This window comes from Amycolatopsis sp. NPDC114505 (genome assembly GCF_055633615.1).
Genome location: NZ_JBVKDV010000001.1, coordinates 1337410 through 1392633 on the forward strand (window position 1 = coordinate 1337410; position 55224 = coordinate 1392633).

General features: G+C 70.1%; 58 protein-coding genes (2 of these 58 cut by a window edge). 27 read left to right on the forward strand and 31 right to left on the reverse strand.

Annotated features, from left to right (window positions below; all coding sequences use genetic code 11):
- Positions 1-1298 carry the 3' portion of an FtsX-like permease family protein gene (locus ACZ7OU_RS06755; RefSeq protein WP_470254461.1) on the forward strand. The gene continues 955 nt to the left of window position 1, outside the view, so only the last 1298 of its 2253 coding nucleotides appear in the window; the start codon falls outside the window, past its left edge; its stop codon occupies positions 1296-1298.
- Positions 1299-1388: 90 nt separating this feature from the next.
- Here ACZ7OU_RS06755 and trmB read toward each other — a convergent pair whose 3' ends face one another.
- The 6 genes from trmB to ACZ7OU_RS06785 form a co-directional block, all read right to left on the reverse strand.
- On the reverse strand, positions 1389-2087 hold the full coding sequence (trmB, locus tag ACZ7OU_RS06760) for a tRNA (guanosine(46)-N7)-methyltransferase TrmB (RefSeq protein WP_470254462.1): 699 nt from the start codon (positions 2085-2087) through the stop codon (positions 1389-1391).
- A 9-nt stretch (positions 2088-2096) separates the two neighbouring features.
- Positions 2097-2648, reverse strand: coding sequence for a hypothetical protein (locus ACZ7OU_RS06765; RefSeq protein WP_470255890.1), 552 nt, complete (start codon positions 2646-2648; stop codon positions 2097-2099).
- Positions 2649-2826: 178 nt separating this feature from the next.
- Positions 2827-3588, reverse strand: coding sequence for a hypothetical protein (locus tag ACZ7OU_RS06770; protein WP_470254463.1), 762 nt, complete (start codon positions 3586-3588; stop codon positions 2827-2829).
- A complete protein-coding gene (locus ACZ7OU_RS06775) occupies positions 3585-4517 on the reverse strand; it encodes an ABC transporter ATP-binding protein (RefSeq protein ID WP_470254464.1) in 933 nt (310 codons plus the stop codon). Before ACZ7OU_RS06775 ends, ACZ7OU_RS06770 begins: the two co-directional genes overlap by 4 nt.
- A gap of 91 nt (positions 4518-4608) precedes the next feature.
- A complete protein-coding gene (locus tag ACZ7OU_RS06780; RefSeq protein WP_470240215.1) occupies positions 4609-5358 on the reverse strand; it encodes an ABC transporter permease in 750 nt (249 codons plus the stop codon).
- 17 nt (positions 5359-5375) lie between these two features.
- Positions 5376-6314 carry an ABC transporter ATP-binding protein gene (locus ACZ7OU_RS06785; protein ID WP_470254465.1) on the reverse strand — a complete coding sequence of 313 codons (939 nt, stop codon included), beginning with the start codon at positions 6312-6314 and terminating at the stop codon, positions 5376-5378.
- Positions 6315-6511: 197 nt separating this feature from the next.
- On the opposite strand from ACZ7OU_RS06785, the gene ACZ7OU_RS06790 reads away from it, so the two are divergent.
- A complete protein-coding gene (locus tag ACZ7OU_RS06790) occupies positions 6512-7099 on the forward strand; it encodes a TetR/AcrR family transcriptional regulator (protein ID WP_470254466.1) in 588 nt (195 codons plus the stop codon).
- Positions 7096-8007: an SDR family NAD(P)-dependent oxidoreductase gene (locus ACZ7OU_RS06795; protein ID WP_470240218.1), complete on the forward strand. Its 912-nt coding sequence runs from the start codon at positions 7096-7098 to the stop codon at positions 8005-8007. The genes ACZ7OU_RS06790 and ACZ7OU_RS06795 overlap by 4 nt, the downstream gene beginning before the upstream one ends.
- Before the next feature lie 3 nt (positions 8008-8010).
- Here the strand turns inward: ACZ7OU_RS06795 and ACZ7OU_RS06800 are convergent, their stop codons facing one another.
- The 3 genes from ACZ7OU_RS06800 to ACZ7OU_RS06810 all read right to left on the reverse strand — a co-directional run bounded on the left by ACZ7OU_RS06800 (position 8011) and on the right by ACZ7OU_RS06810 (position 10205).
- Positions 8011-8667 (reverse strand): response regulator, encoded by a 657-nt coding sequence (locus tag ACZ7OU_RS06800; protein ID WP_470240219.1) that lies wholly within the window; start codon positions 8665-8667, stop codon positions 8011-8013.
- Entirely contained in the window at positions 8664-9827 is a 1164-nt protein-coding gene (locus ACZ7OU_RS06805) for a sensor histidine kinase (protein WP_470255891.1), read from the reverse strand. Before ACZ7OU_RS06805 ends, ACZ7OU_RS06800 begins: the two co-directional genes overlap by 4 nt.
- A gap of 102 nt (positions 9828-9929) precedes the next feature.
- Entirely contained in the window at positions 9930-10205 is a 276-nt protein-coding gene (locus ACZ7OU_RS06810; protein WP_470254467.1) for a transcriptional regulator, read from the reverse strand.
- 32 nt (positions 10206-10237) lie between these two features.
- Between ACZ7OU_RS06810 and ACZ7OU_RS06815 the strand changes: the two genes are divergently transcribed.
- From ACZ7OU_RS06815 to ACZ7OU_RS06875, 13 genes are all read left to right on the forward strand, one after another.
- Complete coding sequence (locus tag ACZ7OU_RS06815; protein ID WP_470240794.1) at positions 10238-11752, forward strand: dynamin family protein; 1515 nt, start codon at positions 10238-10240, stop codon at positions 11750-11752.
- 60 nt (positions 11753-11812) lie between these two features.
- Complete coding sequence (locus ACZ7OU_RS06820) at positions 11813-12460, forward strand: hypothetical protein (protein WP_470240221.1); 648 nt, start codon at positions 11813-11815, stop codon at positions 12458-12460.
- A 45-nt stretch (positions 12461-12505) separates the two neighbouring features.
- Positions 12506-12985 (forward strand): YqeB family protein, encoded by a 480-nt coding sequence (locus tag ACZ7OU_RS06825; protein WP_470254468.1) that lies wholly within the window; start codon positions 12506-12508, stop codon positions 12983-12985.
- Positions 12982-13596, forward strand: a complete 615-nt coding sequence (locus ACZ7OU_RS06830; protein ID WP_470254469.1) for a TetR/AcrR family transcriptional regulator — start codon at positions 12982-12984, stop codon at positions 13594-13596. The genes ACZ7OU_RS06825 and ACZ7OU_RS06830 overlap by 4 nt, the downstream gene beginning before the upstream one ends.
- Positions 13597-13644: 48 nt before the next feature.
- A complete protein-coding gene (locus ACZ7OU_RS06835; RefSeq protein WP_470240224.1) occupies positions 13645-14118 on the forward strand; it encodes a nucleotide exchange factor GrpE in 474 nt (157 codons plus the stop codon).
- Complete coding sequence (locus tag ACZ7OU_RS06840) at positions 14115-15953, forward strand: dynamin family protein (RefSeq protein ID WP_470254470.1); 1839 nt, start codon at positions 14115-14117, stop codon at positions 15951-15953. The genes ACZ7OU_RS06835 and ACZ7OU_RS06840 overlap by 4 nt, the downstream gene beginning before the upstream one ends.
- Positions 15954-16057: 104 nt before the next feature.
- On the forward strand, positions 16058-16768 hold the full coding sequence (locus tag ACZ7OU_RS06845; protein WP_470240226.1) for a hypothetical protein: 711 nt from the start codon (positions 16058-16060) through the stop codon (positions 16766-16768).
- A 295-nt stretch (positions 16769-17063) separates the two neighbouring features.
- A complete protein-coding gene (locus tag ACZ7OU_RS06850; RefSeq protein ID WP_470240227.1) occupies positions 17064-18884 on the forward strand; it encodes a phosphoenolpyruvate carboxykinase (GTP) in 1821 nt (606 codons plus the stop codon).
- 58 nt (positions 18885-18942) lie between these two features.
- Complete coding sequence (locus ACZ7OU_RS06855) at positions 18943-19785, forward strand: TIGR03621 family F420-dependent LLM class oxidoreductase (RefSeq protein ID WP_470254471.1); 843 nt, start codon at positions 18943-18945, stop codon at positions 19783-19785.
- A 13-nt stretch (positions 19786-19798) separates the two neighbouring features.
- Positions 19799-20674, forward strand: a complete 876-nt coding sequence (locus ACZ7OU_RS06860; protein ID WP_470254472.1) for an LLM class F420-dependent oxidoreductase — start codon at positions 19799-19801, stop codon at positions 20672-20674.
- Positions 20671-21276: an ABC transporter ATP-binding protein gene (locus tag ACZ7OU_RS06865; RefSeq protein WP_155548199.1), complete on the forward strand. Its 606-nt coding sequence runs from the start codon at positions 20671-20673 to the stop codon at positions 21274-21276. Before ACZ7OU_RS06860 ends, ACZ7OU_RS06865 begins: the two co-directional genes overlap by 4 nt.
- Positions 21270-22550 carry a DUF6297 family protein gene (locus ACZ7OU_RS06870; protein WP_470254473.1) on the forward strand — a complete coding sequence of 427 codons (1281 nt, stop codon included), beginning with the start codon at positions 21270-21272 and terminating at the stop codon, positions 22548-22550. Before ACZ7OU_RS06865 ends, ACZ7OU_RS06870 begins: the two co-directional genes overlap by 7 nt.
- A 30-nt stretch (positions 22551-22580) precedes the next feature.
- A complete protein-coding gene (locus ACZ7OU_RS06875; RefSeq protein WP_470240231.1) occupies positions 22581-23159 on the forward strand; it encodes an EndoU domain-containing protein in 579 nt (192 codons plus the stop codon).
- Here the strand turns inward: ACZ7OU_RS06875 and ACZ7OU_RS06880 are convergent.
- The 3 genes from ACZ7OU_RS06880 to ACZ7OU_RS06890 form a co-directional block, all read right to left on the reverse strand.
- The gene (locus ACZ7OU_RS06880) at positions 23156-23971 is read right to left on the reverse strand and encodes a GNAT family N-acetyltransferase (protein WP_470240232.1); all 816 of its coding nucleotides are present in this window, start codon (positions 23969-23971) and stop codon (positions 23156-23158) included. The two genes, ACZ7OU_RS06875 and ACZ7OU_RS06880, sit on opposite strands and share 4 nt — an antisense overlap.
- 10 nt (positions 23972-23981) lie before the next feature.
- Positions 23982-24254 carry a helix-turn-helix domain-containing protein gene (locus ACZ7OU_RS06885; protein WP_470240233.1) on the reverse strand — a complete coding sequence of 91 codons (273 nt, stop codon included), beginning with the start codon at positions 24252-24254 and terminating at the stop codon, positions 23982-23984.
- Positions 24255-24370: 116 nt separating this feature from the next.
- On the reverse strand, positions 24371-25990 hold the full coding sequence (locus tag ACZ7OU_RS06890; protein WP_470240234.1) for an alpha/beta hydrolase: 1620 nt from the start codon (positions 25988-25990) through the stop codon (positions 24371-24373).
- Positions 25991-26177: 187 nt separating this feature from the next.
- Here ACZ7OU_RS06890 and ACZ7OU_RS06895 point away from each other — a divergent pair, with 187 nt between their 5' ends.
- Positions 26178-26456, forward strand: coding sequence for a DUF3311 domain-containing protein (locus tag ACZ7OU_RS06895; RefSeq protein ID WP_470240235.1), 279 nt, complete (start codon positions 26178-26180; stop codon positions 26454-26456).
- Positions 26453-28108 (forward strand): monocarboxylate uptake permease MctP, encoded by a 1656-nt coding sequence (gene mctP / locus ACZ7OU_RS06900; RefSeq protein WP_470240236.1) that lies wholly within the window; start codon positions 26453-26455, stop codon positions 28106-28108. The genes ACZ7OU_RS06895 and mctP overlap by 4 nt, the downstream gene beginning before the upstream one ends.
- On the opposite strand, the gene ACZ7OU_RS06905 is transcribed toward mctP, so the two are convergent.
- From ACZ7OU_RS06905 to ACZ7OU_RS06915, 3 genes are read right to left on the reverse strand one after another with little or no spacing between them, the layout of a single operon-like run.
- Positions 28105-28707, reverse strand: a complete 603-nt coding sequence (locus tag ACZ7OU_RS06905; RefSeq protein WP_470254474.1) for a hypothetical protein — start codon at positions 28705-28707, stop codon at positions 28105-28107. The genes mctP and ACZ7OU_RS06905 overlap by 4 nt on opposite strands.
- A 19-nt stretch (positions 28708-28726) precedes the next feature.
- Positions 28727-29899 (reverse strand): RNA polymerase sigma factor, encoded by a 1173-nt coding sequence (locus tag ACZ7OU_RS06910; protein ID WP_470254475.1) that lies wholly within the window; start codon positions 29897-29899, stop codon positions 28727-28729.
- Entirely contained in the window at positions 29896-30261 is a 366-nt protein-coding gene (locus ACZ7OU_RS06915; RefSeq protein WP_470254476.1) for a YciI family protein, read from the reverse strand. Before ACZ7OU_RS06915 ends, ACZ7OU_RS06910 begins: the two co-directional genes overlap by 4 nt.
- Before the next feature lie 78 nt (positions 30262-30339).
- Between ACZ7OU_RS06915 and ACZ7OU_RS06920 the strand changes: the two genes are divergently transcribed.
- Positions 30340-30912: a peroxidase-related enzyme gene (locus ACZ7OU_RS06920; protein ID WP_470254477.1), complete on the forward strand. Its 573-nt coding sequence runs from the start codon at positions 30340-30342 to the stop codon at positions 30910-30912.
- Here the strand turns inward: ACZ7OU_RS06920 and ACZ7OU_RS06925 are convergent.
- The 4 genes from ACZ7OU_RS06925 to ACZ7OU_RS06940 all read right to left on the reverse strand — a co-directional run bounded on the left by ACZ7OU_RS06925 (position 30909) and on the right by ACZ7OU_RS06940 (position 34532).
- Entirely contained in the window at positions 30909-31838 is a 930-nt protein-coding gene (locus ACZ7OU_RS06925; protein ID WP_470254478.1) for a bifunctional helix-turn-helix transcriptional regulator/GNAT family N-acetyltransferase, read from the reverse strand. The two genes, ACZ7OU_RS06920 and ACZ7OU_RS06925, sit on opposite strands and share 4 nt — an antisense overlap.
- A 231-nt stretch (positions 31839-32069) precedes the next feature.
- Positions 32070-32219, reverse strand: a complete 150-nt coding sequence (locus ACZ7OU_RS06930; protein ID WP_196425803.1) for a hypothetical protein — start codon at positions 32217-32219, stop codon at positions 32070-32072.
- Between the two features lie 234 nt (positions 32220-32453).
- The gene (locus ACZ7OU_RS06935; RefSeq protein WP_470240242.1) at positions 32454-33644 is read right to left on the reverse strand and encodes an AAA family ATPase; all 1191 of its coding nucleotides are present in this window, start codon (positions 33642-33644) and stop codon (positions 32454-32456) included.
- Between the two features lie 153 nt (positions 33645-33797).
- Positions 33798-34532 (reverse strand): MerR family transcriptional regulator, encoded by a 735-nt coding sequence (locus ACZ7OU_RS06940; RefSeq protein ID WP_470254479.1) that lies wholly within the window; start codon positions 34530-34532, stop codon positions 33798-33800.
- 171 nt (positions 34533-34703) lie between these two features.
- Between ACZ7OU_RS06940 and ACZ7OU_RS06945 the strand changes: the two genes are divergently transcribed.
- A complete protein-coding gene (locus tag ACZ7OU_RS06945) occupies positions 34704-35249 on the forward strand; it encodes a DoxX family membrane protein (protein ID WP_470254480.1) in 546 nt (181 codons plus the stop codon).
- A 49-nt stretch (positions 35250-35298) separates the two neighbouring features.
- Here ACZ7OU_RS06945 and ACZ7OU_RS06950 read toward each other — a convergent pair whose 3' ends face one another.
- On the reverse strand, positions 35299-36603 hold the full coding sequence (locus ACZ7OU_RS06950; protein WP_470254481.1) for an acetyl-CoA C-acetyltransferase: 1305 nt from the start codon (positions 36601-36603) through the stop codon (positions 35299-35301).
- Between the two features lie 93 nt (positions 36604-36696).
- Between ACZ7OU_RS06950 and ACZ7OU_RS06955 the strand changes: the two genes are divergently transcribed.
- Both ACZ7OU_RS06955 and ACZ7OU_RS06960 read left to right on the forward strand, forming a co-directional pair.
- A complete protein-coding gene (locus tag ACZ7OU_RS06955) occupies positions 36697-38031 on the forward strand; it encodes a 3-oxoacyl-ACP reductase (RefSeq protein ID WP_470254482.1) in 1335 nt (444 codons plus the stop codon).
- Position 38032: 1 nt separating this feature from the next.
- Positions 38033-38863 carry a MaoC family dehydratase gene (locus tag ACZ7OU_RS06960; RefSeq protein WP_470240247.1) on the forward strand — a complete coding sequence of 277 codons (831 nt, stop codon included), beginning with the start codon at positions 38033-38035 and terminating at the stop codon, positions 38861-38863.
- Here the strand turns inward: ACZ7OU_RS06960 and ACZ7OU_RS06965 are convergent.
- Positions 38855-39511, reverse strand: a complete 657-nt coding sequence (locus tag ACZ7OU_RS06965) for a TetR/AcrR family transcriptional regulator (protein ID WP_285477575.1) — start codon at positions 39509-39511, stop codon at positions 38855-38857. The genes ACZ7OU_RS06960 and ACZ7OU_RS06965 overlap by 9 nt on opposite strands.
- Before the next feature lie 126 nt (positions 39512-39637).
- Here ACZ7OU_RS06965 and ACZ7OU_RS06970 point away from each other — a divergent pair, with 126 nt between their 5' ends.
- Together ACZ7OU_RS06970 and ACZ7OU_RS06975 are read left to right on the forward strand one after the other, a co-directional pair.
- Positions 39638-40300: an SCP2 sterol-binding domain-containing protein gene (locus ACZ7OU_RS06970; protein ID WP_470254483.1), complete on the forward strand. Its 663-nt coding sequence runs from the start codon at positions 39638-39640 to the stop codon at positions 40298-40300.
- A gap of 9 nt (positions 40301-40309) precedes the next feature.
- Positions 40310-40921, forward strand: a complete 612-nt coding sequence (locus ACZ7OU_RS06975; RefSeq protein ID WP_470254484.1) for an SCP2 sterol-binding domain-containing protein — start codon at positions 40310-40312, stop codon at positions 40919-40921.
- Between the two features lie 12 nt (positions 40922-40933).
- Here the strand turns inward: ACZ7OU_RS06975 and ACZ7OU_RS06980 are convergent, their stop codons facing one another.
- Together ACZ7OU_RS06980 and ACZ7OU_RS06985 are read right to left on the reverse strand one after the other, a co-directional pair.
- Positions 40934-41347 carry a very short patch repair endonuclease gene (locus ACZ7OU_RS06980; protein ID WP_470254485.1) on the reverse strand — a complete coding sequence of 138 codons (414 nt, stop codon included), beginning with the start codon at positions 41345-41347 and terminating at the stop codon, positions 40934-40936.
- Between the two features lie 24 nt (positions 41348-41371).
- Positions 41372-41845 carry an FxsA family protein gene (locus ACZ7OU_RS06985; RefSeq protein ID WP_470254486.1) on the reverse strand — a complete coding sequence of 158 codons (474 nt, stop codon included), beginning with the start codon at positions 41843-41845 and terminating at the stop codon, positions 41372-41374.
- Between the two features lie 68 nt (positions 41846-41913).
- Between ACZ7OU_RS06985 and ACZ7OU_RS06990 the strand changes: the two genes are divergently transcribed.
- Positions 41914-43287, forward strand: a complete 1374-nt coding sequence (locus ACZ7OU_RS06990) for a pentapeptide repeat-containing protein (protein ID WP_470254487.1) — start codon at positions 41914-41916, stop codon at positions 43285-43287.
- Here ACZ7OU_RS06990 and ACZ7OU_RS06995 read toward each other — a convergent pair.
- From ACZ7OU_RS06995 to pdhA, 5 genes are all read right to left on the reverse strand, one after another.
- A complete protein-coding gene (locus tag ACZ7OU_RS06995; protein ID WP_470240796.1) occupies positions 43284-45230 on the reverse strand; it encodes an ABC transporter ATP-binding protein in 1947 nt (648 codons plus the stop codon). The two genes, ACZ7OU_RS06990 and ACZ7OU_RS06995, sit on opposite strands and share 4 nt — an antisense overlap.
- A gap of 20 nt (positions 45231-45250) precedes the next feature.
- Complete coding sequence (locus tag ACZ7OU_RS07000) at positions 45251-45841, reverse strand: TetR/AcrR family transcriptional regulator (protein WP_470240262.1); 591 nt, start codon at positions 45839-45841, stop codon at positions 45251-45253.
- A gap of 146 nt (positions 45842-45987) precedes the next feature.
- A complete protein-coding gene (locus ACZ7OU_RS07005; protein ID WP_470254488.1) occupies positions 45988-47319 on the reverse strand; it encodes a dihydrolipoamide acetyltransferase family protein in 1332 nt (443 codons plus the stop codon).
- 16 nt (positions 47320-47335) lie between these two features.
- Positions 47336-48328 (reverse strand): alpha-ketoacid dehydrogenase subunit beta, encoded by a 993-nt coding sequence (locus ACZ7OU_RS07010; RefSeq protein WP_470254489.1) that lies wholly within the window; start codon positions 48326-48328, stop codon positions 47336-47338.
- Entirely contained in the window at positions 48328-49533 is a 1206-nt protein-coding gene (gene pdhA / locus ACZ7OU_RS07015) for a pyruvate dehydrogenase (acetyl-transferring) E1 component subunit alpha (RefSeq protein WP_470240266.1), read from the reverse strand. The genes ACZ7OU_RS07010 and pdhA overlap by 1 nt, the downstream gene beginning before the upstream one ends.
- A gap of 371 nt (positions 49534-49904) precedes the next feature.
- Between pdhA and ACZ7OU_RS07020 the strand changes: the two genes are divergently transcribed.
- On the forward strand, positions 49905-51326 hold the full coding sequence (locus ACZ7OU_RS07020; RefSeq protein WP_470254490.1) for a M20/M25/M40 family metallo-hydrolase: 1422 nt from the start codon (positions 49905-49907) through the stop codon (positions 51324-51326).
- Positions 51327-51363: 37 nt separating this feature from the next.
- Here the strand turns inward: ACZ7OU_RS07020 and ACZ7OU_RS07025 are convergent, their stop codons facing one another.
- The 3 genes from ACZ7OU_RS07025 to ACZ7OU_RS07035 are packed head-to-tail and all read right to left on the reverse strand — an operon-like array spanning position 51364 to position 54816.
- The gene (locus ACZ7OU_RS07025) at positions 51364-52206 is read right to left on the reverse strand and encodes a transglutaminase family protein (protein ID WP_470254491.1); all 843 of its coding nucleotides are present in this window, start codon (positions 52204-52206) and stop codon (positions 51364-51366) included.
- Positions 52203-53150: an alpha-E domain-containing protein gene (locus tag ACZ7OU_RS07030; protein WP_470240269.1), complete on the reverse strand. Its 948-nt coding sequence runs from the start codon at positions 53148-53150 to the stop codon at positions 52203-52205. The genes ACZ7OU_RS07025 and ACZ7OU_RS07030 overlap by 4 nt, the downstream gene beginning before the upstream one ends.
- 10 nt (positions 53151-53160) lie before the next feature.
- On the reverse strand, positions 53161-54816 hold the full coding sequence (locus tag ACZ7OU_RS07035) for a circularly permuted type 2 ATP-grasp protein (protein WP_470254492.1): 1656 nt from the start codon (positions 54814-54816) through the stop codon (positions 53161-53163).
- A 148-nt stretch (positions 54817-54964) separates the two neighbouring features.
- On the opposite strand from ACZ7OU_RS07035, the gene ACZ7OU_RS07040 reads away from it, so the two are divergent.
- Positions 54965-55224, forward strand: partial view of an ABC transporter substrate-binding protein gene (locus ACZ7OU_RS07040; RefSeq protein WP_470254493.1) — the 5' portion only. It continues 676 nt past the right edge of the window; only the first 260 of its 936 coding nucleotides appear in the window; its start codon is at positions 54965-54967; its stop codon lies beyond the right edge, outside the window.

Sequence of the window (55224 nt, forward strand, 5' to 3'; positions counted from 1 at the left end):
GCCACACGAAGAAGCCGTTGCACTGGTGGCGGCTGCTGGCGCTGCCCGCGGCCGGGCTGTTCTTCCTCGTCGCGGTGACGACGGCGAAGGACTCCGGCGGCATCACGATGGTCATGGCGGGACTGTTCCTGCTGGTCGGCTCGGCCGCGATCGTCGGGCCGTGGGTGACGTCGGCGGTGGGCGGCACGTTCGTCCGCATCTGGCGCCGGCCGTCCTCACTGCTCGCCGGGCGCCGCCTGCGTGACGACCCGAAGAGCGCCTACCGGGCGTCCGCCGGGATCGTGCTCGCGGTGTTCGCCGGGTCGATGGCGCTGACGCTGCTGCCGACGTTCGAGTCGATGGCCGGCGGCGGGCGGTCGTTCCAGGACTCCGTGGTCTACGTCGACACCAACGCCGAGCACGCGGGCAAGATCGTCGACCAGGCCAACGCCTCCCTGGCGAAGTACGGCCAGTCCGAACGGGCGGTCGCCGTCGGCGAGATCTACCTGGCCAAGGGCGACGGCGGGAACCGCACGGTCCAGCGCGGCCTGGTCATGAGCTGCGCGGACGCGGTCAAGCTGACGCGGTTCGGGATCAAGCCGGAGATGTGCGCCGGCGGGCCGGCGATCTACAGCGACACGGCGCTCGACCTGGCGCAGTACAAGCTCACCACCGAGTACGACGCGCCGGGCGCGGCACCGATGTCGGGCACGCGGGTGGAGGCCGTCCACTACGGCGACTCCGACCTCTCGGGTTCGCTCATCGTCGACCCGGCCGCGCTGCCCGCGAGCGTCACGCCGAAGTACGTCACCGTGGTCGCGCCGACCACCGACGCGAACCGCGAGACCGTCCGGACGGCGCTGGCCGGCCCGGCCGCCGGTGAGGAGATCGGCAGCCGCGACCAGTACCTGTTCAACCAGCAGACCGAGCTCGGCGACCTGCGCCGCGTCACGGTGATCGGGCTGGTCGCGGCGGGAATCCTGGCCGGCTGCAGCGCCGCGGTCGCGACCGCGGGATCGGTGATGGACCGCCGCCGGACGTTCGGGGCGCTGATGGCCGCCGGCACGCCGGTGCGGGTGCTGGCGAGGGCGTTGCGGATGGAGGCCGCGCTGCCCGCGCTGGTCGCCACCATCGGTGCGGGAATCGTCGGGGTACTCGTCGGTGTTGGGTTGTTCAGCATGGTCGACGAGCGGGGCATCGTGCTCAGCCCGTGGATCTTGGCGCCGGTGGTGCTCGGGGTCGGGGTGGCCCTGCTCGGCGCGTCGGTCTGCACGCCAGCCCTCAAGCGGGTGCAGGCGGAACCGCTGGCCGACGAATAGGACGTTCGCCCCTCTGTCGGGGGAGGGGCGAGCACCGGGGGTAAGAGGGAGGTCGTGAGTGAGAAACAGTGTTCTAACACTGTTTCTCACTCACGACCGCTTTTCGAAGATGAGGTCGTGCGAGACGCGGCCTTCGACGTCGGCGCGCTGCTCGAACTTGGTCACCGGCCGCCACTCCGGCCGCGGCGCCCAGCCGTCGTACCGGTTCTTCAACGCCGGCTCCGCGGAGCAGACCTCGAGCATCTGCTCGGCGTAGTTCTCCCAGTCGGTCGCCATGTGGAAGGTGCCGCCGGGCGCGAGCCGCGACGCCACGAGCGCGGCGAACGACGGCGACACGATCCGCCGCTTGTGATGCTTCTTCTTCGGCCACGGGTCCGGGAAGAACAGCCGGACGCCGTGCAGCGACCCGGGCTCGACGTGCTCGGTCAGCAGCACGACGGCGTCGCCGTGCAGCAGCCGCAGGTTCTCGACGCCCAGTTTTTCGGCGCGCAGCATCAGCTGTCCGAGGCCGGGGTCGTAGACCTCGACCGCGACGTAGTTCAGCTCCGGCGCCGCGGCGGCCAGCTGCGACGTCGTCTCGCCCATGCCGGAGCCGATCTCGACCAGCACCGGCGCCTCACGGCCGAACCACGCGGCGAAGTCCAGCTTCCCGTCGGGCAGCTCGCCGACGGTGCGGCCGACTTCCGGCCACAGCTCGTCCCACGCGCGTTGCTGCCCGACGGTCATCCGGCCGCCGCGCTTCACGAAGCTGACGACGCTGCGCAGCCGGGGCTGGTCCTGGTTCTCCACTCACCGAGGTTAACGAACGGCTTCGAGCTCCCCGAGACGAGACCGCAGGCCGGCCAGCCCGGCGATCGGGATCGGGTCCGGCGTCGGCCCGCTGTGGGCGGGCAGGACGTCGATCCAGCCGGGGTGGCGGTCGGTGTTCATCACCGTCGTGGGAATCGCGTGTCCCGATTTCCCGCGTTCGGACGGCATGAACTCCCAGTAGCCGGATTCGCCGTCCGCTGCCCACGGGACGAATTCCCAGCCCGGCCGCCTGCCGAGCAGTTGCGCGATGCGGTCCTCGACGCGGAAACCCTGTTCCCGCGAATCGAGGGTGCCGTCGGCCACCGCCCGCAGCCACCACGGCGCGGGGATCTGCCCCGCCATCCCGGCCGAAGCGCGGAACAGGGCCAGGACACGGTCTTCGGGCGCGCGGTGCACCCACGCCCGGCGGAGTTCGGCGGGCGTCGTCGCCGCCATGGCGGCCTGCGGGAGGTCGATCGCCCGCGACCATTCGAGGTCCAGCATGGGTTCGAGCCGGGGCGCGTCGTCTTCGACGCGAGCTCGGGGAATGGTGCCACCCAATTCTTGCCCGGTGTCCACCGTCAAGATTCACCTCCAGAGGGGAGTTCAGACGGTTCCGGTGCGCTCTCTTACGAATATTGCCTGGTCATAGCATTATGTCCGGTGCCTGTGAGAGAAGCCACAGGCTCTTCATCTTCTCTTAACGCAGTTTTTTGCAGTAATGAGATGACGGTCACGCTCAGGCGTCGCGCCTCGCCGTGACGAGCACCCCGGCCACGAAGAGTGCAACGCAGATCGCCGCGAAGTAACCGAGGTAGCCCCACGGGCCGAGCGGAGCCGCCGGCAGCTGCAGCGCACCCGCGCCGAACCCGCCGGCGCCGACGAACTGGTCGGCCGCGTGGAACGGCATCCACTGGTAGATGTGCTTGCCGATGCCGGGGATGAAGAGCACCACGGCTTCGAGCACCTGCGTCCAGACGAGCACCGCGGTCAGGGCGAAGGCGATGCTGCGCAGCAGGAGGGCGACGCCGACGCCGGCCACCGCCGCGAGCAGGAAGACCAGGCTCTGCCCGAGCACCGAGCGCCACTCCGCCCCCGAGTGCAGCGCGAGGTCCGCGTCCGGGTTCACCAGCGTCGCCAGGCCCCACGAGCCGAAGCCGACGAGCAGCCCGAGCCCGGCGCCGACCGCGCTGATGACCACGACCTTCGCCAGCAGCGCGGGCACCCGGCTCGGCACGGCCTGGAACGTCAGCCGCATCGTGCCCCAGTTGAACTCCGCCGCCGTCGCGAGGATCGCGAGGACGACCAGCACGGTCCGGCCGTTGCCGCTCGCGAGCTGGGTGTTGCCGACGGTCGGCGGGATCTCCGGCCCGGCCAGCGCGAAGAACAGCGCGGTGAAGCCGAGCGGCGCGGCGAGCGCCAGTGCCAGGCACCACCACGGCGCCCGGGTGCTGAAGAGCTTGATGCGCTCGGCACGCAGCAGGTTGGCGGCCGTGGTCATCGGGTGACCTCCGAAGCAGACGCAGCAGGCGAGGCGGGCATGGCGAACTCGACGGCTTCGCGGGTGAGGTCGAGGTAGGCCTGCTCGAGCGAGCCGGTGATCGGGCTCAGCTCGTGCAGCGTCGCGCCGGCGTCGAAGGCGAGCTGCCCGATCCGGTCACTGTCCATTCCGGACACCACGAAGGCGCTGTCGGCCTCGGTGAACTCCGCCTGCCCGGTCAGCGCGGCCCGCAGCTCGTCGGCGTGCGGGGTGCGCACCCGGACGCCGTGTTCACTCGTCCGCGCGACGAAGTCGTCCATCGTGCCCTGGTAGATCAGCCGGCCCCGGCCGATCACGACCAGGTCCTGCGCGGTCTGCGCCATCTCGGGCAGCAGGTGGCTGGAGACGAACACGGTGCGGCCGTCGGCGGCGAGCGCGTGCAGCAGCTGCCGGATCCAGGCCATGCCCTCGGGGTCGAGGCCGTTCACCGGCTCGTCGAACAGGAGCACGCGCGGGTCGCCGAGCAGCGTGGTGGCGATCCCGAGCCGCTGCAGCATGCCGAGCGAGTACTGCCCGGCGCGGCGCCCGGCGGCGCTGGTCAGCCCGACCAGCGCGAGCACCTCGTCGACGCGCTTCTCGGGGATGCCGTTGGTCGCGGCCAGCCAGCGGAGGTGGTCACGCCCGCTGCGGCCGGGGTGGCGCCAGGTGGCGTCCAGCATCGCGCCGACCGTCCTGAGTGGATCTTCCAGCCGCCGGTACGGGACGCCGTCGATGAGCGCCGTGCCCGCGTCGGGCGTGTCGAGACCGAGGACCAGCCGCATGGTCGTGGACTTGCCGGCGCCGTTCGGGCCGAGGAAGCCGGTGACGCGCCCCGACCGCGCGGTGAACGTCAGCTCGTTGACCGCGGTGGTGTCCCCGTACCGCTTGGTCAGTGCGTTCGCTTCGATCACCGGTCGAGCCTATCGGGAAACGGGAGTCCGGGTCGCCCCCCGACAGCGCGACCCGGACTCCCGTTCTTTCCCCTATTTCCCCTGTTTCCCCTCAGGCGTCCCGCTTCTTCGCAACCCCGAGTGCGACGAGCAGGAACACGATCGCGATGCCGGCGAAGTACGCCAGCGCCCAGCCCGGGCTCAGCGGCGAGTCCGACGGCGGGGGGCCGTCGACGACCGCCGAGCCGCGGAGGAACTTGTTCGCCACGTTGAACGGCAGCCACTCGTGGATGGTGTGCCCGATCTTCGGGATCAGCTGCACCAGCTCCTCTACGGCCAAGTAGTAGATGAGCAGCAGTGCGATGGCTCCGGCGCTGTGCCGGATGAGGATCCCGAGCGCCACGGCGAGCACGGCGCTGATGGCGAACACCGGGCCGAGGCCGGCGACGTTCATCCAGTCCTGCGACGTGTGCAGGCCGAGGCCGTCGTTCGGCCGCATGAGCATGCCGAGACCGAGGGCACCGAAGGCGGCGATCTCGCCGATCACCAGCCCGACCAGCGCGACGACGACCGCCTTGGCGATCAGCGCCGGCGAGCGGTGCGGCACCGCCTGGAACGTGGTGCGGATGGTGTTGAAGCGGTATTCGGTGGTCACCGCGAGCGCGGCGAGCACCATCACGACCGCGATGCCGAACTGGGTGCCGCCGAACAGCGTGGCGGACGTCGTGAGCTGGGAGTCGGCCGACGTCGCGCCGGCGATGATGGCCGAGAAGCCGATGGCCAGGACCAGGGTGATGAGCGCGCACCACCACGGCGAGCGGGTGCTGAACAGCTTGATGCGTTCGACCGCGAGTAGGTTCATGATCTTGGTTTCCCCGTTTACTTGGCTGACTCGAGCACGTGCTGCGCCTCGGCGTCGAGACCGGTGTGGTACTCGACGGAGTCGCCCGTGATCTGCATGAAGGCCTGCTCGAGCGAGCCGGTCTGCGGGCTCAGCTCGTGCAGCACGATCCGGTTGGACGCGGCGATCTCCCCGATCTTGTCGCTGTCCATCCCGGACACCACGAGCGCGTTCCCCTCTTCGACGACCCCGGCGCTCGCCCGGTGCAGGACCTCGCGGAGCTCGGCGAGCTGCGGCGAGCGCACCTTGACGGTGTTCTCCGCGGCGCGGGAGACGAAGTCCTCGGTCGAGGACTGCGAGATCAGCTGCCCGCGGCCGATCACCACGAGGTTGCTCGCGGTCAGCGCCATCTCGGAAAGCAGGTGGCTCGACACGAAGACGGTCCGGCCCTCTTCGGCCAGCCGGTGCATGAACTTCCGGATCCAGAGGATGCCCTCGGGGTCCAGGCCGTTCACCGGCTCGTCGAACAGCAGCACCTCGGGGTCGCCGAGCAGGGCGGCCGCGATGCCGAGCCGCTGCGACATGCCGAGCGAGAACCCGCCGGCGCGCTTGCCCGCGACGCTGGTGAGGCCGACGGTGTCGAGCACCTCGTCGACGCGGGCGTCCGGGATGCGGTTGGACTTCGCCATCCACTGCAGGTGGGCGCGCGCCGAGCGGTTGGGGTGCACCCACTTCGCGTCGAGCAGCGCGCCGACGGTGCGCAGCGGTTCCTTGAGCTCGTGGTACTTCTTGCCCCCGATGGTGACCTGACCGCCCGTGGGGTTGTCCAGGCCCAGGATCATCCGCATGGTGGTGGACTTGCCCGCCCCGTTCGGGCCGAGGAAGCCGGTGACCTGACCCGCGGCCACGGAGAACGACAGGTTGTTCACCGCCAGTGTCTTTCCGTACCGCTTGGTGAGGCCGGTTGCCTCGATCATGACTGCTCCTCTTCCGCCCCTCGCTTACGACGCGTTCATCGTCGCGGGTCGGAGCCGGTTCGCGCGTCACCCTGGAGACCGAACCGGGCCCCCTACCTGAGTAGTACCTTGCTGGCTCTTCGGCCGATGCGCGATCCGTGATGACCCTGAGACGACCCTGATTCGACGGCATTAATGAACTGTGGTTCAATAACTGGGTGGCCCGGCCGAGAAGCATCACCGACGAGCGCTTGCTGGGTGCGGCGGAGACCGTGATCGGCCGCTGCGGCCCCGGTTTCACGCTCGCACAGGTCGCTTCGGAGGCCGGGGTTTCGGTCGGCACGGTCGCGCAGCGGTTCGGCTCGAAGAGCGGCCTGCTGCAGGCGGTCAGCCGGCGCAACACCCAGCGGGCGGTCGAGCTGATGCGCGAGCGCGCCGAGCGGGCGGACGACCCGGTCGACGGCCTGCGTGCCGCCGCGGTGTCGGTCTACGAGGTGCTGGGTGACGCCGGAGAAGCGGCGAACCACCTGGGCCAGCTCGGCGTGGACATCGGCGACCCGGTGCTGCGGTCGCTGCTGGGCGAGCACTTCACGGCGGTCGAAGAAGAGCTGCGGCGGCTGGTGCGGGCGGCGGCCTCGTCGTTGCCGCACGCGCCGAGCGTGCCGCGCGCGGCCCGGGTCGTGCTGGACGTGATCAACGGGGTGTCGATCGACTGGTCGATCCGGCCGCACGGGCGGCTGGCCGACCGGCTGGCGGAGGACGTCGACGCGGTGCTGTCCGCGTGGCGGGGACGGGAGGACGCATGAGTTTGCAGGGCAAGGTAGCCGTGGTCACCGGAGCGACCCGGGGCTGTGGGCGGGCGATCGCGGTGGAGCTGGGCCGCGCGGGCGCGACGGTGTACGTCACCGGCCGCACGACGCGCGAAACGGCGTCACCGCTGAAGCGTCCGGAAACGATCGAAGAGACGGGTGAACTCGTCGAGGCGGCCGGCGGCAAGGCCGTCGTCGTCCGCTGCGACTTCACGTCGGTGTCCGATGTGGACGCCTTGAAGGCGCGCATCGAGTCCGAAGTGGACGGAATCGACATCCTGGTCGACGACGTCTGGGGCGGCGACATGTTCTTCCACTTCGACGCGCCGTTCTGGGAGACGCCGCTCGAAGACGCGCTGAACCTGACGCACAACGCGCTCGACACCCACCTCATCGCGCTGCACAAGCTGCTGCCGCTGGTGGTCGCCCGCCGCGGGCTGGTGCTCGAGGTGACCGACGGCGACAACGACGACTACGTCGGCGCGGGTCTCCCCTACTACCTGGCGAAATGCGGCATCCGCGCGCTCGGCCGGGCGCTGGGCGTCGAGCTGAAGAAGAACGACTGCGTCGGGCTCGCCGTCACGCCGGGCTTCCTGCGGTCGGAGTCGATGCTCGACGTCTTCGAGGTCACCGAGGACAACTGGCGTGACGCCGTCGGCAAGATCGCGCCGGTCGACTTCAAGATCTCCGAGACGCCGTACCTGCTCGCGCGCGGCGTCGCGGCCCTGGCGCAGGACCCGGACGTCGCGCGCTTCGCCGGTCAGACGCTGGCGTCGTGGACGCTGATGAAGGAGTACGGCTACACGGACGTCGACGGCGACCGGCCGGACTTCGGCCGCTGGCTCACCGAGGTCCGCCACGCGGGCAAGGACCCGGTGACCACCCCGCCGGACGACTTCCGCTGAAGCTCAAGCCAAGCCGGGGCGCGCGAGGCCGGTTTCGTAGGCCAGCACCACGGCCTGCACCCGGTCTCGTAGCTCCAGCTTCGCCAGGATCCGCCCGACGTGCGTCTTCACCGTCGCCTCGGAGAGGAACAGCGTCTCGGCGATCTCCAGGTTCGACATGCCCTTGGCGATCAGCACGAGCACCTCGCGCTCGCGGTCGGTGAGCACGTCCAGCTCCGCGGTGTCGCGCATCGGGGCGCCGCCGGTGCCGACGAAGCGGTCGAGCAGCCTCCGGGTCACCGACGGCGAGACGACCGCGTCGCCCGAGGCGACCGCCCGCAGCGCCGACACCAGGTGGCCGGGCTGGGTGTCCTTGAGCAGGAACCCGCTCGCCCCGCCCTGCAGCGCCGAGTAGACGTACTCGTCGAGGTCGAACGTCGTCATCACGAGCACGCGCGCGGTGCCGGCGGCGACGATCCGCTTGGTCGCTTCGACGCCGTCGAGCACCGGCATCCGGACGTCCATCAGCACGACGTCGGGGCGCAGCTCCTCGGCCATCTTGATGGCCTGCGCGCCGTCGCCCGCCTCGCCGACGACGTCGATGTCGGCCTGCGCGCCCAGCACCATCCGGAACCCGACGCGCATCAGTTCCTGGTCGTCGACGACCACGACACGGATCACTTGTCCAACCTAACCGGCAGGGCCGCGCGGACCTGCCACCCACCACCCGGAGCCGGGCCCACGTCCAGGGTCCCGCCGTACACGTGCGCGCGTTCGCGCATGCCGATCAAGCCGTTGCCGCCCGGCAGCCGCCCGCCGGCCGCGGTCAGCTGCGGGAGCCGGCCGGCGCCGTCGTCGGACACCAGCACCTCCACCAGGTCGCCGGTGCGGTGCACCCGCACGGCCGCGGTCGCGCCGCGGCCGGCGTGCTTGAGCGTGTTGGTCAGCGACTCCTGGACGATCCGGTAGATCCCCAGCGAGACGCCCGCGGGCAGGTCGCCGAGCTCGTTGGTCTCCAGCTCCACCGGCACGCCGGCGGTGCGCATCCGGTCGGCCAGCTCGACGAGGGCGTGCGCGTCGGGCTGCGGCACGCGCGGCTCGCCGTCGGCGTCGTCGCTGCGGAGCACGTCGAGCAGGCGCCGCAGCTCGCCGAGCGCGCCGCGGCCGGTCTCGGAAATCGTTTGCAGGGCCCGCCGGGCGAGCTCGGGGTTGCTCTCGATGGCGTACGACGCGCCGTCGGCCTGCACCACCATGACGCTCACCGCGTGCGCGACGACGTCGTGCAGTTCACGCGCGATCCGCCCGCGCTCCTCGGCCACCGCGATCCGGGTGGCCTGGTCCCGTTCGGTTTCGAGCAGGTGCAACCTGGCCTCCACTTCCACGTCGTAGGCGCGCCGGGCGCCGACGAACTCGCCGAGCGTCCAGCACAGGGCGATGCCGAACGCGAGGAACAGCACCGAGATGACGAGCTCGTCGCTCGGGCCCAGCGCCAGCTGCACGGCGGACGAGACGATGACCGCGCCGACGAACACGAGCCCCTGCCGCCGCCCGGCGTAGACGACGACCGAGTAGATGCTCATCGCCAGCCCGGCGACGCTGCCGATGCCGAGCATCAGCGTCGCGTGCACGATGCTGACGACCAGCACGACGTAGGCCGACCACAGCGGCGACTTCCGCCGGAACACCAGCGGCGCGACCATGGCGATGTTGATCGGCACGGCGACGTACCAGGGCGGCAGCTCCGGCAGTTCGGCGAAGCCGTCGGCGACGAAGAACAGCATGTCGACCAAGCCGAGCAGGACGGCGAGCACCGTGTCGCCCGCCATGGGGTGGGCACGCATCCAGAGACTCAGCCGTCGCACCAGACAACCCTAGGTCGCGGCGCGGAGAACGCGCGTCGGTCGTCGGTACCACCTTCGGTGCGACCTGCGGATGAGGGCCCGTCAGGGTCCCGGCGCCGGCGCCACTTCGCCGGGGCGCACCCGCGCGGCCCGCTGGAGCCACCCGACGTGCGCCTGGAACGCTTCGCGCCCGGCGCGGGTCAGCCGGAACCAGGTCCGCGGCCGGCGGCCGACCACCCCTTTCCGGACCTCGACGTAGCCGGCCGCCCCCGAGGTCGGCGACGGTGACCGGGGGCGTCCGCACCGGACCGACCGGCGACCATGGGACGATTCACGGGGTTGTCCGTACGACGGGAGGGCTGGGGGCCGTGACGTCACCGGAGCAGGGCCGGCTCGCGGGTCCGCTGTCGATGTCGGTGGCCAACCTGTGTCACCGCCTGCAGTCGCAGGTCTCCGCGCGCACCGCGGCCGGGTTCGCCGAGGTGCTGCGCCGGCTCGGCGCGCCGCTGCAGGTGGCCGTCGCCGGGCGGATCAAGTCGGGCAAGTCCACGCTGGTCAACGCGCTGATCGGGCGCCGGGTCGCGCCCACCGACATCGGGGAGTGCACGCGGCTGGTGACCCGGTTCCAGTACGGCACGGTCGACCGCGTCGAGATCGTCTTCACCGACGGCCGCAAGCAGGTGCTCCCCTTCGCCTCCGACGGGATGATCCCGGCGGAGCTGGGCGTCGACATCACCACGGTGTCGCACATCGAGGCGTACCTGACCAACGCCGTCCTCCAGGGCATGACGGTGATCGACACCCCCGGCCTCGGCTCGCTCGACGCCGCTTCGGTGTCTCGCACCGAGCTGCTCCTGGGCGCCGCGAAGCACCGCAAGGAAGAGGACGACGAAGGCTCCGACGAGCTGGACGACACCTCGCGCAACGCCGTCGCGGGCGCCGAGGCCGTGCTCTACGTCGTCACCCAGGGCGTCCGCGCCGACGACCAGCAGGCCCTCGCCGCCTTCACCGCGGCCACCGCGAGCCGCGAGGCCGGCCCGGTCAACGCCATCGCCGTGCTGAACAAGGCCGACACCATCGCGCCGGAGTCGGTCGAAGGCTCCGGCGGCGACGTCTGGAAGGCCGCGACGATCCTGTCGGAGAAGCAGGCGTCGACGTTGAAACCGCGCGTCGCCGACGTGCTGCCGGTGATCGGGCTGATCGCCGAGTCGGCCGAGTCCGGCGGGTTCACCTCCGCCGACGCCGAGGCGCTGCGGCAGCTCGCCGACCTCGACGACGACGTCCTGCAGACCATGCTGATCTCGGCCGATATCTTCACCAGCTGGGAGTGCGACGTCCCGTCGGGCACCCGGTTGCGGCTGCTGGAGAAGCTCGACCTGTTCGGCATCTCCCACGCCGTCGAGGCCATCCGCAAGGAACCGGACCTCACAGCGGGCGCGCTGCGGCGCTCGCTGCTCGACGCGTCCGGGCTGGAATCGGTGCGGCAGCGGCTGTCGATCGTGTTCGCCGCCCGCGCCGACGGCATCAAGGCGGCCGCCGCACTGGCGTCGGTCACCGCGCTCGCCCACGCCTCGGGCGACCCGGGCGAACGCCAGCGCGTCCACGACGCCATCGAGGTGCTGCTCGCCAAGCCCGAGGCCCACCAGCTGCGGCTGCTCGAAGCGTTGACGCTGGTCGCGTCCGGTGCGGTCGACATGCCGGAGGACCTGTCGGAGGAGGTGCTGCGGGTCGGCAGCAACGCCGACATCGGTGCCCAGCTGGGCAAACCCGGCGCGCCCCGGCCGGAGCTGGCCGCGCACGCGCTCGAACGCGCGGGCTGGTGGCGGTCCTTCGCGTCCTTCGGTGCGACGCCCGCGCAGAGCCGCGTCGCGCACGTCGTGCACCGGGCGTACTTCTTGATCTGGCAACAGGTGCGCGAAGCCTGACGCTTGTTTCTGCTTGCCGACTCTCGCTGGTAGGCGCGCTTTTCCGCGTACTGTTGACTCGTGCGCCTAGAAAACACGACATCCTGGCGAGCCGGCTGGAGCAGCGAGAACGAGATCGACGTCGCGCTGTACATCCGTGACGCCCTGGCCCTGTCCGTTTCCGAAGGACAGGTGCTCCCGCCCGTGGAGCCGCAGGTCCCGGTGCACGTCCCGGCCGGGGTCGACCGCGCGGCCGTCCAGGCGCAGTGGGCCGACTGGTGGACCGACCTCCTGGCCTTCCTCCGCAACCGCGAAGACCCCGACCCGCGCAGCCCGCGCTCCCGCTACGGCAGGCCGGCGCTCGCGCAGGGTTCGGCGATGCGGCAGGCACTCGACGTCTTCGGCCCGGCCGCGGCCCGTCACTTCGCCAACGCGCGCGGGCCCGCCCTGCGCGGCGCGGGCGAATCCCCGGGCGGCACGCCGTGGGCGCCCGGCTTCTACCGGCGCCAGATCGTGGCGGGCGAGCGGCTCGGCCAGCTGGTGCGCGAGGCGGAGGTAAGGCTGGGGCGGCGCGCGTACCCGTTCCGGTTGAACGTCATCGAGATCTCCGTGGCCGGGTCGATCTGGCTGCGCACGGCCGACGACCAGCTGCTCGTCTCGTCCCGGCTCGCCGAGGACGGCCCCGGCCTCGAAGCCGTGCTTCGCGGGGTGATCGACGAGCTGGTCTGAGCCTCGGCTTTCGTAAACCGAGCACGCGGTCTAATAATGGACGGCATGGAGACGACCGTCGACGAGCCGTCGTGGCTGCGCACCGCGTCCTGGATCGGCTGCCCGCTGGCCGGTGGCGCGCTCGGCGTGGGCGTCTGGGCCATCGCCGCCTGGGTCAGCGGCCTCGACGCGTTCCCGTTCCAGGGTGTGTTCAAGGTGCTCACGAAGCTGCCGCAACCGTGGGCGACGCTCGCCGCGGTGGCCGGCGGTCTCGTGCTGGGCCTGGTGTTCGCCGTGGTCTGGGCGGTCGAGCGCCTGGTCGTCACGGTGTCGCCGACCCGGGTCACGCTGGTCCGCGGCGACAAGACCCGGCGCATCGAGGCCGACCTCGAAGCCGTCTACCTCGACGGCAAGGAGCTCGTCCTGCGCACCACCGACGGCCGCGAGATCGCCCGCGAGAAGACCGACCTGCGCAACGACGAGCTGGCGCCCGCGTTCGCCGAGCACGGCTACCCCTGGCGCGACGAGCCGCCGGTCGAGCGATGAGGACGGTCGACCCGGCCAAGCACGCGGCCAAGCGCGCCTCGATCGTCGACGCCGCCGCCGGCTGCTTCGCCGGGAAGGGCTTCGAGCGGACGACGACGGCGGACATCTGCCGGGCGGCGGGCATCAGCTCCGGCAGCCTCTTCCACTACTTCCCCAACAAGCGCGCGGTGTTCACGGCGATCTTCACCGACGACGCCGTCGAGACGGCCGCGCGCCTCGAAACCGCGGCGAAGGCCGACGACCCGTGGGCCGCGCTGCTCGACGTCGTCACCGACCTGGCCGGCCAGGTCGCGCACCCGGCCGTCGTCCGGCTGGTCCTGGAGGCCGCGGCGCAGGCCGCCCGCGACGACGAGTTCGCCGAGCTGGTCCGGCGCAACGACGGTGCCCTCCGCGACGGCCTGGCCGCGCTGGTCGAGCGGGCGGCCGCCGCCGGCCTGATCGACCCCGGCGTCGCCCCGCGCGCGGCCGCCGGCTGGGTCGCCGGGCTGATCGACGCGATGATCTCGCGGGCCGCCCTCGACCCGGACCTCGATCTCCCGGCGGAACAAGCGATCCTCCGGACGATCCTGGTCCGGTTCCTTCGTCCCGTTTCGGCCCCGGATGGCGGCTGAGTCCGCCAAACTGGTGGAATCTGGCGCAACCGGGACGGGGTGGTGCTCATGGCGTGGTTTCGCAAGGACGGATCCGTCGATCCGGACGACACCCCCACCGGCCAGATCGCGGCGGTGAGCATCGCCGAGATCATCAAGCAGGCCGACGCCGAGAAGGGAACCGGCGACGGAGCCCCAGCGTCGGAAACCGATGTGCACCCCTTGCAACAGGTGACCGATCTCGAGCGCGCCCTCGCGGATCGCCAGGCACTGATCCAGATGTGCCTCTACGCGCTGGACCGGGCCCGCAGCGGCGGCGTCGTCGAACGCCTCGAAGCGGGCCTCGCCGCCATCGGCGTCCAGGCCCTCCGGCCCGACGGCGAGCGGTTCGACCCGGCCCGCCACGAGGCCGGCGGCGCGGTCCCGACCGAAGACCCGGCGCTCGACGGCGTCGTCGCCGAAACCGAGGTCACCGGGTTCGCCGACCACGACCGCCTGCTGCGCGCCCCGATCGTCATCGTCTACGCGAAGAAGACCCCGTGAGCGCACCCACCGCGCCGAGCCTGCCCTCGCAGGTCGCGGCGGCGCGAGACCAGCTGCTGACCGTCGTCCGCGACGCCGACCCGGCTGCCGCCAAGTGGGTCGACCAGGTCCGCGCGGCCCGGCCGAAGAAGCCGGCCGTCGTGGTCGTCGGGGAGACGAACCGCGGCAAGAGCTCCCTGGTCAACGCGCTGCTCGCGACGCCGGGACTGTCCCCTGTGGACGCCGACGTCGCCACCGCGACCTACCTGGTGTTCGACCACGCCGACGCGTGGGGCGCGCAGGCCTGCTACCCCGGCCAGCTCGCGTCCGTGCCGATCGACCTCGGCCAGCTGATCAACTGGGTCTCCGCCGCGCACGAGCTGCCGGCCGGCCAGATCCCGCCGCGGTACGTCGAGGTCACCGGGCCGGTGCCGCTGCTCGAACGCCTTTCGCTGGTCGACACCCCCGGCGTCGGCGGGCTCGACTCGATGCACGGCGAGCTGGCCAAGGAAGCCGCCGCGGGCGCGACCGCGCTGCTGTTCGTCGTCGACGCGTCGGCGCCGTTCACCTCGACCGAGCTGCAGTTCCTGCGCGACGTCGGCGAGCGCGTCGAGACCGTGGTGTTCGCGCTGACCAAGGTGGACATGTTCCGCGGCTGGCGCGAGGTCATGGCGGCCGACCAGCAGCTGCTGCGCGAGCACGCCCCCCGCTTCGCCGACTCGGTGTTCCACCCGGTGTCGGCGCGGATGTTCGAGACGGCGGCGAAGGCGCCCAACGAGCAGATGGCCGCGATGCTGCGGGAGAAGTCCGGCGTCGCCGCGGTGCAGATGGCGCTGCAGGAGCTGCTCGTCGGCCGCTCGGCCATGCTCGGCGAGGCGAACACGCTGCGCGCGCTCTCCAGTGCGCTGGGTGAGCTGAAGGCGAAGCTGCAGGCCGAAAGCCGGGCGTTGTCCGCGGGCGAGGCCGAGGCCGAGCTGCTGCGCGAACGCCGTGACCAGCTGCAGGCCGAACGCCGGACGTCGACCCGTGGCTGGCAGCTGAAGCTGCGTGGCGAGGTGCAGCGCACGCGCGTCGAGGTCCTGCACGAAAGCAGCAGGCAGATGCGGGACGCGCAGACCCACTTCCGCCAGCTGATCGACGCGGCGAAGCGCGACGCACTCGCCGCGTTGCCGCAGCAGGCGGACATCGCGCTGCAGACGACGTCGCAGCGGATCTCGATGCTGCTCTCCCAGCGCCTGAACCAGGTTACCAACGTCTCGCTGTCGGAGCTGTTCTCCGCCGAGGAGCTCGACGTCATCCGCGCGCAGTTCGCCCGGGCCGGCGGCCCGCCGGTGGTGCTGCGCCCGCCGGACAAGAAGCCGCCGACGGCCGAGGACAAGCTGCTCGTGTTCATGGGCATCTCCGGGGGCGTCGGCGCCGGCAAGGTGGCCGCGCTGCCGCTGGCCGGCGTCGCGATCCTCAACCCCGTCGTGCTGCCCGCGACGATCATCATCGGCCTCGGCGCCGGCTGGTGGATGGCCCGCACGCGCAAGCACGCGGCCGACAAGCAGCACATGAAGCAGTGGCTGGTCGAAGCCATCGCGGACGCGCGTTCGACGCTCGACCAGCTCGTCGCCGAGCAGCTCATCGAGGCCGAGCAGCAGCTGTCGATGGCACTGGACGAAGCGCTGGGCCGGCGCATCGACGCGATCGAGGGCGAGCTGAAGGAAGTCGACAAGACGATCAAGATGGGCGCCCAGGAACGTGCCAAGAAGATCGCGGTCGTCTCGAAGCGGCTCAAAGAGGTCAGCGACGGCCGTGAGCGGGCCGAAAGCTTCCTGACGCGGATCCGGGCACTGCGGGACAAGACGGCCTGATCGCCCGTCCGGTTGTGGAGCGGAACCGAACGGGCCTACGGTGAGTCATACCCTCCGACAGCAGGTCAGAGACGGCGTTACCCGGTTCAAAGGGGGCAGTTCCCATGTGGGTCGACGAGAGCGGCGGCAGCGACACCGGTGCCAGCGGCAGCGAGGCGATGACCGTCCACGTCGACGGCCAGGAGTACCAGGCCGAGGTCAACTACGACGTGAACGAGGACGGCGTCAACGACACCGCGATCGTCGAACACGACGACGGCACCTCCCAGGCCTTCATCGACACGAACCACGATGGTGAGGCCGACCAGTACGCCGTGCTGGACGAGACCGGGCACGTCGTCGAGCAGGCCGTCTACGACGAGGCCAGCGGTGAATGGGTCGAGGCCTCCGGGGGCGGCCACGACGACTCCGGCACGAGCGGCCACGACGACACCTCCGGCGGCCACATCCACGCGGACATGCCGGACGGCGAGGTCGACGCGGGCGCCGCGACGATCGACACCGACCACGACGGGCACAACGACACCGCCATCGTCGAGACGAAGAGCGGCGGCACGATCGCCTTCACCGACAAGGACGGCGACGGCGAAGCGGACATCGCGGTGCAGACCGACGCGGACGGGACGACCACGACGTTCGAGCACAGCGGGCCCGGCCAGTGGACCGAGGTCTCGAGTGGACTGCTGGACTCCGGCAGCGGCGAGCAGCTCGGCGACCCGGCCGACGACGCGGCGTGGGGCGCGGCCGGCACGCAGACCCTCGAAGGCGTCGCGCGGATCGACTCCGGCACCGGGCAGTGGATCTCCCCCAACTGAAAGTTAGCCAGGTCACAGTTTGAAAGCCCGAGGCTTCGGCCTCGGGCTTTCTTCATGTCTTCAACAAAAGAAAATCCGCCATCTGAATCGATTCCCTTATCGGTCTTGTGAGAGAACGTACACGTCAGCTCTCGGTTACCTGCTGGTCATGCGGTTACTCTCGAAGAATCCCAAAACCCCGCACACCGGTCGTCAGCCGGTGTGCGAAGCCATTCGGCCGCAGGCAATGAAGCCCGCACCGGAACAGCGTCGTTCCCGGTGCGGGCTCATTTGTCGTCGGAAGTCAGGAGTAGAGATGACCGCAGTCGCCATCCCCGGACTGGACACCGCGCCGACGACGCACACCGGCGTGCTGTCCTTCGTCCGGGAGGTCGCCGAACTGACCACCCCGGACCGCGTGGTGTGGGTCGACGGGTCAGACGAAGAAGCCGCCCGGATCAACCAGGAGCTGGTCGAGGCCGGGACGTTCGTGCAGCTCAAGTCGAAGCCCAACTCCTTCTGGGCCACTTCCGACCCCAACGACGTCGCCCGCGTCGAAGACCGGACCTTCATCTGTTCGGAGCGTCCCGAGGACGCCGGTCCCACCAACAACTGGATGGACCCGGGCGAGATGAAGGCGACCATGACCGAGCTCTTCCGGGGCTCGATGCGCGGTCGCACGATGTACGTCATCCCCTTCTGCATGGGTCCCCTCGCCGACGAGAATCCCAAGCTGGGTATCGAAATCACCGATTTCGCCTACGTTGTCGCTTCGATGCGCGTGATGACCCGCGCGGGCAAGGCGGCCCTCGACAAGTTCGTCGCGCCGGATGGCAGCGAGCGTGAATTCGTGCCGGCGCTGCACTCCGTCGGACACCCGCTCGAGCCGGGCGAGAAGGACGTTTCCTGGCCCTGCAACACGACGAAGTACATTTCGCACTTCCCCGAAGAGCGCGCGATCTGGAGCTACGGATCGGGTTACGGCGGCAACTCGCTGCTGGGCAAGAAGTGCTACTCGCTGCGCATCGCCTCGGTGATGGCCCGCGACGAGGGCTGGCTCGCCGAGCACATGCTGATCCTCAAGCTGATCTCGCCCGAGGACAAGGTCCACTACGTCGCGGCCGCGTTCCCGAGCGCCTGCGGCAAGACCAACCTCGCGATGCTGCAGCCGACCATCCCGGGCTGGCGCGCCGAGACCCTCGGTGACGACATCGCGTGGATGCGCTTCGGCGAGGACGGCCGCCTGTACGCGGTCAACCCCGAGTTCGGCTTCTTCGGCGTCGCGCCGGGCACCGACTGGCACACCAACCCGAACGCGATGCGCACGATCGAGAAGGGCAACACGGTCTTCACGAACGTCGCCCTGACCGACGACGGCGACATCTGGTGGGAGGGCATGGAGAACAAGCCGGCCCACGCCACGTCGTGGAAGGGCCAGGACTGGACGCCCGACTCCGACGAGAAGGCCGCCCACCCGAACTCGCGCTACTGCACGCCGATGTCGCAGTGCCCGATCCTCGCCGACGAGTGGGACGACCCGAAGGGCGTGCCGATCTCGGCGATCCTCTTCGGCGGCCGTCGCAAGACCACGGTGCCGCTGGTGAACGAGGCCCGCGACTGGCAGCACGGCGTCTTCATGGGCGCCACGATGTCGTCGGAGACCACGGCGGCCGCGGCCGGCGCGGTCGGCAACGTGCGCCGCGACCCGATGGCGATGCTGCCGTTCCTCGGCTACCACGCCGGTGACTACTTCAAGCACTGGCTGAACCTGGGCAAGAACGCCGACGCGAACAAGCTGCCGAAGATCTTCTACGTCAACTGGTTCCGCCGCGGTGACGACGGCCGCTTCCTGTGGCCGGGCTTCGGCGAGAACTCGCGGATCCTCAAGTGGGTCGTCGAGCGCGTCGAGGGCAAGGGCAACGCCGTCGAGACGCCGGTCGGCTTCGTGCCGCGGGCCGAGGACCTCGACACCGAGGGCCTGACCGAGCCGATCGAGGACATCCAGGCCGCCCTGGACGTCAAGCCCGAGGAGTGGCGCGAGGAGCTGCCGCTCATCGAGGAGTGGTTCCAGAAGATCGGCGAGGTCCCGACCTCGCTGCGTGACGAGCTCGACGCGCTGGCCCAGCGCCTCGGCTGAGTCTCACTGAGCAGAAGGGGACGTCCCTCGGGACGTCCCCTTCTGTACTTTCGGGTCCATGAGACCGTTCCGCTTCGGGGTGGCGCTGTACGTTCCCGGCTCGCGAGCCGAGTGGGTGGAGAAGTGCCGCAAGGCCGAGGAACTCGGCTACGACGTCGTCGGTGTCGTCGACCACCTCGGGCGGGTCGCGCCGGTGCCCGCCCTGCTCCTCGCCGCCGAGGCGACCGAGCGGATCCGGCTGAACACCTACGTCCTCAACGCGAGCTTCCACAACCCGGTGCTGCTGGCCCGCGACCTCGCCGGGCTCGACGACTTCACCGGCGGTCGCCTCGAGATCGGGATCGGCGCCGGGTACGTCCGCGCGGAGTTCGAAGCCGCCGGGATCGACTGGGGCACGCCCGGCCGCCGGTTCACGCGGGTCGTCGACGTGGTCACCGAAATCGAGCGCGTGTTCACCGGCCGCCCGCGGCCGCCGCTGCTGCTCGGCGGCCGGGGCGACCGGATGCTGACCTTCGCCGCCGCGCACGCCGACACCATCGCCCTCACCGGTACGGCGCCCGGCGCGTCCGAGGGGCGGCTCGCCCTCGCTGATGCCACCGCGCTGGCCGAGCGCGCCGGCTTCGTCAAGCGGGTGCTCGGCGGCCGGGACGCCGAGCTGAACCTGATGGTCCACTTCGTCCGGATCACCGACGACCGGCGGGCGGCCCTGGAGACGGCACACCGGCTCGTGCCGCACCTCGGCGTCGACGAGCTCGGCGCGCTGGCCACGGTCCTCGCCGGCTCGGCGGAAGCCGTGGCCGAGCAGGTGCTGCGCACCCGCGAGACCCTCGGCGTCAGCTACTTCACGGTGCTCGAAGACGACCTGACCAGGCTGGCCCCGGTGATCGAAAAGCTCCGGTGAGTACGTTGGTCGCATGACTGGGGAATTCCGCTTCGGCGTCAACATGGTCGTGCCGGACAGCCGTGCCGCGTGGGTCGAGAAGTGCCGCAAGGTCGAGGACCTCGGCTACGACGTGCTGTCCGCGGCCGACCACCTCGGCATGGCGCCGCCGTTCCCGGCGCTCGTGCTCGCCGGCGAGGTCACCTCGCGCGTCAAGCTCAACACCTTCGTGCTCAACTCGCCCTTCTACAACCCGGTGCTGCTCGCGCGCGACGTCACGGGCACCGACCAGTTCACCGAAGGCCGGCTGGAGCTGGGGCTCGGCGCGGGGTACGTCAAGGAGGAGTTCGAAGCGGCCGGGATGCCGTTCCCGTCCGCACGCGAGCGCGTCGACCACCTCGAGCGGACGATCCTCGAACTCAAGCGGCTGTATGCCGATCCGGAGCACAAGCCGGGGCCGGTGCGTCCCGAAGGGCCGCCGCTGCTGCTCGCCGGCCGCGGCGACCGGATCCTGACCCTCGCGGCCGAACACGCCGACATCATCGGGTTCACCGGCACCGCGAAGTTCCCGGACGGCGGTGCCCCGATCCCGGCGAGCGCCGAGGACATCGAGGAGCGCGTCAAGTTCGTCCGGTCGAAGCTCGGTGGTCGCGAAGCCGAGTTCAACCTGCTCTGCCACTTCGTGCACATCACCGACGACCGCGCGGGGGCGCTCGAAGAGCTGGCGAAGCTGACGCAGGGCGTGCTGAGCGTCGAGCAGCTCGCCGAGCTGCCGACGGCGCTGATCGGCTCGCCCACCGCGGTCGCCGAGCAGCTCCACGCGCACCGCGAGCGGTACGGCCTGACCTACTACACCGTCCTGGAGCCGAACATGGAGCAGTTCGCCCCGGTGCTCGAAGCACTCCGATGATCGACGCGAAGGGCATCGGCGTCCGGGCCGGCGACCTGTGGCTGTTCGACGACCTGGACTTCTCCGTCGACCCCGGCGAGTGCGCCGCGATCGTCGGGCCCAACGGCGTCGGCAAGTCGACCCTGATGCGCTGCTTCTACGGGATGCAGAAGCCGCAGCGGGGGCGCGTGCTCGTGGCGGGCAAGGTGCCGGACGAGCGGGACGTCGAGTTCCGCCGCAAGGTGTCCGTGCTGTTCGACGACTCCGACTTCTTCGCCGAGCTGACCCCGCTGCAGCACCTCGAGCTCCTGTCCGGGTCCTTCGGCGCCGACCTCGGCGACCACGAGGAGCTGCTGCGCGACGCGGGCCTCGGCGAACGCATGCGCGTGACGTCCGGGCACTTCTCCGCGGGCCAGCGCCGCCGGTTGCTGCTGCTCGGCGTCACCGCGCGCCCGCACCGGGTGCTGCTGCTCGACGAGCCGGAGCGCGCGCTCGACACCGCGGGCAAGGAGTGGCTGGTCGAGGTGATCGCCCGGTCGACGGCGGCCGGCGCGGCGGTCGTGGTGGCCACGCACCACCCGCCGCTGCTCGAAGCCGCGGACAGCGTGCTCGAACTGTGGTGACACTAGCGCCGCGACGGATGCGGATCCCGGGTCGCAAGCGGTTCGGCGGGATCTTCAGCGGCGACACGGCTTCCTTCGTCTTCTTGTTCGGCTTCGGGTTCCTCTTCACGGCGTTCTTCCACGTCGACGCCTGGCGGCTGGCCGTCTACGGCTCGTCCCACGTGGACTTCCCGGCCGTGCTCGGGCTGCTCACGCTCTGCTGCGCGGTGGCCTGGCGCGGCCTGCTGCGACGCGGGTTCGTGTGGGTCGAGCCGGCGGAGCTGACCTGGCTCGACTTCGCGCCGGTGGACCGCGGCCGCGTCGTCACGCTGCGGCTGCTCGGCGCCTGGACCGGCGCGGTGGCGGTGACCGGCTACCTGGCCGCGCTGATGCTCGCCGTCGGCGGGGCCGGGCTCGACCAGTGGCGCGCGGGCCTCGCCGTCGTCGCCGCGACCGCGGTGGTCGCGTTCGCTTCGGCGCGGCGGACGTCGTTGCGGTTCGACGCGTTCGGCCCGCTGGTGCTCGCGGTGCTCGGGCTGGTGATCGCCGCACTCGGCCTCGGCCCGGTGACCGTCCAGTTCGTCGCGGCCGGTGTGCTGGTCGCGGCGCTGCCGCTGGCGTTCGGCGGCGAGCCGGTGCCGCGTGCGGGCCGGTCCGCGCTGCTCGCCGGGTGGGACGGCCGGGTGCTGCGCTCGGTCGCCGTCACGTTCCTCGACCCGATGATGCTGCTCCCGCCCTCCGCGCCGATCGGGCGGATCTCCGTGCGCCGCCCGACGCCGGTGCGGCTGGCCTGGGCGGGCACGCTCGGCCGGTCGCGCTACGCGGGCGCGGCGGTGCTGGTGGGCTTCGCGGTGGTCGTCGCGCACATCGCGTTGCCGACCATGCCGGGCGCGGTCCTGACCGGTCTCGGCGCGTACGTGGCGCTGACGCCGTTCGGCGCCGGGCTCGGCGAGCTGTGGCGCAACCCGGGCCGTCGCCGCTGGCTGGGGTCGTCGAACCGGGAGCTGGTGCTGGCCCACGGCGTGGTGCTCGCCGTCGCCGGCCTGGTCTGGGCGGGCGTGCTGGCCGCGGTGACCTTCGCGGCCGGGACGTCGTTCGCCGTGGGCGCGTGGCTGGCGGTGCCGCTGGCGGTGCTGTCGATCCTGCGCACGGTCACGCGGACGGGCGTCGACTACGCCAACCCGGGCTTCGTCGACACCCCCATGGGGCCGATGCCGGCCAACCTGACCCGGCAGCTCTTCCGGGGTCTCGACCTGCTCGTCATCGGGATCGTGGTGCTCTCCGCCGCCATTTGACCTACGCTCGTTGCGACGAAGGGAGCACCCGTGGGCGGCGGACACGCACCGGGCGTCGGGCGGAGGGCGACCAGCGAGTTCCCGCCCGGCTGGAGCAACGAGCACATCATCTCGGTGGTCAAGGACGTGGCGAACGACCCGAGCGAAGCCCGGTGGCAGCAGCTGAACGGCCGCTGGCGCTGCGCGGGCGAGCGGTTCAACGTCCACGTGATCGTGCTGGTCGAGGAGAACGGCCAGGTCCACACGGCGTACCCGGTGGCGGGTCCGGGGGTGATCCGCAACCCCGACGCGGCCCGCGACCCGGCGAACCCGACGGTGGCGGACCTGGCGGAGAACCGGATCAGCTTCTTCGCCGACAGCCTGCTGACGAGCCTCGCGGACCGCCTGTCCCCGGAGGCGTACACGCACTACCGGACCCTGCTGTGGGCCGGCGAGTGGGAGGAGCTGGCCGACGTGCTGGCGGCCCACGCCGTCAAGGTCGGCTTCGGGTTCTCGGCGGACGAGTTCTCCGACTTCGAGAAGCTCCTGAACAGCTACGACCTGCCGGTCGCGGCGTGCGCGTTCCTCAACGACCGCGAGCACATCCTGAACCAGCTTCGCCCGGTCTAGGAGAAGTCGTACCCGGTGAAGTCGGCGATCGGGACATAGCCGAGCCGCCGGTAGAGGGCGTTGCTGGTGACGTTGGCGGGGTCGGTGTAGAGCACCACGTCGGTCGCCCCGGCGGCCAGCGCGGCCCGGCTCACCTCGGCCGTCACGGCGCCCGCGTAACCGTGGCCCCGGAAGCGGGCCGGGGTGAAGACGGGATCGACCCGGACCATGCCGGCGATCATCGGGGTCGAGCCCGCCATGGCGACCGGGCCTTCGGTCTCCCAGAACGTGAAGTGCTTGTCGGCGAAGCGCGAGCCGGCCCAGGAACCCACGGTCTCCCCGACGGCGGCGGCGAACTCGGTGCACCAGCGGATGACGTCCTCGCGATCCGGCGGCCCGAGCGGGCGTCCCCGGCCCGCCGGGACCGGCTCCGGCGGGGCGAGCGTGCCGAGCCGGTGGAGCCGGACCCGCACCCCGGGCACCGACGTCACGCCGGTGTGCCGGTGCCACGCCTCGGCGAAAGCGCCGGCGGAGTCGCGTTCGGCGGTGACACCGCGCAGGACGTGGCCGAGGCCGGCCACGTGAGCGGCGAGGCCGCCGGCCTGCTCGGCCGAGACCGCGGTGACGATCAGGCGTTGTGAAGGAGGGCGGTAGCAGATCGCGCGGACCTCGCCGTCCTGCTCGAGCCGGCCGAAGAGGGTGCCCTTCTCCCCGTGGGTCCGCAGCTTCTCGATCCCGGTCAGCTGCGAGGTGTGCAGGGCGGGACGCGAGCGCAGGAAGCCGCCGGCCCGGGCCAGGAAGTCGTCGACGTCCTCGGTGAGGTGCCAGTGCATGACCAGGGCGCTAGCTGGCCTGCGACAGCGGCGGCGACCCCGCGGAGACGACAGCCGCCCGCAGCTCCTCCAGCGGCAGCCCCACGGCGTCCGCGATGGCCGCGACCGTGAAGAAAGCCGGCGTGGGGATTCGCCCGGTCTCGATCTTCCGCAGCGTCTCGACCGAGATCCCGGCCTCGCCGGCGACGTCGACCATGCTCCGGCCGGCCCGGGCCGCCCGCAGCGCCTGGCCGAGGCGTTCGCCCCGTTCGCGCTCTTCGTCCGTCAGCGGTACCCGCACCATGAGAGGGATTCTAGTACGACCCGAGTTGTCCACCGCCTGTGGATAACTCTGTGCACAGGTGTGGAAAAGGCCCCGCCGGACCGAAGTCCGACGGGGCCCCACTAGCCCTTGTGGTGTCAGGCGCCCGGAGGCACCGGAAGTGCCACACCCGGCAGGTTCTGGTCGTTCGGCACGACGCCGTCGACCAGGTAGGCCTCCACGACCTTGTCCACACCCGCGTTGCCGCCGGCGTAGATCCCGTGGTCACCCTCGCCGGTGATCGTCAGCATCCGCGAGTTCGCGAACGCCTTGTGCGCGCGCCGCGCGCCCTCGATCGGGGTCGCCGGGTCGTGCTCCGACTCGACGATCAGCACCGGCGGGACACCCTTGCCGTCCAGCACGGGCAGCGGCGCCGGGGTCTTCTTCCAGAACAGGCACGGCTGGATGAACCAGCCCGCGCCCAGCAGCGGCTGCTGCTTGTCGATCAGCTTCTGCGAGTCCTTGATCGCGCTGTTCGTCGTGCCGGTCCACGGACCCTCGTTGCAGGGGATGGTCCAGAACGACGCGTCGTACGAGTCACCGTCGGTCGGCACCATCAGCGGCTGCGCGCCGGAGGTGTCGGTGCTCTTGTCGGCGGCCTTGACCTTCTGCGCGGCCGACGTCTTGGCCTGCGCCGACGCGGTGCCCTGGGTCAGCGTGCGGACGCTGACCAGGTAGTCCGCCAGGCCCGGGAAGGAGCGCTTCGAGTAGATCGACGACGCGATGAAGGCGTCCAGGCCGTTGGCCGACACGGACGAGCCGTCGGGCAGGGTGACCGCGCCCTGGGTCAGGGCGTAGCGGACCTGCTCGTAGGTCTGGCGAGCGGCTTCACCGCTGGTGCCGAAGTGGTAGAGCTTGTCGTACTTCGCCATCCAAGGGAGGAAGTCCTGCCGCCAGCGGCGCTCGAAGCCGAGCGGCTGCCAGTCGAACGACTTCTGCCAGGTCGTCGTGAACTCCGTCGAGGAGTCGAGCACGAACCGGCCGGTGCGCGTGGGGTAGGCCTGGGCGTAGTGCGCGCCCATCCAGGTGCCCGCCGAGTAGCCGACCCAGTTGATCTTGTCGCGGCCGAGCAGCACGCGCAGCAGGTCGATGTCCTTGACCGTCTGGTCGGTGTTGATCAGCGGGCCCAGCTCGCCGGACTTCTGCTGGCAGGACAGCGCCGCGTACTTCGTCGCCTGGACGATCAGGTTCAGGTTCTGGCGGTCGCGGTCACGCGGGTCCAGGTCCGAGCCGGTGCCGATGGCCCCGCCGCACGTGATGTTCGTGCTCTTGCCGGTGCCGCGCGGGTCGAACCCGACGATCTCCTGGTGCTCCCGCAGCTTCGGCTGGTTGCGCAGCCGGGCCGGGAAGTTGCGGCCGGGCGCACCCGGGCCGCCGGGGTTGGTGACGACGCTGGCGGTCGCGTCCTTGGTCGCCTTCAGCCGGCTGACCGCGATGGTCAGGTCGATCTGGGCGTTCGCCTGGTACCAGTTGCGCGGCGTCTTGTAGGTCGCGCACTCCATGTCCTCGGCGCCCGCGGGCGGGGCCGTCGGCAGCTCGGAGGGGACCGCGCACTTGTGCCAGTCGAGCTTCTGGCTGGCGTACTGCGCCGGGATGTTCGTGGAGTTCAGCGGCTGCTTGGCGGCCGCGACCTCCTGGCCCGCGAAGGCGGGCGTGAACCCGGCCAGCAGCGTGCCGGCGATCGCCGGGATCACCACCGCGTAGCGGAGTCGTGACATGAAGTTGCCCCTTATCGGGTTTCGCGTGCGGAGTCCGGCTATTGATATAGGCCGGGTGGGGCCGGGGCAACCGACGTTGGTCGGCAACGAGGTCCGCGGCGATCAAATCGATATCGGACAGACGTGACGGGCCGTCACCGAAGTTCTAAGGTCAGGCGGTCGGTTACGGGAGTGTTAGGTGAGGTCGATGTCGACTGAAAAGCACGACGGAAAGGTGCGCGGGCTGCGGTTCAGTCCGTGGAACCTGCTCCTGATCGTCCCGCTGCTGGTCCTGGTCACGCCACTGTTCAACATGGACGGTCCGCGGCTGTTCGGGATGCCGTTCTTCTACTGGTTCCAGTTCCTCTTCGTCGCGGTCGGGGTGCTCAGCACCTGGATCGTCTACATGATGACGCGGGAGAAGAAGACCGGTGGCGCGCCGGACAAGCTGAGCGTTGACGACCTGGACGAGGGGGACGCTCGATGAGCAACCTGCAGTGGCCCGAGCTGATCATCTTCACGATCTTGTTCGCGCTGGTCACCGTCCTCGGGTTCATGGCCTCGCGCTGGCAGCGCGGGAGCACGCTCGACCACCTGGACGAATGGGGCCTCGGCGGCCGCAAGTTCGGCTCGTGGATCACGTGGTTCCTGCTCGGCGGCGACCTCTACACGGCGTACACGTTCGTCGCGGTGCCCGCGCTGGTGTTCAGCGCCGGCGCGCTCGGCCTGTACGCGCTGCCGTACACGATCGTCGTCTACCCGATCGTGCTGCTCCCGGCGCTGCGGATGTGGTCGGTGTCGCGGGTCCGCGGCTACGTCACCCCGGCCGACTTCGTGCGCGGGCGCTTCGGCTCCCCGATCCTCGCGCTGCTGGTGGCGATCACCGGCATCGTCGCGACCATGCCGTACATCGCGCTGCAGCTGGTCGGCCTCGAAGCCGTCCTGCGGACGATGGGCATCAACGGCTCCGGCATCGTCGGGCACCTGCCGCTGCTGGTCGCCTTCGTGATCCTGGCGTTCTACACGTACCAGTCCGGCCTGCGGGCGCCGGCGCTGATCGCGTTCGTCAAGGACATCCTGATCTACATCGTCATCCTCGTGGCGATCATCTACCTGCCCTCGAAGCTGGGCGGCTGGTCGCACATCTTCGACACGGCGGCGAAGAAGCTCGGCACGCCGAGCCCGGCCACCGGCAAGCCGGCCGGGTCGATCCTGCTGACCGCCAACAACCAGCTGCAGTACGCGACGCTGGCGCTGGGTTCGGCACTGGCGCTGTTCCTCTACCCGCACTCGCTGACCAGCGTGCTGGCCTCGCGCGGCCGGAGCGTCATCAAGCGGAACATGGTCGCGCTGCCGGCGTACTCGCTGGTGCTGGGCCTGCTGGCGCTGCTCGGGTACGTGGCGATCACGGCGGGCATCAAGCCGCTGACGAACGCGGCCACCGGCAAGGCGGACGGCAACACGATCGTCCCGGTGCTGTTCGACAGCCAGTTCTCGTCGTGGTTCGCCGGCATCGCGTTCGCCGCGATCGGCATCGGCGCGCTGGTGCCCGCCGCGATCATGTCGATCGCCGCGGCCAACCTGTGGACCCGCAACATCTACAAGGAGTACATCCGCAAGAACGCGACACCGCAGGAAGAAGCGAAGCAGGCGAAGCTGGCTTCGCTGGTCGTGAAGCTCGGCGCGGTGGCCGTGATCATCCTGATCGACCCGCAGTTCTCGATCGACCTCCAGCTCATCGGCGGCGTGCTGATCCTCCAGACGCTGCCGGCCGTGGCACTCGCGCTGTACACGCGCTGGTTCCACCGCTGGGGCCTGATCGCGGGCTGGGTCGTCGGCATCGGCTGGGGCCTGATCATGCTGTACGGCATCCCCAACCCCGCCAACGGCAAGCAGCACTTCGGCGGTTCGGCGCTGGCCATGGGCAACATGTCGATCTTCGGCTGGCACCCGTTCGCGGGCTCCCAGGTCCAGATCTACGTCGGCTTCGTCGCCCTGATCGCCAACCTGGTGGTCGCGGCGATCGTCACGGTGATCGCGCGCCAGATGAAGGTGTTCAACGGCACCGACGACACCAACGCCGAGGACTACCACGCCGACGAGAACGACAAGGACCTGCGCCCCATCGGTGTCCACTAAGGACGGAGACGGGCGATCATCGTCCGTGAGACGAGGTAGAGCACCAGCCCGTTGAGCAGGTGCCAGAGGAAGTGCGTGCCGGCCGGGACGTAGTCGCACACGTCCCGGTCGAGCGTGCGCAGGCTCAACGAGAGCGCGATGACCGCGCCCGCGACGGCGAAGTGCGTCCAGTAGGCGTCGCGCTCGAAGGCCAGCAGCGCGGCGAAGATCCCGAGCCCGATCAACGCGGACAGGTACAGCCCACCGCCCAGCAACGCGGTCACGACGGTGAGCGCGAGAAACGCGGGCGCAGCGAGCCAGGCCCAGCGCCAGCCGTAGAAGACGCGCGCGAACAACACGGCGTACACCAGCACGAACGCGAGGATGCTGACCGAGTCCGCGACCCCGGCCCAGCGCGTCGCGAGCAGGTGGAAAACGGTGCTGCCGGCGAAAACCAGCCCGATGAGCACGGCCAGCAACCGCCCGACGCGGTCCCCCGCGGCCAGCCGCCACACCAGCACGGCGGCGACGAGAAAAGCAAGGTTGCTGAGACTGTTGAGCGGCTCACCCCAGAGCCCGGGCCCGACGCGTTCGCAGTACCAGTCGACGTAGTCCGTCACGGGACCAGCCAACCAGGGATCAGCCGCACGCGGCCAGGCGTCGCTCGAGGAAAGCTCGCTGCGGCCCGGAACACGGCAGGTCGAGCGCTCGCCGGTAGTGCCGCGCGGCCTCATCGGAGTCACCGGCCCGCAGGTACAACGTCCCCAGCGCGGCGGACCACGGCAGGTGCCCGGCGAGATCGGTCCTCAGCGCTTCCACCTCGGCGATGCCGGCCCGGGGCCCGTCGACCTCGGCGAGTGCGATCGCCCGGTTGAGCCGCACGACCACGGACGGCCGTACGAGCAGCAGATCGTCGTAGAGCGCCAGGATCCGCCGCCGATCCGGCACCGGCGCGGTGTGGCACAACGCGATGGCCGCTTCGACGTGGAACGCCGACAGTGCGGGCCCCGCGCAGGACCGCTCGAAGACCTGCGCCCCTTCCCACACGAGTGCGGCGTCCCACCGGCTCCGGTCCTGTTCGCCGATCGGCAGCAGCTCGTCGCGCGCCGGCAGCCGGCTGGCCTGCAGCAGCTGCAGCGCGAGCAACGCGCCGACGCGCGGCAGGTCGGTCCGCGCGTCGGTGGTCAGCAGCCGGGTCAGCCGGATCGCCTCGGCGCACAGCTCACGGCGCACCACCAGCTCGCCGGTCGTGGCCTGGTAGCCCTCGTTGAACAGCAGGTAGAGCACGTCGAGCACACCGTCCAAGCGTGCCTCCAGCGGCTCCGGCACTTCGACCGCTTCGCCGGACTCACGGAACCACTTCTTCGCGCGCACGAGTCGTTGCGCGACCGCGGATTCCTTCGCCAGCAACGCCGGAGCGATCTCTCGAACGCCGAGTCCGCCTACGATCTTCAGCGTCAACGCGACTTGGGAGGCGCGCGGCAGCGCGGGGTGGCAGCACCGGAACATCAACGCCAGTTCGCCGTCGTCGGCCTCCGGTACGTCCCCGGTCAGCAGGGGAAGCTTCGCGCGCAACGTCTTCTCGCGGCGCACGGCGTCGAGCGCCCGGTTGCGGGCGACGCGGAAGAGCCAGCCGCGGGGGTTGGCCGGTACGCCGGAGACCGGCCAGGTGCGCAACGCGAGTTCCAGCGCGTCGGCCAGGCAGTCTTCCGCCAGGTCCAGCCGGTCCGGTCCGAGCGCCCGGGTCAGGGTGGCGAGGATCGGTCCGGTGCTGTGCCGGAACAGCCGCTCGACCACCCCGGCCGTCGTCATCGCAGGTGGGCTTCGCGGGCGTCCTGGTCGGTCAGCGCGATCTCGTGCAGCACGAACCGGCCGATCCCGTCCTCGGCGATCGGGTGCTTGAGAAACAGCTTCGCCGCTTCGTCGAGGCTCTCGGCTCGAACGACGATGTAGCCGGCGATCACCTCGCTCGACTCCGTGAACGGCCCGTTCAGGACGGTGCCCGCGTGCACCACCTTCGAGTCCGGCGCCAGCCCGGCCGCGGTCACCAGCCGCCCGGCGGCCCGCAGCTCCTCCTGCCAGGCCAGGTACCGGTCGATCCCGCTCGCGACCAGGTCCGGGTCCGGCTCGGCCGGCTCCGGCGGGAACACCATGAACGCGGCGAATGTCGGCATGTCGGCTCCTTCGTCTCCGCTGAGAATGGCCCTTAGACGAACGAGGCGCCACGGAATCGACACGGCTAGCGTGAAGGAATGAGCGACGTGAGCCGGTTTCCGGTGGTGGAACTCGAAGACCTGCCCGACGACCTCCGCGAGCGCGTCGGCGTGATCGCGGAGAAGTCCGGGTTCACCCCGAACATCTTCCGCGCGCTCGGCCACCGGCCCGCCGAGCTGCGCGCGTTCCTCGACTACCACGACGCCCTCATGGAACGCTCCGGCGGCTTGTCCAAAGCGGAACGCGAGCTGGTCGTCGTCGCGACGTCCGGGGCCAACCACTGCACCTACTGTGTCGTCGCGCACGGGGCCATCCTGCGCATCCGCGCCAAGGACCCCGAGCTGGCCGACCGCGTGTCGAGCAACCCGTGGCAGGTGGAGCTGGACGAACGCGGCCGCGCCATCGTCGACCTCGCGCTCGCTCTCGCCCAGGACTCCGCGCTGTTCGGCGAAGGCGACATCGAAGCCGCGCGCGACGCCGGCCTCACCGACGACGAGATCTGGGACGTCGGCGCGATCACGGCGTTGTTCGCGATGTCGAACCGGCTCGCGCACCTGACCGCGTTGCGCCCGAACCCGGAGTTCTACCTGCTCGGCCGCACGCCGCGCTAGAACTCCAGGCGCCAGGTCTCGTCGGTCAGCTTCGGGCCCCAGTCGTCGAAATCCGCTTCGCCGGCCAGCTCGAACCCGGCCGCGCGGTAGATCGAGCGCGCCGCGGTCAGGATCGAGACCGTCGACAGCTCCATCCCGCGGTAGCCGTGCGCCTTCGCGAAGGAAACGCACTCGGCGACCAGCCGCTTGCCGACGCCGTGGCCGCGGGCCGACGGTTCGAGCAGCAGCAGTCGCAGCTTCGCCGTGTCCGCGTCCGGCCCGCGGGTGCACGCGATGCCGCCGACGCGCTCGCCGTCGAGCTCGGCGATCCAGAACGCCTGCCCCGGGTCGTCGCGGGTCTCGACGAAGTCGGCGACGATGCGGGCGACCAGACCCTCGAACCGGTCGGTGAAGCCGTACTCCCGGCCGTAGAGCGCGCCGTGCCGTTCCACCACCCATCCGAGGTCACCCGGTCGTGGCGGACGCAGTACGAGCACCGGGTCGCGCCGGCGGTCGCCGACCAGGTCGCCGATCGTGCGCATCGCGGCCAGCAGGCGCTGCTGGTCTTCGTCGGCGAAGCGCCGCAGCAGCCCGCCGATCTGCTCGGTGGACCGGCGGTTGAGGAGGTCGTACGCGTCGCGGCCCGCCGCCGTCGGCCGCACCAGCTGGCGGCGGGCGTCCTCATCGGAGCGTTCGCGCGAGATCAGCCCGCGGGACTCGAGGCGGGCGAGCAGCCTGCTGGCGTAGCCGGCGTCGAGGTCGAGGCGCTTGCGCAGGTCGGTCACCGGCAGCGGGTCCTGGTGGGCGAGCTCGAAGAGCACGCGGGCTTCCGGCAGCGAGTACTCGGCGTCCGCCGGTCCTTCGTCGAGCACGCCGATGACCCCGGTGTAGAGCCGGTTGAAAGCGCGGACCGCGGCCACCCGGTCGGCCGTCTGAGCGTTGTTCATTGACCACCTCAACAAACTCGTTGACGAAGTCAAAGAATACTGCCGGAGCCGGCGCGGGCAAATGGATTTCCGGACCCCGGACATGGGAAACCCCGCGATGCTGCCAGGTCGGGGGTCCGCCAGCATCACGGGGTCGTAGGGGGTATCGACGCCCCTTGGGGCGGCGTTACATCTTCAGCCCTTTGTGGCATAGGTCACTCGAATGGGCGACCGCCAAGGGGTGAAGAAGGGTCAGCGCATGTAGCCCGAGCGAGCCTGCGCGATCGCGATGAGTTCCTGACGGACCGTCGCGGTGGCGGCGGTGTCGATCGCACGGTTCAGCGACCGGCGAGTGCGAGCCTCGGCGCGACGAGCACGGAGCTTGGCGGCGATGTTGTTCATCGGTTTCTGCATCCCCTTCGGAGGGTCTTGGTGGCTTGTGCCTCTAGTATGCACCTTTTTTCACAAAGATTCCAACGAATATCCGGTGACCTGCGGCACTCACCGATGAATCATCGGCGAATGAGGCATACAGCCGGATGAATCCGGGTGTCGGCGGTCACGATGAAGCAACCCGCGTAGGGGCTTCTAAGAAGATCTAGAGATTTTCCGATATTTGGCTAGCGACCGTGAGAGTCAGTCGCGGCCGAGCAGGTAGTGGCCGAAGTGCGGCACGGTGAAGGCGATCTGGCCCCGCTCGGCGGAGTAGACGAGGCCCTTCTTCATCAGGCTGTCGCGAGCCGGCGACAACGACGACGGCTTGCGCCCGAGGAACACGGCGACGTCGGCGGTGCCGGCCGGTTCGTCGCGCCCCTGGGTCAGCTCGGCCATCGCCTGCAGGTACTCCCGCTCGGCGGGCGTCGCGCGTTCGTAGCGCGAGCCGAAGAAGCCGACCGCCAGCTCCGACTCCGCCTCGGGCGCCGCGACCTGGACGTCCTTGACCGTGATCGGGTCGGACGGCGCCGCGTCCCAGGCCGCCTTGCCGTAGGCCTGGATGAAGTACGGGTAGCCACCGGAGGCGTCGAAGAGCGCGTCGAGGGCTTCCGGCTCGATGCCGGCGTCCTCGCGTTCGATCGGCGCCATCACGGCGAAGTCGGCGTCCTCGCGCTCGAGCCGGTCGATGCGCGCGTAGCGGAAGAGCCGTTCGGAATACGACTTGGACGCCGAGAGCACGGCGGGTACGTGCGGCAGCCCGGCGCCGACGACGACCAGCGGCGCCCCGGACTGCGACAGCTCGTGGCAGGCCGCGCAGAGCGCGGAGACGTCGTCGGGCTGGAGGTCCTGAATCTCGTCGATGAACACCGCGACGCCGGTCCCGACGTCCGCGGCCAGCTCGGCGACGTCGGTGAACAGCTCGACGAGGTCGATCTCGATGTCCCCGGAGTCCGCGCGCCCCTGCGCGGCGGGTACGTCGATGCCCGGCTGCCAGCGGTCGCGCAGTTTCGCGTCGGCCTTGTTGGCCCGCAGCGCAAACGCTTTCAGCACGCCGAGCACCTCTTCGACCCGGTCCGGCGCGCGGTGCCGCACGGCGAGGTCCCGGATGGCCCGGTGCAGCGCGGCGGACAGCGGCCGCCGCAGCTCGGCGTCCGGCCGCGCCTCGATCTTCCCGGCGCCCCACTTGTGCCGCACGGCCATCGCGCGCAGCTCCCCGAGGAGCACGGTCTTGCCGACCCCGCGCAGCCCGGTCAGGACGAGACTGCGTTCGGGTCTCCCCCGCGCGACCCGTTCGAGCACCACTTCGAACGCCTTGAGCTCACGCTCGCGCCCGGCCAGCTCGGGCGGCCGTTGCCCGGCGCCCGGTGCGAAGGGGTTGCGGATGGGGTCCACTCTGCCAAGTTATCGACGTATCTAGCGCGAGCCCGATATTCCGCCATAGACGGCTAGGCGTGTCGCCGAGGTTCCGCCGGATGGCCGTACATAGAGACGAACAGGTCTGCAGCCCTGCTCGTCCCTACCCCCAGCGCGCACTACGACGTCGCGCTAGTCGGCCAGGTTCCGTTCCGCGTAGATCTTCATCGCGTCGCGGACGAATTCCGCGCCCGGGCCTTCGAACCCGTAACGCGGGTCGTCGACGTACAGCCGGCCCAAGCCCGCGAAGTACCCCGCGGACACCGACGACACCGCCGGCTTGAGCCACGCGTGCAGCCGCCGCGTGATCGCCTGGACGTCGTCGGAATCCACCGCTTGCCCGGCCGCGTGGGCCGCGCCGAACGCCGCGCTGATGTCCAGCTGCTCCTGCTGGTGGGCCTTCTTCTCTTCTGCGGACAACGAGCTCCACCACTGGTCGCCGCGGCGGTACGCGTCAGCGCCCCAGCGCTCGGTGACCTCCTTCTCGTACTGCGTGTGGTCGAAGCCGTCGAAGACTTCTTCTGCCATCAGCCGTTCACCTCCCTTCAGTTTCCGTAGCGTGGTCCGGACCGAATCGATCTGCCGTCCGATCCGCCGCCGCTCCTGTTCGAGCAGCTCCAGGTGGGTCTCGAGCGCCGCGACGCGGTCGCGTTGCCCGTCCAGGACCTCCGCGATGGCCTCGAGCCCGAGGCCGAGTTCGCGCAGCAACAGGATCCGCTGCAGCCGGACGAGCGCCTGCTCGTCGTAGTAGCGGTAGCCGTTGCTGCCGACGCGGCTGGGTTCGAGCAGACCGACCGCGCCGTAGTGGCGCAGCGTCCGGCTCGTGGTCCCGGCCGAGCGGGCGATGTCCTGGATCGACCACTCCATGCCTTCGACGATAGAAGTTGACGCTGCGTCAAGGTCAAGCGCTAAAGCTTTCTAGTGCTCTCTAGCAACTCGGTGATATTCGCGCAGAAACCCCGATGAGGATTCGACGACGGGACGAGCGGGCACCCAAGCGGTAGGTTCGACCAGGCAGCGGCCCGTACGAGGAAGGCAATGACCGTGATACTCCGTCGAGTGGCTCGTCCCCTGCTCGCCACGATCTTCGTGACGGGCGGAATCAATGCGATGAGGCAGGCCGAAGGGCACGCGAAGGCGGCGGAACCCTTCCTCAACAGCGCGTTCGAGAAGGTCGGCGACGTCGTGCCGGAGCAGGTTCCGCGCGATCCGGTGACGCTCGTCCGCATCGACGCCGCCGTGAAGATCGGCGCCGGCCTCGCGCTCGCGTCCGGCAAGGCGCCGCGGCTCGCGGCCGGGCTGCTGCTCGGCAGCCTGGTGCCGACGACGCTCGCCGCGCACAGCTTCTGGACCATCAAGGACCCGGGCGAGCGGCAGAAGCAGAAGATCCAGTTCTTCAAGAACGCGAGCGTGGCCGGCGGCCTGCTGCTCGCGGTCGGCGACACGCACGGGAAGCCGTCGGCGGCCTGGCGCGCGCGTCACGCCGCGAAGGACGTCGGCGCTGCCGCCGGGAAGCTGAGCCGCAAGGCCGAGAAGCGCGCGAACAAGCTCGCGAAGCGGGCCCAGAAGGCGCTCCCCAACTGATGCGCGAAAAGGGCCGCCCCTCGCGAGGGGCGGCCCTTTTGCGTGTCCGCTACTTCTCCAGGATCGCGGTGACGCCCTGGCCGCCCGCCGCGCAGATCGAGATCAGGCCGCGGCCGGATCCCTTCTCGTGCAGCAGCTTCGCCAGCGTCGCGACGATCCGGCCGCCGGTCGCGGCGAACGGGTGCCCGGCCGCCAGCGAAGAGCCGTTGACGTTGAGCTTCGCCCGGTCGATCGCCCCGAGCGGCGCGTCCAGCTCCAGCTTCTCCTTGGCGAACGCCGGGTCCTCCCACGCCTTGAGCGTGGCCAGTACCTGCGACGCGAACGCCTCGTGGATCTCGTAGAAGTCGAAGTCCTGCAGTGAAAGCCCGGCCCGCGTGAGCATCCGCGGCACGGCGTAGGCGGGCGCCATCAGCAGGCCCTCCTCGCCGTGCACGTAGTCGACGGCCGCGGTCTGCGAGAACGTCAGGTACGCCAGCACCGGCAGCTTGTGCGCCTTCGCCCACTCGTCGGTGGCGAGCAGGACGGTCGACGCGCCGTCGGTCAGCGGCGTCGAGTTGCCCGCGGTCATCGTGCCGCCGGGGCCGCCGAAGGCCGGCTTGAGCTTGGCGAGCTTCTCCGCGGTCGAGTCGGCGCGCAGGTTCTGGTCGCGCGCGAGCTTGAGGAACGGCGTCACGAGGTCGTCGAAGAACCCGCGGTCGTAGGCGGCGGCGAGGTGCTGGTGGCTGGCCGCGGCCAGCTCGTCCTGCGCCTCGCGGGTGATCTCCCAGATCTTCGCGGTGAGCGCCGCGTGCTCGCCCATCGAGAGGCCGGTGCGCGGCTCCTCGTTGCGCGGGATCGCCGGGACGATGTGCCCAGGGCGGATCTTCGCGACGAGCTTCAGCCGGTCGCCGAGCGTCTTGGCGCTGTTGAGCTGGATGAGGATCTGCCGCAGGTCCTCGTTGACGGCCAGCGGCGCGTCGCTCGTGGTGTCGACGCCGCCGGCGATGGCCGAGTCGATCTGGCCGAGCGCGATCTTGTTCGCGACGTTGACGATCGCCTGCAGGCCGGTGCCGCACGCCATCTGGACGTCGGACGCGGGTGTCGCGGGCGAGAGCTTGCTGCCGAGCACGCTCTCGCGGGCCAGGTTGAAGTCCTTCGAGTGCTTGAGCACGGCGCCGGCCGCGACCTCGCCGATCAGCTCGCCCTGCAACGAGAAGCGGCTGACCAGACCGTCGAGCGCGGCGGTGAACATGTCCTGGTTCGACGCCTTCGCGTACGGGCCGTTGGACCGCGCGAAGGGGATCCGGTTGCCCCCGATGATCGCGACCTTGCGAACGGCAGGTGCCTCTTTTGAATGTCGCGGTTTCGGCGGCATGAACGTCACCTCTCTGGTCGGCTCTCTCACACTGTAACCTACTCACAAGTAGGTTAGACTGCGACGTGACGCAGACTGCACGGGAGGCATTCGATGGCGGACAGGTACCAGCAGTTCACGAAAACCCCGTTGGGGAAGTTCGTGGTGCCGAAGCTCGGCCTGCCCAACCCCGCCACACTGCGCCGGTACAAGCCCGGACAGCCCGCTCTCGAGGGTCCCGCACTCCTGGGTGCCGCGCCCGGTGGACGGCTCGAAAAAACCCTTCGTGACCAGCTGGCCGACGCCGGCGTCGACGTCGTCACCACTTCGGGTGACCGGCACGCGGCGCTCGTCTTCGACGCCACCGGCGTCACCGAGCCCGGTCAGCTGCGCGCGGTCTACGACTTCTTCCACCCGGTGATCCGCAGCGTCGGGCCGTCCGGCCGCGTCGTCGTCCTGGGCACGCCGCCGGAGCAGGTCGAGGGGCGCGAGCGGATCGCCCAGCGCGCTCTCGAGGGCTTCGTACGCTCCGTCGGCAAGGAGCTGAAGCGCGGCGCGACGGCTCAGCTCGTGTACGTCGCCGAAGGCGCCGAAGAGGCGACGGAGTCGACACTGCGTTTCCTGCTCTCCGCGAAGTCCGCGTTCGTCGACGCCCAGGTCATCCGGATCGGCGCCGAGGGCAAGACGGCCGTCGCGCCGTCGAACTGGGAGAAGCCCCTCGACGGCAAGGTCGCGCTGGTCACCGGCGCGTCCCGCGGCATCGGCGCGGCGATCGCCGAGGTGCTGGCCCGCGACGGCGCGCACGTCGTCGCGCTCGACATCCCCGCCCAGGGCGCCGACCTGTCCAAGGTGGCGAACAAGATCGGCGGGTCGTCGCTGCAGCTCGACATCACTTCGCCGAGCGCGCCCGCGAAGCTCGCGGAGTACCTGAAGGAGCGTCACGGCGGTGTCGACGTCGTCGTGCACAACGCGGGCATCACGCGCGACAAGACGCTCGGCAACATGAGCGAGAGCGCGTGGGACTCGGTGATCGCGGTGAACCTGGCGTCCCAGCTCGCGGTGAACGACAAGCTGCTCGGCGACAAGATCCTGCGGGAGAACGGCCGCATCATCGGCGTATCGTCGATCGCGGGCATCGCCGGCAACGTCGGCCAGGCGAACTACGCGACGTCCAAGGCGGGCGTGATCGGCATGGTGAACGTCGGCGCGCCGCAGCTCGCGGCGTACGGCGGCACGATCAACGCCGTCGCGCCGGGGTTCATCGAGACGAAGATGACGGCGGCGGTCCCGCTGTTCATCCGCGAGGCCGGGCGGCGGCTGTCGAGCCTCGGCCAGGGCGGGCTGCCGGTCGACGTCGCCGAGACGATCGCCTGGTACGCGAACCCGGCGTCGGCCGCGGTGAACGGCAACGTGGTCCGCGTCTGCGGCCAGGCCCTGCTGGGGGCCTGACGTGGTGATCCGCGAACTCGACAGCACGCCGAGCCTGGCGACGCTGTACCCGAAGGCACTGCTCGGCTTTCGCAAAACGGGCTCTTCGCTGCCCGACACGGAGCTGGTCCGCACGGGCGTCGTCGTCGACCCGGCGCACCTGGCGGCGTACAACACGGTGTGCGGCTTCCGGCTGAGCGACGAGCTGCCGGCGACGTACCCGCACATGCTGGCGTTCCCGCTGCAGATGGCGCTGATGACCGAGTCGGGATTCCCGTTCCCGCTGCTCGGCATGGTCCACGTGGCGAACCGCATCACCCAGCACCGCGCCCTGCGCCTGGGCGAGCCACTGACGATCCGGGTGCGCGCGGAGAACCTGCGCCCGCACGAGAAGGGCCGTCAGTTCGACGTCGTCAGCGAAGCTTGGGCCGGCGACGACCTGGTGTGGATCGACGTGAGCACGTACCTGCGTCGCGGCGGTGGCTCTTCTTCCTCACGCCGCGACCAGCTGGCCCCACCGACCCCGGACGCGATCTGGCGCATCCCAGGAGACATCGGCCGGCGTTATGCGGAGGTCTCGGGCGACCGCAACCCGATCCACCTGCACCCGCTGACAGCGCGCCTGTTCGGCTTCCCCCGCGCAATCGCCCACGGGATGTGGACGAAGGCCCACGCCCTGGCCGCGTTCGAAGGCCGGCTGCCGTCGGCGTTCACGATCGACGTCCGTTTCAAGCAGCCGGTGCTGCTCCCGGCCAAGGCGGGCTTCACGTCGTGGGCCACGCCGGAGGGCTGGGCGTTCGAGCTGTGGAGCAAGGCAAAGCCGCACCTGGAAGGCACGATCACTTCACTCTGAGGGCTTCCAGACCTCGCCCTCGATGAGGTCGTTGAAGCCGAGCCAGACGAGGTTCATCAGCCACGACGCCAGGACGCCGTCGGAGATGTCGGGGTGGTCGAGGGCCCAGTCGGCCAGCGACTCGGCCGCCCCGACCAGCGCCGCGGACAGCCCCTCGCCGGAGAACTCGGCCTGCTCGCCGACGCCCTTGCGGGTACCCGCGGACACGACGAGCGCCGCGACCAGCTGGATCGCGCGCGCCCGCATGTCGGTGATCTCCGCGGCGAACGCGCCGCCGACGGTCAGCGCCTGGCGGTGCAGGACCGTCCACGACTCGCGGTACTCCGCGACGAAGCGGTAGAACGACCGCAGGCCGTGCCAGAGCTGCATGTCCGGCGGCAGGTCGGGCTTCACGCCGGCCTGGATGGCCTCGAGCAGGCGGGTCGCCTCGCGGCGGATGCACGCACCGAACAGGTCCTCCTTGGACCCGAGGTAGGTGTAGATCATCGGCTTCGAGACGCCCGCGACGTCGGAGATCTCGTCCATCGAGGCCGCGTGGTAGCCGTGACGGGAGAAGACCTGGACGGCCGCGTCCAGGATCTGCCGCTCGCGCACGGCGCGTGGAAGCCGCCGAGCCCGTTCGGGCGGACGCTGATCATCCTCTGACACGCTGGACCTCCCTGTTGCTGCCCGGAGACGGTACCGGGCGTTGCCCCGGGAGGGTGATTTCGGCACGCTTGCCCGCCTACCTACTGGCGGGTAGCCTACGTGTGAGTAACTTGAGAGGGAGTGACCATGGCCGACAACGCCGGGATGACCAGCGCAGATCAGGTCGCGGAGCTCCGCGGGGCGGCGCTGCTGGACGCCCTGGAGCGGCTCGACCCCGTGGGTCCCGAAGCGCACGCCCTCGACGTCAACGCCCTCGCTGACGCGGTCAACCCCCGCGACCTCGGCAAGGACGACTTCCGAAGAGTGCTGAAGGCGCTCCTGCGGCTGGCGGAGCGCGCCCCGGCGTTCGACCTGAGCAAGGTCGAACCGGCCCGCTTCGCATCCCTGGTGTCCTCGGCGTCGCGCGCGCAGCTCGAGAGCGTCGTCGCGGACCGGCCGCTCCGGGAGCGCGTGCTGGACGAGATCTTCGCCCGCATGGGCGCGCACATTCGGCCCGACCGCGCCCGCGACCTGCACGCGGTGGTCCACTGGCGGCTCTCAGGAGGCGCCGGCGAAGGCGGCTACGACCGCTACGAGACGGCGATTTCGCACGGCTCGTGCACGGTGAGCCGCGACATGCGCTCGTCGCCGAGGGTCACGATCACGATCGCACCGGCGGACTTCTTCCGGCTGATCACCCACCAGTCGACGCCGGCGGTGTTGTTCGTCACGGGAAGAATCAAGGTCAAGGGCGATTTGGCCTTCGCGGCGGGTCTGATCGGATACTTCGACCTCCCGCACCCCGTATAGTTCGTCGCCGTGCCCCGAAAAGCGAAGTGGCGCCTTTCCCGGCCCCGCAGTGTTCGTGGCGGCCATGCGGTCAACGCGTTCGCGGACAAGCTGGTCCTCGCCAACCTGACGGCCGAGCAGTTCATCCAGGTGCTGGAAACCCTGCACATGCTGGGCTCGGCCGGAGCGGGCATCGAGCTGAGCTCCCTGTCGACAGACGTCCTGGTGGACGTGGTCCGCCGCTGTTCCCGCGACCAGCTGAAGGCCATCGCAGACCACCCGGAGCTGCGTTCGGTGTTCCTGGACGAGATATTCCGCCGAATGTCCGAGCACTTCTTGCCGGAACGCGCACGCCACGTGGATTTCGTGGTTTCCTGGCGCTTTTCCGACGGCGCAGGCGAAGACGGGTACGACCGTTTCCAGACGGTGATCGAGGACGGGTTGTGCGTTTCTTCGACCGACCTGTCCCGAACCCCGGACACCACGATCACCCTGTCGGTGGACGACTTCATCAAGATGGCAACGGGCAACGCGGCGGTGGCAGCGATGTTCGTGACGGGCCGGGTGAAGGTGAAGGGCGAGTACGCCCCGGCGGTCCGGTTCTCCAGCTACTTCGACATCCCCAAGCCATCCGTGGACTAGCTGGCCCGACTCTCAGCGGCGTTCCCGGATCGCGGTCATGACCCGGTCAGCCGCGGTTTCCGCGGTCTCATGTTCCCAGATTCGAAGCGCCAGCCAGCCGGCATCGTCGAGGCGTGCGTCGGTGTCGGCGTCGCGTCGCCGATTGGTCTCGATCTTCTCTCGCCAGAAGTCGGCGTTGTTCTTCGGCCAGGTCGCGTGCTCCGGACACCCGTGCCAAAAGCACCCGTCCACGAAGACGGCCACGCGGGCGGGACCGAAGACTAGGTCCGCCTCCCGCCGCACTCTTTTGACCGGTCGCCGGTGCACTCGGTAGCGGAAGCCCGCGCCGTGGAGGATTCTGCGTAGTGCCATCTCGATCCCGGTGTTCCGGGACTTCTGCTTGCTCATCCGGATGCGTACCGCGGATGTGGTCTTCAAGCGCTCCACGCGCACATTGTGGCAAGGTTCGAGTCAGTTCTCCACGACCCGACCCTCGATGACCGTCGGCTGGTCGCGACGCGGTTGGGGCTCGGTAGGCGGGACCACTTCACTGTCCACCACCATCACCGGCCCACGCCGCTGGTTGGCGAACCGCACCGCCCGCTTCTCCATCCGCTTCAGCCACACCCGACGAGCCACCGCCCGCGACGGCGGCAGCATCAGCAGCAACCCCAGGACGTCACTGACGAACCCCGGCACCAGGATCAACACCCCGCCGAGTGCGACCAGCATCCCGTCAGTGAGTTCCTTCTCCGCCGGCTGCCCGGCCCGAGCGGCGGACATGAACGCCCGCATCGCCTTGGCGCCCTCGCGGCGGGCCAGCCAGGAACCGATGAACGCGCCGGCGAGGAGGAGGCCCAGCGTGCCGAGCACGCCGACAGCCGAACCCACCGCCCAGATCGCGGCGATCTCGGCGAAGACGTAAAGCAGGAACGCGACAGCCATACCTGCACAACGAACGACCTGTCCGATTTGCTCCCGGCTACCTACACCAGCAGCTAAGGTCACCCGTCGTGTCCGACTGGCTGCGCTACTTCTTGGTCGCGATTCTGGTGTTCTTCTCAGCGGTCGTCTTCTCTCATGGACGGTCCCTGAAGCGTGCCCGTTACCCCTGGCGTGGCTCGACCGTTGCCCGCGACAATGACGGCGAGGCCGAGGCCGTGGAAGCTGCGGTGACGCGGCGGCGGCGGATGGCGGCGTCGGTGCTCGGGTGGCTGGTCGTAGCGATCCTCGTCGTGACCACCGCATCGGCGGGGCTCCTGTGGGTACTTGGGTGGCCGCAGTTCCCAAAGGCCAGCTCCTTCGACGTGCCGCAGATGCTGGACCTGCTCAAGATCGCGCTGTCGGTGGTCGCGGGGTTCGGCGGTGTCGTCCTGCTCGCGGTCAACTACCGGAAGCAGCGGGTCGCGGAGGACGAGCATGATCTCGACGTCGACCGCGCCGAACGAGAGGTCGTACAGCGGTTCAATGAGCGGCTCTCGTCGGGGGCCGAACAACTTGCTCACGACAGCCCGGCGGTCCGCCTCGCCGGTGTGTACGCCTTGGCCGGCTTGGCGGACGACTGGGCGGACAAGAGGCAGGTCTGCATCGACGTGCTGTGCGGCTACCTCCGGTTGGCCCGCGACTCGGACAAACCTGGCGAGAGTGAGGTTCGAAAGGCTGTGCTGCGTGCCATCCGTGACCGGGTGGTGGACACCGTGGAACCCTCTTGGCGAACGCTCGACTTCGACTTTACGGGTCTCGTCCTCGACAACGCAGACTTCGCCGGATTGAGCTTCGAAGGCGCGGTCATCTTCGACAACGCCGAGTTCCGCGGCGGCTTGACGTCCTTCGCCCGGACAGCGTTCAGGGGTCTTCTGAGCTTCCAGGGGACCCGATTCGCCGCCACCAGAACCAGTTTCGCCGAAGTTGTGTTCGAACGTGCGGCTGTCAACTTCGTGGGAGCGGAGTTCGTCGGAGATGTCGTGGACTTCGCCGATGGTGAGCTGTCCGGGCGGACCGTTGGTTTCTACGGTTGCCGCTTCCGAGTTCGGCGGGTGAACTTGGAAGATTTCTCGATCTCCGCCGGTACTCTGCAATTCGAAAAGTGCGACTTTGCCGATCTTGAAATCGACCTTTCGGGCCGGAGGTACGAATGGTCCGGTGGTGGTGGGGGATGGTCGAGGGTGGTCTTCTTGCACGTGCGTATGGTGCGCTGCCGCCTGGACCTGACGTGGCGAGGTGATCGCCATCGGGTGATCACCATCCTGAGCTCGGTTCTCGACACCGTTGCGATCTCGGTCGATACCTCGGAAGACGCCGGCCCGCAGAGGCTGGCCGTGCGCGACCTTGAGCTCCGTGGCGGTACTGCGCTGCCGGCGCAGTACCGCCGAAGCTCCGTCTCTTAGCTCGGCACCTCGTCCAGGTACGCCTGCGCTTGAAGCGTGAACAGGTCCGCGTACCCGGCCTTCGCCGCCATCAGCTCCTCGTGCGTTCCGTACTCCGCCACCTTTCCGTGGTCCAGCAGCAGGATCCGCTCCGCCTGCCGCACCGTCGAGAACCGGTGCGAGATGTACAGCGTCGTCCGGCCCTCCGACAGCTCCCGCAGCCGCGAGAACAGGTCGTGCTCGGCCTGCGCGTCCAACGCCGACGTCGGCTCGTCCAGGATCAACAGCGGTGCCTCACGCTGGAACGCCCGGGCCAGCGCGATCTTCTGCCACTCGCCGCCGGACAGCGAGACTCCTTGGTCGAACCAACGCCCCAACGGGCTGTCGTAGCCGCTCGGCAGTCGCTCGATGCGCTCGTCCGCGCCCGCTCGGCGGGCCGAATCCTCGATGTGGGGGCGGTCCTCCAGCCGGGTCAAGTCGCCGAGGCCGATGTTCTCCGCCGCTGTTCCCTGGTACGTCACGTAGTCCTGGAACATCGCGCTGATCCGCGTTCGCAGCTCGACCGGGTCGTACTCGCGGACGTCGACTCCGTCCAGGAGGATCCGGCCGGCGGTCGGGTCGTAGAGGCGGCAGAGCAGCTTGAACAGCGTCGACTTGCCCGCGCCGTTGCGGCCCACCACCGCCACCGTCTCGCCCGGGCGGATCTCGAAGCTGACGTTGTCGAGCGCCGGCTCGTCCGCGCCCGGGTAGGCGAAGGTCACCGCGTCGAACTCGATGTGACCGTCCACAGTGGATGGAAAGGGCCGTGGTGACGGCGGTGCCGTGATCTCCGGCTTCGTGTCCAGGAAGCGGTACAGCGTGTCGAGGTACAGGTTGTTCTCGTACATCCCCGAAAACGCCGTGAACAGCCCGGACACCGACGCCTGCACGGACGTCGCCGCGGCCGTGTACAGCGCCAGGTCGCCCAGGGTGAGGTGCCCGCCGACCGCCTGCAGCGCGATGTACAACGCGATCGCCGAACCCGCGAACGTGCTCAGCAGCCCCCAGGACGTCGAGCTCAGGTTGCGGTTGATCGTCAGCTTCCGCTGTCGCTCGTACGACACGAGGCCGAGCCGGCGGAACCGGTCGACGAAGTACGGGCCGAGCCCGAACAGCTTTGTCTCCTTGGCGTACGTGTCCGTCGTCACCAGCGAGGACAGGTAGTCCATCCGCCGCTTGATCGGCGACATCAGGAACGTCAGCCAGAACGCGCGCGAGCCGTACTTCGACTGCGAGATGAACGCCGGGATCGGCGCCAGCAGCGCGACCAGCGCCAGCAGCGGGCTCACGGCCACCAGCAGCGCGATCATGCTGCCGAACGTGATCAACGTCCGGACGAGCCCCAGCGCGGAGTTCATCATCGACAGCGGCCGCGTCGGCGCCTCCTGGGCGGCCTGGCGCAGCATGTCGTAGGACGTCGAGCCCTCGAAGTACGCGAGGTGCAGTTCGCTCGCGTGCGCCATCACCTGGTGGCGGATGGTCAGCGTCATGCGCTCCTGCAGCAGCGACTGCGCGATCGACGTCATGGCGCTGCTGATCGCGGTCGCGGCGAGCACGCCGAACTGGAACAGCGCGACGTTGACGATGTCGGCCGTCGTGCCGCGGTGCTGGATCGCCGCGACGACGGAGTCGAGAAGCAGCTTCGCGATGTACGCGGTCACCGTCGGCAGGAGGCCCGACAGCAGTGTGATCAGCGCCAGGAGGATCGTCAGGACCGGGCTGGCCTGCCACGTCAGCCGCACGACCTTCGGCAGGCCGCGGACCGTGCCGGCCACGGACGTCTTCGCGCGCTTGAGCCGCGAGCGAAGGTCCTTCGGCTGGTCTTCCGGCTTGGGCTCGGGGATCTCGACCGGCCCGGTGAGCCCGCTTTCCGGGACCGTCGACGCGTGCCGCCGTCTTCCTCGCCGAGCCAGCATGAACTCCATGCCGCCCCCACCGCCCGGGATCATTTGGCCTCCACGGCGCCGTGCAGGAAGACGTCGACCACCTGGCGCGTGGTGGCGGGGTCGTCGACCGGTGCCATCCGCCGGCCGCCGAACAACAGGGTCAGGAACAACGCGGCCAGCTGCTCGGGCGTCAGCCGCAGCCGGTCTTTTTCGGGTTCGAACAGCTCGGTGATCGCGCCGCGCATGGCGGCCATCGACTCGCTGCGGCCGCCCTTCCCCGTGCCGCGCCGGTCCTTGAGGCGCTGCTCGGGGTCGCGGTGCTTGTGCCGGCCGGACGCGTGCAGGGCGCCCATCAGCGCACCCATCCGCTCGAGGTGCGCGCCGAGCGCGTCGGCGGCCTCGACGAGGCGGTCTTCGAGCGGCTGCTCGATGGGGATTTCGGCGATCGCGTCGAGGACGTGGTCGGGGCGTAGCGCCTCGGCGGTGCAGGCGTCGAACAGCTCGTCCTTGTCCTTGAACGCGCGGAAGATGGTGCCCTCGCCGATGCCGGCGGCGCGGGCGATCTGGCTGGTCGTGACGTTGGTGCCGTGCTCCATCAGCAGGGGCAGCACCGCGTGCACGATCATGGTGCGCCGGGCTTCGACGCTCATGCCCGGCGCTCTCCGCCGGGTTTCGGGTGCTGGTGTCATGCGACCAGTGTGCGGAGTGAGTACTCACTCCGTCAAGCGAGTATGCCGACGGCGAACGCGCAGAGGGCCGCCCCGGAACCCCGGAGCGGCCCTCTACCAGCGGAAACTCAGTACGTCATCGCCATCGCCGGGTCGGCCAGCAACGCGCCGACGTCGGCCAGGAACTCCGAACCCTGCTGGCCGTCGACCACGCGGTGGTCGAAGCTCAGGGACAGCTGGAGGACCTTGCGGACCTTGATCTCGCCGTCCACCACCCACGGCTGGTCCTTGATCGCGCCGAGGCACAGGATCGCGGACTCGCCCGGGTTGATGATCGGCGTTCCGGTGTCGACGCCGAACACGCCCACGTTGGTGATCGTGATCGTGCCGTTCGCCATGTCCGCCGGCGACGTCTTGCCTTCGCGGGCGACGTCCGTGAGCTGCGTCAACGCGACAGCCAGCTCCTTCAGCGACATCGCATCGGCGTCGCGGACCTTGGGCACGATCAGGCCGCGCGGCGTCGCCGCCGCGATCCCGAGGTGCACGTAGTCCTTGAAGACGATCTCCTGCGCCGCGTCGTCCCAGACCGCGTTGATGTCCGGGGTGCGCTTCGCCGCCAGGCACACGGCCTTCGCCGCGAACGTCAGCGGCGTGACCTTGACCCCGGCGAACTCCCGCGACTTCTTCAGCTTCTCGCGGAACTCCATCATCGGCGTGACGTCGATGGTCAGGAACTCCGTGACGTGCGGAGCGGTGTACGCGCTCTGCACCATCGCCGCCGCGGTCATCTTGCGGACGCCCTTGATCGGCACGCGCCGTTCGCGGGTGCCCGGGTCGTACCCACTGTCCACAGCGGACACCGGGGCCGCCGCGACAGCGCCGTTCGCCGCCCGCTCGACGTCGTCGCGGGTGATCACGCCACCCGAAGCGGTGCCGGTCAGTGCGTGCAGGTCGACGCCGAGGTCCTTCGCGAGCTTCCGCACCGGCGGCTTCGCCAGCGGGACGTACCCGCCGCGGGGAGCAGCAGGAGCAGGAGCAGGCGCAGGCGCGGCGACGGCGACCGCAGCGGCCGGAGCAGGTGCGGGTTCCGCGCCTTTTCGGGCCCGGCGCTGCGTGACGACTGTCTTGGAGCCGTAACCGACCAGCGGCTTCATCTCTTCTTCTTCGGCAGGCGCGGCAGCAGCGGCGGCCGGGGCCGGAGCGGCTGCTCCGCCGGGGTCGACGTCGATGGTGAGGATCGGCGTGCCGACCTCCACCGTCTGCCCCGGCTCGACGAGCAGCTCCGTGATGACGCCGGCCCAGGGGATCGGCAGTTCGACGGCGGCTTTCGCGGTCTCGATCTCGACCACGATCTGGTTGACCGTCACGGTGTCGCCCGGCTTCACCTGCCAGGCCAGGATGTCGGCTTCGGTCAGCCCCTCGGCCGTGTCGGCCAGGGGGAACTGTTTGTACGTAGGCATTGCGCGGAGATCCCCCTTACCAGGCGAGCGAGCGGTCGACGGCGTGCAGCACCCGGTCCAGGTCGGGGAGGTAGTGCTCCTCGAGCTTGGCCGGCGGGTACGGCGTGTCGAACCCGGTCACCCGGAGGACGGGCGCTTCCAGCGAGTAGAAGCACTCCTGCTGGACGCGCGCGGCGATCTCCGAGGTCAGCGACGACTCGGACGGCGCCTCCGACAGTGCGATCAGCCGGCCGGTCTTGCGCACCGACTCGAACACCGGGCCGAGGTCCAGCGGCGAGAGCGTGCGCAGGTCGATGACCTCGAGGGACTGGCCGCCGTCTTCGGCCGCGGCGGCCGCGTCGAGCGCGACCTTCACCGACGGGCCGTACGCGACGACCGTCGCCGTCGTGCCTTCGCGGACGACCTGCGACGAGAAGACCTTGGACGGGGTGCCTTCGGTGTCGATCTCCGCGCGCAGCGCACCCGAGTGGTACAGCCGCTTCGGCTCGAAGAACAGGATCGGGTCGTCCGACTTGACCGCCTGCTGGATGCCCCAGTAGGCGTCGACGGCGTTCGAAATGGACACGACCTTGAGCCCAGGGATGTGCGCGAAGAGCGACTCCGGCGACTCCGAGTGGTGCTCGACCGCGCCGATCCCGCCGCCGAACGGCACCCGGATCACGACGGGCATCTTGACCTTGCCCTGCGTCCGGTAGTGCAGCTTCGCCAGCTGCGACGAGATTTGGTCGAAGCCCGGGAAGATGAAACCCTCGAACTGGATCTCGCACACCGGCCGGAACCCGCGCACGGCCAGGCCGACCGCGGTGCCGATGATGCCGGACTCCGAGAGCGGCGTGTCCAGCACGCGCTGCTCGCCGAAGTCCTTCTGCAGGCCGTCGGTGATCCGGAAGACGCCGCCGAGCTTGCCGACGTCCTCGCCCATGATCAGGACCTTGGGGTCCTCTTCCATCGCGCGGCGCAGGCCGAGGTTGAGCGCCTTGCCGATGGTGAGTTTCTGGAGGTCGGTCATCAGTGCTCACCCGCCGATACGAAGCCGTCGAGGTAGGACAGGAACTCTTCGCGCTGCGCGTCCAGCACCGGGTTGCCCTCGGCGTAGACGTTGCTGAAGATCCGCTCCGGCGGCGGCTCCGGCATGTTGAACGTGTACTCGCGCAGGTCGGCGGCGAAGGCGTCGGCCTCGGCCTGGACCTTGTCGAAGAAGTCGTGGTCGGCGCCGCCCTTGCGGGCCAGGAACGCCCGGACGCGCTCGATCGGGTCCTTGAGCTTCCACTCTTCGAGCTCGTCCGACAGCCGGTAGCGCGACGGGTCGTCGGTCGTCGTGTGCGCGTCCATCCGGTAGGTGAACGCCTCGATCAGCACCGGGCCGTTGCCGTGGCGGCACTCGTCGAGCGCCCAGCGGGACACCGCGAGGCAGGCCAGGACGTCGTTGCCGTCGACGCGGATGCCGGGGAAGCCGTACCCGCGGGCGCGCTGGTAGAGCGGCAGGCGCGACTGGCGCTCGGTCGGCTCCGAGATGGCCCACTGGTTGTTCTGGCAGAAGAACACCAGCGGCGCGTCGTAGACCGCGGCCCAGACGAATCCTTCGTGGACGTCGCCCTGCGAGGTCGCGCCGTCACCGAAGTAGCAGATCGTGGCTTCGCCGTCGTCGTCCCCGACCTTGCCCTCGAACTTCTGCCCCATCGCGTACCCGGCGGCGTTGAGCACCTGGTTGCCGATCACGATGCAGTACGGGTGGAAGCCCGTGCCCTGGTAGTCCCAGCCGCTGTGGTCGGTGCAGCGGAAGATGCCCAGCAGGTCCTTCATGTCGACCCCGCGCGCGTACGCGACGCCGTGCTCGCGATAGCTGGGGAACGCCATGTCGTTCTTCTTCAGCGCGCGGCCCGACCCGATCTGCGCGGCCTCCTGGCCGAGCAGCGGGACCCAGATGCCGAGCTGGCCCTGGCGCTGCATCGCGTTGGCTTCGCGGTCCGCGCGGCGGACGAGCACCATGTCGCGGTACAGGCCGCGGAGGGCTTCGTCGTCGATGTCGTCGACGTACTTGTCGAACTGCGGCGACGGGACCCGTTCGCCTTCGGGGGTGAGCAGCTGAGTCAGCTCAGCGCCACCTTCGCTGGTTGCGCGCAATCCGGCGATCACCTGCTCGGGCGAAGGCTGCGCCGCGACGGCGGCCGGCCCATCTCCAGGCTCCGGGTGCGTCCACTGTTCGGACGGCATGGGCGTTGCTCCTCGGTGTCGGTGCCTCTGGCGGCCGCTTGTGGCGACCACAGCGACTGCACCGGCGGGGACCAGCGTTTCGGGTCCGAAGCGCTCGGTCACCGTCGGCGTTGACGGTTCTCGCCGACATCCTGGCACGAAGGTCGTGGTCTTGGTCAGTCACGGATGCTGATTTGTTGCTGAGAAAGGGGGTCTGAACAGGGAAAACGTTAGGAAGCCCGAGCATCGGACCTACGAGAGTAGGTAGCCGGTGGGCGCGCTCACCAGGAGTGGCCGCGCGAGCACCCGGCCGTGCACCAGCGTGATCACCTGGTCGGGGGACGACGTTGTGATGTGCCGCACGCCGGGACGTGCATGGCAACATGGATCACGTGGAGCAGAAATCCGTTCGTGAATCCGTCGTGACGTCGTGGACCGACGACGTCATCCCGAGTCTGTCCGGGCTGGTGGCCATCCCCGCCTTGTCCCCGGCCTTCGACGCCGAGTGGGCGACGACCGGTCACCTGGCCGCCGCCGTCGAGCACGTCCGCGAGTGGATCGCCGCGCGCGACCTGCCCGGGGCGACGCTGGACGTCGTGCAGCTCGAAGGCCGCACTCCCCTGTTGCTCGTCGACGTCCCGGCGACCCCGGGCGCGGCGGACCAGGGCACCGTCCTGATGTACGGCCACCTCGACAAGCAGCCCCCGGTCGGCGGCTGGTCCGAGGGCCTCGGCCCGTGGACCCCGGTGATCCGCGACGGCCGGCTGTACGGCCGCGGGTCCGTCGACGACGGCTACTCCGGCTACGCGGCGACGACGGCGATCGAGGCCGTCCACGCCGCCGGCGGCGAGCACGCCCGGATCGTGGTGCTCCTGGAGACCGGCGAGGAGTCCGGCAGCCCCGACCTCCCCGCGTACGTCGAGTACCTGGCCGACCGCATCGGCGAGGTGTCGCTGGTGATCTGCCTCGACGCCGGCGGCAGCGACTACGAGCGGTTGTGGCTGGTCACGAGCCTGCGCGGGATGCTGCACCTGGACGTCAACGTCCAGCTGCTCGGCTCGGCGCAGCACTCCGGCATCGCGTCGGGCGTCGTCGCCAGCTCGTTCCGCGTGCTGCGGAAGCTGATCGAGCGGCTCGAGGACAGCGAGACCGGCGAACTGCTGCTGGACGAGCTCAAGGTCGACGTCCCGGCGGACCGGCTGGCGGAGCTCGAGGCCGTCTCGAAGGACTTCCCGGAGGCGCTCGCGAAGGCGTTCCCGCTGGTCGAGGGTGGTCGCGTGATCACCGAAGACGCGCTGGAGCTGCTGCTCAACAACGCGTGGCGCCCGACGCTGTCGGTGATCGGCGCCGACGGCTTCCCGAAGCCCGCCGACGCGGGCAACGTCCTGCGCGAGAGCACGACGTTGACGCTCAGCTTCCGCCTTCCCCCGACGGCCGACGCCGCGAAGGGGCTCGAAGCCGTGAAGAAGGCCCTGACCACCGACGTCCCGTACGGCGCGAAGGTCACCTTCGGTCACAACCCGCAGGCAGAGGACGGCTGGAACGCACCGACCGAGTCCCCGTGGCTGACGAACGCGCTGCGCACGGTCAGCGACGAGGTCTTCGGCCAGCCCCACCGCGCAACCGGCATGGGCGGGTCGATCCCGTTCATGGGCCTGCTCTCCCGCAAGTACCCGGAGGCGCAGTTCCTGGTGACCGGCGCCTGCGGATCCGACTCGAACATCCACGTGCCGGACGAGTGGCTGCACCTGGAGTACGCGCAGCGGGTCACCGAGGCCGTCGCGCACATCCTGGACGCCCACGCCCGCGGTTGATCTCCTCCTGAGCGGCGCTCTCCCCGGAGGGCGCCGCTCAGGCCAGCCGGGTCAGGTGGACCGAGACGTCCAGAGTGGACTGCCCACCCCCGGTGAAGATCCCCTTCAACGGCGCCACGTCCGCATAGTCCCGGCCCATCGCCACCCACACGTGCCGCGGCCCGACCGGGATCGCGTTCGTCGGGTCGTACGCCCACCAGCCGCCCGTCCAGACGTCGACCCAGGCGTGGGACTCGCCCTCCACCACCTCGCCGAGCTTCGCGGCCGGCTTCGTGTGCAAGTACCCCGACACGTACCGCGCCGGCACGCCGATCGCTCGCAGCATCACCAGCGTCACGTGCGCGAAGTCCTGGCACACGCCTTCGCGTGCCTGCCACGCGTCAGTCGCCGTCGAGTGGACGCCGGTTGTGCCCGGTTGGTACTTCAGCTGCTTGTTCACCCACTCGCACACCGCCAGCACCGACTCGGCCGGGTCGAGGCCGCTCCGCAGCGAACGGGCTTCGCGCGCCAACGTCGTGTCGCGCGGGGTGTAGTCCGTCGGGGTCAGGTACTCCGTGCGGTGGTCGACGACCGTCTCCGAACGCAGGTCCTTCCAGGACGCCGTGCGGATCGGCTCGGCTTCGTCCGCCGTCTCGACCACCGATGACGCCAGCACCGTGAACTCCGTGTGCGGCGCGTGCAGGTCGAACGACGTCACGACCGTGCCCCAGTAGTCCGTGTACCGGTACGCGCGCGTCGCCGGGGTCGTCTCGATGCGCGTCGCGACCGTCGTCTGGCGGCGGTCCGAACGCGGGGTCAGGCGCGCCTCGTTGTACGACTGCGTCGCCGGTGTCGCGTACCGGTACCCCGTCCGGTGCGCCACCCGCAGCTGCCACGTCACAGCGAAACCTCCGCACCGCTCCACGCCACCCACGGAGACGTGCTGAAGTACTGCAACGACACCGCTTCTCCGATCTCCTTGATCGACGTCTGCAACGTCCCGAGCCGCCGCGGCAGGTCGGTCAGCAGGTCCGCCGGGCGCAGGAACTCCAGCTCGCTGCGCGCGCGGCCGAGTTCGCGCAGGGCCTCGGACTTCTCGTTGTTGCGCGCGCCGCCGCCCGGGTCGAGCCGCTGCAGGCACTCCTCCGCCTGCCGCAGCGCGTGGAACACCGAACGCGGGAACAGCGTGTCCCGCAACAGGAACTGCACCACGCGACCCGCGTCCAGCGCGCCGCGGTACGTCCGCAGGTACGTGTCCTGCGCGCCGGCCGAGCGCAGCACCGTGATCCAGCCCGGTGAGGACGCGCGGTCCGCGACCCGCGACAGCAGCAGCCGGACGACCATGTCGGCGCGTTCGATCGAGCGGCCGAGGACCATGAACAGCCAGCCGTCGTCGCGGCTCATCGTCGAGTCGGCGAGCCCGGCGAACATCGCCGCGCGCTCCTCCACGAACGACAGGAACGCGTGCGGCCCGGAGCGCCGGGCGTAGCGCTGCCGGTCCGGGACCGCGTTCCACGTCGCGTTCAGGCATTCCCACAGCTCGGTCGAGACGACTTCGCGCGCGCCTCGCGTGTTCTCGCGCGCCGAGTTGATCGAGCCGACGATCGACGCCGGGTTGTCCTTCGCGTACGCCACCAGTTCCGTCAGCTTCCAGACGTCGAGGGCGTCCCCGTCGGGGATCTCGATGCCCAGGACGGCCAGCAGCTGGCGGCTCGCGTGGTCGGGGTCGACCGTCGCGTCCTCCAGCAGCTGGTGGACCGAGACGTTGAGGATCCGGGAGGTGTCGTCGGCGCGTTCGACGTACCGGCCGATCCAGTAGAGCGACTCCGCGTTGCGTGCCAGCATCCGGACCTCCCTAGCTCTGCTGTTGCTGCTGTTGCTGGGACGACGTCAGCTCGGGTCCCTGTTCGGCGACCAGTCCGTCCACAGTGGACATCGCGCCGAGTGCGGGCTGTTCGAGCTCGCGCTCGGCGGTCGACGCCCGGGACGTCAGCACCCACGTGTCCTTCGAGCCGCCGCCCTGCGACGAGTTGACGACCAGGCTGCCCTCCGGCAGCGCCACCCGCGTCAGCCCGCCGGGCAGGACAAAGATGTCCTTGCCGTCGTTGACGGCGAACGGCCGCAGGTCGACGTGCCGCGGCGCCAGCCGGTCCTCCACCTTGGCCGGCACGGTCGAGAGCTGGACGACCGGTTGCGCGATCCAGCCGCGCCGGTTCGCGCGCACCTTCCGCCGCAGCGTCGTCAGCTCGGCTGCGGTCGCCTCGGGCCCGAAGACGATCCCGTAGCCGCCGGAGCCTTCGACCGGCTTGACGACCAGCTCGTCGAGGTGCGCCATGACGTGGTCGAACTCGTCCGGCAGCCAGCACCGGAACGTGTCCACGTTGGGCAGCAGCGGCTTCTCGTTGAGGTAGTACTTCACCATCTCGGGCACGTAGGTGTAGACGAGCTTGTCGTCGCCGACGCCGTTCCCGACCGCGTTCGCGACGACGACGTTGCCCGCGCGCGCCGCGTTGAGGACGCCGGCGATGCCGAGCACCGAGTCCGGCCGGTAGTGCACCGGATCGAGGAACTCGTCGTCGATGCGCCGGTAGATGACGTCGACCTGGCGCTCGCCCTCGGTCGTCCGCAGGTAGACGACGTTGTCGCGGCAGAACATGTCGCGGCCTTCGACCAGTTCGACGCCCATCAGCCGGGCCAGCAGCGAGTGCTCGAAGTACGCCGAGTTGTGGACGCCGGGGGTGAGCACGACGACCATCGGGTCGGCGACGTTCGCCGCGGACGCCGCGCGCAGCGCCCGGAGCAGGTGCGACGCGTAGTCGCCGACCGGCCGGACGCGGTGCTGGGCGAACAGGTCCGGGAAGACCCGCGCCATCGTCCGCCGGTTCTCCATCACGTACGACACCCCGGACGGGTTGCGGAGGTTGTCCTCCAGCACCCGGAACGTGCCCTCCTCGTCGCGCACCAGGTCCACTCCGGACACGTGGATGCGGACGCCGTTCGGCGGGTTGATGCCGAACGCCTCCCGCTGGAAGTGCTCACAGGACGTGATCAGCCGGCGCGGCAGCACGCCCTCGCGCAGGATCAGGCGGTCGCCGTAGATGTCGGCGAGGAACGCTTCGAGCGCGCGGACGCGCTGGGCGACGCCGCGCTCGAGCTTCGACCACTCGGCCGCCTGGATCACCCGCGGCACCAGGTCCAGCGGGAACGGGCGCTCCTGCCCGGACAGGGAGAACGTGATGCCCTGGTCGACCATCGCCCGGTCCAGCGCGATCGACCGGGAGTTGAGGTCGTGCGCGTCGAGCGCGGCGATCGACTCGTACAACGCCCGGTACGGCGCGCGGACCGAACCGTCGGCCGCGAACATCTCGTCGTACGCGCCGGCGTGCGGGCGTTCCGGGGAGAGGTACCCGTCGAACCGGGCCCCCGGCCGGGTGATCCGGCTGGTCGTCGCCTTCCTCGCGCGTCGACCGGACGGGGGCAGCCGGGGCGGGATCGCGTTCATGAACGACATCCTGACCCACGCGCCCCTTCGTGCGCGACACTCCCGCACAGGTGGGCGCGGGACGAAACGTCGCCGTAACTCGACAGTGCTGTGCTTTGGTATGGATGAGTGGCAATATGCGTGCTCTCACGAACTGAGAACTACGAGGAGTGACGACGTGGCCCGAGGACCCCAACTCAAGGCGCTCGCCCTGCTGCCTGCTTTCGCCCTGGTCGGATTGACCGTGGCCTGTGGCGCAGGGGGCAGCGGTGCCGGAGACGTCGGCTCGAGCAGTTCCGCCCCGGCGGGCACTGGATCGGGTGACGCGGGCACGGTCGCGAAGGACGATGCGCTCGCCGCGCTGGTGCCCGCCGACGTCAAGACCGACGGCAAGATCGTGGTCGGCCAGGACCAGAGCTACCCGCCGAACGAGTTCGT

Coding starts and splice junctions, on each gene's coding strand:
- ACZ7OU_RS06770 (WP_470254463.1), bottom strand. CDS start 3,588: ATGACCACGGCCGCCAACCTGCTGCGTGCCGAGCGCATCAAGCTCTTC.
- ACZ7OU_RS06780 (WP_470240215.1), bottom strand. CDS start 5,358: ATGAACCTACTCGCGGTCGAACGCATCAAGCTGTTCAGCACCCGCTCG.
- ACZ7OU_RS06785 (WP_470254465.1), bottom strand. CDS start 6,314: ATGATCGAGGCAACCGGCCTCACCAAGCGGTACGGAAAGACACTGGCG.
- ACZ7OU_RS06795 (WP_470240218.1), top strand. CDS start 7,096: ATGAGTTTGCAGGGCAAGGTAGCCGTGGTCACCGGAGCGACCCGGGGC.
- ACZ7OU_RS06805 (WP_470255891.1), bottom strand. CDS start 9,827: ATGCGTGCCCACCCCATGGCGGGCGACACGGTGCTCGCCGTCCTGCTC.
- ACZ7OU_RS06815 (WP_470240794.1), top strand. CDS start 10,238: ATGTCGGTGGCCAACCTGTGTCACCGCCTGCAGTCGCAGGTCTCCGCG.
- ACZ7OU_RS06825 (WP_470254468.1), top strand. CDS start 12,506: ATGGAGACGACCGTCGACGAGCCGTCGTGGCTGCGCACCGCGTCCTGG.
- ACZ7OU_RS06830 (WP_470254469.1), top strand. CDS start 12,982: ATGAGGACGGTCGACCCGGCCAAGCACGCGGCCAAGCGCGCCTCGATC.
- ACZ7OU_RS06835 (WP_470240224.1), top strand. CDS start 13,645: ATGGCGTGGTTTCGCAAGGACGGATCCGTCGATCCGGACGACACCCCC.
- ACZ7OU_RS06845 (WP_470240226.1), top strand. CDS start 16,058: ATGTGGGTCGACGAGAGCGGCGGCAGCGACACCGGTGCCAGCGGCAGC.
- ACZ7OU_RS06850 (WP_470240227.1), top strand. CDS start 17,064: ATGACCGCAGTCGCCATCCCCGGACTGGACACCGCGCCGACGACGCAC.
- ACZ7OU_RS06855 (WP_470254471.1), top strand. CDS start 18,943: ATGAGACCGTTCCGCTTCGGGGTGGCGCTGTACGTTCCCGGCTCGCGA.
- ACZ7OU_RS06860 (WP_470254472.1), top strand. CDS start 19,799: ATGACTGGGGAATTCCGCTTCGGCGTCAACATGGTCGTGCCGGACAGC.
- ACZ7OU_RS06865 (WP_155548199.1), top strand. CDS start 20,671: ATGATCGACGCGAAGGGCATCGGCGTCCGGGCCGGCGACCTGTGGCTG.
- ACZ7OU_RS06880 (WP_470240232.1), bottom strand. CDS start 23,971: ATGCACTGGCACCTCACCGAGGACGTCGACGACTTCCTGGCCCGGGCC.
- ACZ7OU_RS06885 (WP_470240233.1), bottom strand. CDS start 24,254: ATGGTGCGGGTACCGCTGACGGACGAAGAGCGCGAACGGGGCGAACGC.
- ACZ7OU_RS06890 (WP_470240234.1), bottom strand. CDS start 25,990: ATGTCACGACTCCGCTACGCGGTGGTGATCCCGGCGATCGCCGGCACG.
- ACZ7OU_RS06895 (WP_470240235.1), top strand. CDS start 26,178: ATGTCGACTGAAAAGCACGACGGAAAGGTGCGCGGGCTGCGGTTCAGT.
- mctP (WP_470240236.1), top strand. CDS start 26,453: ATGAGCAACCTGCAGTGGCCCGAGCTGATCATCTTCACGATCTTGTTC.
- ACZ7OU_RS06910 (WP_470254475.1), bottom strand. CDS start 29,899: ATGACGACGGCCGGGGTGGTCGAGCGGCTGTTCCGGCACAGCACCGGA.
- ACZ7OU_RS06915 (WP_470254476.1), bottom strand. CDS start 30,261: ATGCCGACATTCGCCGCGTTCATGGTGTTCCCGCCGGAGCCGGCCGAG.
- ACZ7OU_RS06920 (WP_470254477.1), top strand. CDS start 30,340: ATGAGCGACGTGAGCCGGTTTCCGGTGGTGGAACTCGAAGACCTGCCC.
- ACZ7OU_RS06925 (WP_470254478.1), bottom strand. CDS start 31,838: ATGAACAACGCTCAGACGGCCGACCGGGTGGCCGCGGTCCGCGCTTTC.
- ACZ7OU_RS06930 (WP_196425803.1), bottom strand. CDS start 32,219: ATGAACAACATCGCCGCCAAGCTCCGTGCTCGTCGCGCCGAGGCTCGC.
- ACZ7OU_RS06940 (WP_470254479.1), bottom strand. CDS start 34,532: ATGGAGTGGTCGATCCAGGACATCGCCCGCTCGGCCGGGACCACGAGC.
- ACZ7OU_RS06945 (WP_470254480.1), top strand. CDS start 34,704: ATGACCGTGATACTCCGTCGAGTGGCTCGTCCCCTGCTCGCCACGATC.
- ACZ7OU_RS06950 (WP_470254481.1), bottom strand. CDS start 36,603: ATGCCGCCGAAACCGCGACATTCAAAAGAGGCACCTGCCGTTCGCAAG.
- ACZ7OU_RS06955 (WP_470254482.1), top strand. CDS start 36,697: ATGGCGGACAGGTACCAGCAGTTCACGAAAACCCCGTTGGGGAAGTTC.
- ACZ7OU_RS06970 (WP_470254483.1), top strand. CDS start 39,638: ATGGCCGACAACGCCGGGATGACCAGCGCAGATCAGGTCGCGGAGCTC.
- ACZ7OU_RS06985 (WP_470254486.1), bottom strand. CDS start 41,845: ATGGCTGTCGCGTTCCTGCTTTACGTCTTCGCCGAGATCGCCGCGATC.
- ACZ7OU_RS06995 (WP_470240796.1), bottom strand. CDS start 45,230: ATGGAGTTCATGCTGGCTCGGCGAGGAAGACGGCGGCACGCGTCGACG.
- ACZ7OU_RS07000 (WP_470240262.1), bottom strand. CDS start 45,841: ATGAGCGTCGAAGCCCGGCGCACCATGATCGTGCACGCGGTGCTGCCC.
- ACZ7OU_RS07005 (WP_470254488.1), bottom strand. CDS start 47,319: ATGCCTACGTACAAACAGTTCCCCCTGGCCGACACGGCCGAGGGGCTG.
- ACZ7OU_RS07010 (WP_470254489.1), bottom strand. CDS start 48,328: ATGACCGACCTCCAGAAACTCACCATCGGCAAGGCGCTCAACCTCGGC.
- pdhA (WP_470240266.1), bottom strand. CDS start 49,533: ATGCCGTCCGAACAGTGGACGCACCCGGAGCCTGGAGATGGGCCGGCC.
- ACZ7OU_RS07030 (WP_470240269.1), bottom strand. CDS start 53,150: ATGCTGGCACGCAACGCGGAGTCGCTCTACTGGATCGGCCGGTACGTC.
- ACZ7OU_RS07035 (WP_470254492.1), bottom strand. CDS start 54,816: ATGTCGTTCATGAACGCGATCCCGCCCCGGCTGCCCCCGTCCGGTCGA.